The organism is Streptomyces sp. NPDC007971, assembly GCF_042958635.1.
Taxonomy (GTDB): Bacteria; Actinomycetota; Actinomycetes; order Streptomycetales; family Streptomycetaceae; genus Streptomyces.
In genome coordinates this window covers 226,837-284,507 of sequence record NZ_JBIBJK010000005.1, presented here as the reverse complement: position 1 = coordinate 284,507, position 57,671 = coordinate 226,837, and the positions used below count along the sequence as shown (strand labels likewise).

The window sequence follows — 57,671 nt, the reverse complement described above, 5'->3', positions numbered from 1 at the left end:
CGTCGTACTTCCCGGGTCCGGCCTGGGAGAGGTAGATGTTCTCGAACCAGTCGGTGAGGGTCCAGCCGTCCTGCCCGGCGACCGCGAAGGCGGAGAGACCGGAGTCGGAGACGGTGTGTCCGGCCTTGAGCATCTCGTCGTAGGTCTTCGGCGGCTTGACCCCGGCCTGGGCGAGGGCGTCGGGGCTGTACCAGACGGTCGACTTGTGGGCGGCCTTGAAGTAGAGGCCGTAGAGGGTGCCGCCGACGCTGCCGTACTTCTTCCACACGGGGGCGTAGTCGGCGCCGACGGTCTGCTGCGCGGTGGCGGACAGCGGCTTGAGCCAGCCCTGCTTCGCGAACTGCTGGAGCACGCCGACCTGCGGGACCATCACGACGTCGGGCGCGTTGCCGCCCTCGATCTTGCTGCCGACGACGGTGGAGACGTTGTCGCCGGTGGACACGAACTGCGTCTTGGCGCCGGTCTTCGCGGTGAACGCGTCCAGCACCTTCTGGAAGTTCTTCTGTTCGCTGCCGGACCAGACACCGGCCACGGTGACCGTCTGTCCGCTGAGCGCCTTGTCACCGCCGCCCGCGGAGACGTTGCCGCCGCCGCAGGCGGTGGCGCCGAGGGTGAGGGCGAGGGCGGTGCAGCCGGTGAGCAGGGTCGTACGTCGTCGCATCATCGTCGATGTCCCTTCGGGGAATGGGAGTTGACCGAAAACCGGGCCGGTCGCAAAGGACCGCGGGATCAGAGGTCGTTCAGCCACCAGGCCGCCGTCGAACCGGGGAGCACCCCGGCCGGGCACGGACCGCTGGACAACAGGGGGGTGCCGGAGACCGGCGCGGGAGTAGGGGACGTACCGAAGTTGACGGCGCAGACGAGGCCGTCGCCCCGGACGAAGCCGAGAACACCGGGCGGGGTGTCCAGCCACCGGAGCGTTCCCTCTCCCAGCTGCGGGAGCGAGGAACGCAGGTGGAGGCCGTCGCGGTACAGGTGCCAGAAGGAACGGGTGTCGGCGAGGGCCCGGTCGGTGGCGTGCTCGGCGAACCACTCCGGCTGCGGCAGCCACGGTTTGGCGCCCTCGGCCCCGGAGGTGAAGCCGAACGGGGAGGCCTGTCCGGACCAGGGCAGGGGCACCCGGCAGCCGTCGCGTATGCGGGCGCGGCTTCCGGTGCGGCGGAAGATCGGGTCGGTGAGGACGTCGTCGGGCAGGTCGACGACCTCGGGCAGGCCCAGTTCCTCGCCCTGGTAGATGTACGCGGCTCCGGGCAGTGCCAGCATCAGCAGCGCGGCGGCGCGGGCGCGGGCGGCGCCGAGGCCGCTGCCCCCGGTGGCGGGTTCGCCGTAGCGGGTGACGGTGCGGACCTGGTCGTGGTTGTTGAGGACCCAGGTGACCGTGGAGCCGGTGCCCGCGATGTCCTGCATGGCCTCGCAGATGACCTTGCGAAAGGCGTCGGCGTCCCAGGAGGCGCCGAGCAGGTCGAAGAAGAAGGCCTGGTGGAGCTCGTCCGGGCGGACGTACTGGGCGTGTTCCCGGGCGGTGGGCACGGAGACCTCGCCCACCAGGAGCCGCTCGCGGCCGTCGCGGACGGCGTACTCCTCGCACAGGGCGCGCCAGCGCCGCCACACGTCGTGCACCTCGGGCTGGTTCCAGGCGAGCGGGTTGACCGAGTCGCGGGTGCGGGCGTCGGCCTCGGGGTCGTCGGAGTCGGGCAGTGCGGGGTGCTTGTAGAGGCCGGCGGCGACGTCGATGCGGAAGCCGTCGACGCCGCGGTCGAGCCAGAAGCGCAGGACGCGGTCGAACTCGGCGGGAACCTCGGGGGTGCGCCAGTTCCAGTCGGGCTGTTCGGGCGTGAACATGTGCAGGTACCACTGGCCGGGGCGGCCGTCCGCCTCCGTGACCCGGGTCCAGGCCGGGCCGCCGAACATGGCGTGCCAGTTGTTGGGCGGCTCGCTGCCGTCCGGGCCGCGGCCGTCGGCGAAGTGGAAGCGGGCGCGGGCCGCGCTGCCGGGCTCCGCGGCGAGCGCCTCGCCGAACCACGGGTGGGCGCTGGAGCAGTGGTTCGGGACGATGTCCAGGAGCACCTTGATCCCGATGCGCCGGGCGGCGGCCACCAGCAGGTCGAACTCGGCGAGGTCGCCGAAGACCGGATCGACGCCGCAGTAGTCGGCGACGTCGTAGCCGTGGTCGTGCTGCGGCGAGGGATAGAACGGGCTCAGCCAGATCCCGTCGACGCCGAGCTTCTTCAGGTACGGCAGTCCGGCGCGGACCCCGGCGAGATCGCCGATGCCGTCGCCGGTGCTGTCCAGGAAGCTGCGGACGTACACCTGGTAGATCACCGCGTCACGCCACCAGTGGTGCCTGTTCACCCCATTGCCCTGTCTGTGCGAAGGGTGGCTGCGACCCCGCAGCCGTTATGCATGCATGTTAGGTAGGCGTGTCATCGGGGTGTCAATGAAAAGAACGGATGCTACCGGGGAGTTGGGGTATCAGAAGCGGACTTATTCGGGCATTCTGAAGCCAGATGAGACGTGCGCGTTACCTAACATGTAACTAGCGAAGGGGAGCTGTCGGCAGGAGCTGTCGGCAGGAAGCTACCGACCGGAGACGGCCGCCAGCTCGCGGGCCAGCCGCCGCACCGCGGCCTCGGGCGTCTCGCGCCCGGTCAGCGCGTCGTGCACGACCGCCTGCACCACCAGACTGACCTGGTCGTAGTGCGGGCTCTTGGGTCGCGGCGCGGCCGTGAGGACCGCCGTGCGCAGGGTCGGCAGATAGGGGAACCGCCGTACCAGCGCGGGGTCTTCGTACAGCGCGGCGCGCACGGGCGGCAGCGCGCCCCGGGTGAGCACCTGCCGCTGGACACCCTCGCTCGTCAGGTACGCGATCAGCCGCGCCGCGGAATCGGGGTGCCGGGCATGTGTGTTGACGGCCAGGTCGGAGCCGCCGAGGACGCTGGTCCCCGGTCCGTGCGGCCCGGGCAGCGGTACGGCGCCGATCCGGCCGGCCACCGCCGAGCCCCTGGCCGAGGCGACGGCATAGGCATAGGGCCAGTTGCGCAGGAAGAGCAGACGGCCGTCCTGGAAGGCCTGCTTGGACTCCTCCTCCTTGTACGTCAGCGCCTCGTGCGGGATCCAGCCCTCGCGGAAGCCGCGGGCGAGGAAGCCGATGCCCTCGCGGGCCGCGTCCGAGTCCACGGTGACCCGGGCGCCCTCGTCGCCGAGGATCGTGCCGCCCGCCGAGTACACGGCCTCGGCCGCGTTCACGGTCAGGCCCTCGTAGGGCAGGAACTGGCCCGCATAACCCTCCAGGCCGTACCTGGGCGCGATGGTCTTCGCATCGTGCTCCAGCTCGGCCCAGGTGCGCGGGGGCGGCACGCCCTCCTTGGCCAGGACGTCCTTGCGGTACAGCAGCAGTCCGGCGTTGGTGACGTACGGCACGGCGTACAGCCGTCCGTCGTAGGTGGCGGTGTCCACGACCGGGGGCAGGAAGCTCTTGAGCGCGAAGCGGTCCGGGGGCAGCGGGCGGATCCAGCCGGCCGCCGCGAACTCCGAGGTCCAGTTGACGTCGATGTTGAGGACGTCGAACCGGCCGCGGTCGCCGCCGCGCAGGTCGGTGGTCATCTGTGCGTGGGTCTCGTCGGCGGAGTCCGGAAGCTCGACGAGGGTGACCTTCTCGGCGGGATGCGTGCGGTTCCAGCCCTGCAGGAGGGGGCCCAGATAGCCGGTGAGGTCGCCGGCGGTGGCCAGCGTGAGCGGACCGCGACCGCCGGGGGCACCCTCGTCGGCCTGCGCGCCGGAGGCCACGTACCCGGTCAGGACCACGGCCAGTACGAGGAGGCCCCTACCGGCGGCACGCATCCACCGCATAGGTTCCTCCCTGAACACGTACACCCGGCCACGGGCGCCCTCGCCTGCGGTCAGAGGCCATGTATACCTGTTAGGTATGGGCGATACTAGGGCCTGGAGCACATTGAGCAGACAGGAGGACAGCACGAGTGCGCCTGCCCCTCCTGGCACTGCTCGCGCGTGGCCCGGCCCACGGCTACGAGCTGAAGCAGGACCTTGAGCTCCTGCTGGGCTCCGCGTACCCTCAGCCGAACGTCGGCCAGATCTACGTGACCCTCGGCCGCCTCGAGAAGTCCGGACTGATCGAGGGCGAGGACGTCGAGCAGTCGACCCGACCCAACAAAAAGGTCTACCACCTCACCGACGCCGGGCGCGAGGCGCTGCACGCCTGGTTCGAGGAGACCGAGGACGAGCCGCGGGTGCGGGACGAGTTCTTCATGAAACTGGCCCTCGCCCCGCAGACCGGTCTCGCCGACCAGATCGCCCTCATCAACAGGCAGCGGCGCCAGTACCTCAACACCATGCGCAACCTGTCGAAACTGGCCGCGGCCGAGAACCGGGACAACCGAATCGCCCATCTGCTCATAGAGGGCGCGATGCTGCACCTGCAGGCCGACCTCGACTGGCTGGAGCGGTGCCAGGAGGAACTGGAGGAGCTGGAGTGAGTGACACCCACCCTCCTGTGCTGCGCGCCGAGCAGCTGGTGAAGACCCACCACGGCGAGGGCGCGCCCGCGCGTGCCGTGCGCGGGGTCGACCTGAGCGTCGCGCGGGGCGAGTTCGTGGCGGTCACCGGCCCGTCCGGGGCCGGGAAGTCGACGCTGCTGCACCTGCTCGGCGGGCTCCAGCGGCCGGACGAGGGCAGCATCTGGCTGGACGGCGAGTGCACCGACTCCTACAGCGAGGCGCGCTGGGCCGTGGAGCGCCGCAGGGCGATCGGGATCGTCTTCCAGTTCTTCAACCTGGTGTCCAACCTGTCGGTCGCCGACAACGTCGAGCTGCCCGCCCTGCTCGCCGGCGTCCCGCCGAAGCGGGCCCGCGCCGAGCGCGAGGCGCTCCTTTCCGAGCTGGGCCTCACGGGCAAGGAGCGCAGGATGCCGGGCGAGCTGTCCGGCGGCGAGCAGCAGCGGGTGGCACTCGCCCGGGCCCTGGTCAACCATCCGCCGCTGCTGCTGGCCGACGAACCCGCCGGCAGCCTGGACAGCAAGGGCACCCGCGAGGTGATGCGGCTGCTGACCCGCTTCCACGGGCGCGGGCAGAGCATCGTGCTGGTCACCCACGACGCCCGGCTGGCGAGCGCGGCCGACCGGGTGATCAGCTTCTTCGACGGCCGCATAGCCGACGACGCCGCACTGGACGGCACGCCGTCGCGACGGGGCGGCACCTCCGGTGTGCTGGAGCTGAGGGACTGATGGCACACCGGCACCTCCGATGCACTGAAGCCGAGGCACTGATGGCGCCCCGGCACCTTCGGTGTGCTGGAGCCGAGGCACTGATGGCACACCGGCACCTCCGATGCGCTGAAGCCGAGGCGCCGACGGCGCGGCGGCGGCCCGCGCGCGGGAGCGGTGGCTGACCGTGCGAGCCACTCTGCGCTGGGCCCATTCCGATCTGCGCACACACCGCGGCGAGGCGCTGTTCATCACGCTCGCCACCGCGGGCATCGTCGCCTCACTGCTGCTGGCCACCGCCCTCTTCGGCTACGCCACCAACCCCTGGCAGCGGGTGTTCACCCAGGCCCACGGGGCGCACGTGTGGATCCACACGGCCGCCTCCACGGACGCCGGAAGGCTCGCCCGGCTGGATGGCGTCGCGTCGGTGGCCGGCCCCTACCGCACCGAGTCCGCCACCGTGGCCGCCCGTGGCACCCGCGCCTCCGTGGAGCTGCGCGGCACGCCCCGGCTGCCCTCCGTCAGCCGCCCGCTGCTCACCGCGGGCCACTGGCTGGATCCGGCCGAGCCGGACGGTGTGGTCCTGGAGAGCAGCCTGGCCAGAGCTCTGCTGGCCGAGCCCGGTGACACCCTGACGCTGCCCGGCACGGCCCGCTCGCTGACGGTCGAGGGCATCGCCGACAGCGCCGAGCCCCGCTACAGCCCGGGCGAACAGCCGGGCCTCGTCTGGGCCCTGCCGTCCGCCGTGCGCGCACCCGGCGGCCAGGTGACGGGGCTGCGGCTGGCCGATCCGTCCGACACCGACTACGCAGTCCAGCGTGCGGTGACCGTGCTGGGCGCCGGCGCGGTCGGCGAGGTCTCCACCTGGCAGCAGGCCCGGGCCGAGGCGCAGGGCGAGAACCGGCTCCTCGGGCAGGTGCTCGCGCTCTTCGGCATCGGTGCCCTGGTCGCCGCGGGCTTCGCCGTGCACGGGGCGATCGGCACCCGCATCCGCGGCCATCTGCGCGACATCTCCGTGCTGAAGGCGATCGGCTTCACCCCCGGCCAGGTCGTACGGATCTTCCTCCTCCAGCACCTCGCCTACGCCGTGCTCGGCGCGGTGGCCGCAGCAGCGCTCACCGAGGGGCTGGGCGGCCGGGTCCCGGGACGGATCGGTGACGCGGTGGCGGTGTGGCAGGGGCTGCCCGGGCACAGCGTGGCACTGGTCGCCGTGTCCGTCGGCGCGGTGCTGCTCATCGGCCTGACGACGGGCCTCGCGGCCTGGCGGGCGGGCCGGGTGCCTCCGGTGCCGGTGCCGCGCCCCTCGGCCGCGGCCGGCGGACGGCTGACCGGCCTGGCCCGGCAGGCTCTGGGACTGCGCCTGCCGGCCGCGCTGGTACTCGGCTGCCACAAGGCGTTCGCGGGCCGCGGCCGGTCACTGGCCGCAGTGGCCCGGCTGACGCTTCCGCTGCTGCTGATCGTGGTGGCGCTCAGCGCGTGGACCACCATCGACAGGTTCCACAGCAGCCCGGGGCAGGTGGGCCTGCCGACGGCGCTCACCGTCCGCTCGGACGGCGGGATGAGCGACGGGGGCGTGCGGGCGGTGCTGGCGGCGGACTCCCGGGTCGCCGACGCCTATCCGGGCGTGGAGATGGCCGCGCTGGTCCCGGGCCAGACCGGGACGATCGCCCTGCGGGGTCTGGGCACCCGCGACCGTCCCTACCCGTACACCCTCGCCGAGGGCCGGACCGCGCACGGGCCGGACGAGGCGGTGGCCGGTCAGGGCCTGCTGGACCTGCTGCACGTCCGGGTCGGTGACTGGGTACGGATGACGGTGGGCGACCAGCCGCAGATCCTGCACATCGTCGGCCGCAGCATCGAGCCGCAGAACGCCGGCCGTGTCGTGACGACCTCCCTCGACACCCTCCGCGACAACGATCCCCGGGTGGCCCCGGCCTTCTACCAGCTCCGGCTGCGCCCGGGCGCCGATCCCCAGCGGGTCGCGGACGCTCTCGCCGCGGCCGGCCGCGGCCACCTGGACGTGCACGCCGTGCCGAACCCGGTCGACGGGCTGTCCCCGCTGCGTGCGGTGGTCACCGGGCTGATCGCCGTGCTCGCCCTCATCGGGCTCGTCGAGCTGCTCACCACGATCGGCGGCAGCGTCCGGGAGGGCGAGCGGGACGTGCTGGCCCTCAGGGCGATCGGCATGTCTCCCCGGCAGATCACCGCGATCACCGTCACGGCGACGAGCTGTACGGCGCTGGCGGCGGCCCTCGCCGGCACGGCGCTGGGGCTGCCGCTGGCCCACCGGCTGATCGACGCCCAGGGCGGCTCCAGCGGCATCGGTGCCGGCATCGCCCGGTCGCCCTCGCCCGGCCTGCTGCTCCTGCTGGGCGCGAGCGCCGTGCTGGGAGCCGCCGCCCTCTCCGCCCTGCCGGCGGCCCGGGCGGCACGCCGACGACTGGCGGACACGCTCAGCGCGGTGGCCTGACAGCCGCCGGGTGCGGGCGGCACACCGACGACCAGCGGACACGCTCGGCGCCCCGCGGCCTGACAACCGCCGGGTGCGGGCGGCTCAGGAGGAGGCGGCCTGCCAGTCCTCGGGCCGCGCCCGGATCTTGGCGAGCAGCATCTCGAAGACCCGGCCGTCGAAGAGCACGCCGTTGCTCTGCGCCGGGATGCGCACACCGTTGATCTCCGCGGTGGGGGTACCCGGTCCCTGGGGCTCCTCGGCGCCGCCCGCGTGCTCGTACGCCTTCTCGGCGGCGGTCACGAACGAGCGGTACTTCATGGTCCTGACGGCCGAGTCGAAGGCCGGCCCGCGCAGGCCCTCGATCCGCCCCGCCAGCTTGAGCAGGTAGGCGTCGGTGAATCCGTCGACGCTCTCCTCGGGCTGGTGGGCGTAGAGCATGTCGTGGTACTCGGCGAACCTGCCCGCCTCCAGCGCGGCCCGCAGGGCGTTGACCGCCTTCTTCGAACCGCTGCCGCCGAGCCGGCCGTCCAGGAAGGAGGCGAGGGTGTACTCGGTCTTCGTCTCCCGTCGGAGAGTGGCCGCGCGCAGCTTCGGCCCGCCGCCGCCCGTCTCGAACTGCTCGCACACCGGGCACCGCGGATCCTCGTACAGATGCACGGTGACCTTGGCCTGCGGGTCGCCCACCGTGATGGTGGTCCCGTCCTTCTCCAGCCGCGCCGGAACGTCCTTCAGCCCGGAGTAGGCCGGCTTGGCCTCCACCGTGGCCACAGACCCGCTCTCCTTGGAATCCGACGGCCGGTGTCCGCTCCCGCAGCCCACCGCCGACATTCCCAGCACGGCCACCGCGGCCACCGCGGCGAACCCCCGACGCCTCATGCGCACGTCCTCCCCTTGGAATCAATGGAAACCCTAGGGGATGACCAGGGAAAACGCACAAAACAGTCGCCGCGGCAGCCTCAATTGGGAGTCAGCTCCGGCCGCGCAGCTCCCGGTACCTGGCGACGAGCGCCGTGGTCGACGCGTCCAGGCCGGGGACGTCCGCGCCCTCGGTCAGGGCGGGTTCGACCCGCTTGGCGAGGACCTTGCCCAGCTCGACGCCCCACTGGTCGAAGGAGTCGATGTTCCACACGGCGCCCTGGACGAACACCTTGTGCTCGTAGAGCGCGACGAGCTGGCCGAGCACGGAGGGGGTCAGCTCCCGGGCGAGGATCGTGGTCGTCGGCCGGTTGCCGCGGAAGGTCTTGTGCGGGACCAGTTCCTCGGCGACGCCCTCCGCACGGACCTCCTCGGCGGTCTTGCCGAAGGCGAGGGCCTGGGTCTGGGCGAAGAAGTTGGCCATCAGCAGATCGTGCTGCGCCCTGAGTTCGGCGCTCAGCTCGGCGACCGGCTCGGCGAAGCCGATGAAGTCCGCCGGGATGAGCTTGGTGCCCTGGTGGATCAACTGATAGTAGGCGTGCTGCCCGTTGGTACCGGGTGTGCCCCACACGACGGGACCGGTCTGCCACTCGACCTGCTTGCCGTCCCGCGCCACGTACTTGCCGTTGGACTCCATGTCCAGCTGCTGGAGATAGGCCGTGAACCTGGAGAGGTAGTGGCTGTACGGCAGGACCGCGTGCGACTGCGCGTCGTGGAAGTTGCCGTACCAGAGGCCCAGCAGGCCCAGCAGCAGCGGGACGTTGGACTCGGCCGGCGCGGTGCGGAAGTGCTCGTCGACCAGGCGGAAGCCGTCCAGCATCTCGCGGAACCGGTCCGGGCCGATGGCGATCATCAGGGACAGGCCGATCGCGGAGTCGTACGAGTAGCGTCCGCCGACCCAGTCCCAGAACTCGAACATGTTCTCCGGGTCGATGCCGAACCCGGTGACCTTCTCGGCGTTGGTCGACAGGGCCACGAAGTGCCGGGCGACCGCCTTCTCGTCGCCCCCCAGACCGGCCAGCAGCCAGGAGCGGGCCGAGGTGGCGTTGGTGATCGTCTCGATCGTGGTGAAGGTCTTGGACGCGACGATGAACAGCGTCTCGGCCGGGTCCAGGTCGCGGGTCGCCTCGTGCAGGTCGGCACCGTCCACGTTGGAGACGAAGCGGACCGTCAGGTCGCGGTCGGTGAAGCTGCGCAGCACCTCGTAGGCCATCGCGGGGCCCAGGTCGGAGCCGCCGATGCCGACGTTGATCACGTTCTTGATGCGCTTGCCGGTGTGGCCGGTCCACTCGCCCGAGCGGACCCGGTCGGCGAAGCCGGCCATCTTGTCCAGCACGGCGTGCACGGCAGGGACGACGTTCTCGCCGTCGACCTCGATCACCGCGTCCCGCGGGGCGCGCAGCGCGGTGTGCAGCACGGCCCGCCGCTCGGTGATGTTGATCTTCTCGCCGCGGAACATGGCGTCCCGGAGGCCGAAGACGTCCGTCGCGGCGGCCAGTTCGCGCAGCAGCCGCAGCGTCTCGTCGGTGACCAGGTGCTTCGAGTAGTCGATGTACAGATCGCCGACCTGGAGGGTGTACCCGGCGCCGCGCTGCGGATCGGCGGCGAACAGATCCCGCAGGTGGGTGTCGGCCAGCTCCTCCCGGTGCTTGGCGAGAGCGGTCCACTCGGGCGTCTGATGGAGCCTGATACGGCCGTCTGCGTTCATTTCCGACTTCAGCCTTCTTTCGGTACCTGTCCCGCTGCCGGTCCCAACCTAATTGATCAGCTCACGGGACGAGCGGACGAGACACTGTCCTCGCGGGCAACAACAGGTACGTCGGGCTTGCGTGCCGGTATCAACGCGGTGATCGCCGGGGCGAACAGGACGGCGGCGAGCAGGGCGGGCGCGTTGAGGCCGTACAGCCGGGCCACCGCTCCCCCGAGGAGCGCGCCGAAAGGGGCGCCGGAGGTCGAGGCGGTGCGGAAGGCGGAGGCGATGCGGCCCACCATCGGCTCGGGGCTGCGCTGCTGCATCAACGTGACCTGGTTGACGTTCCAGACCATGTTCATCGCGCCGAGCAGCAGCATCCCCGCGACCAGGGCGGGCAGGTGCCGCACGGAGCCGATGAGCAGCAGCGAGCCCGTCTGGACGGCGCCGCCGAACAGCAGGGCCCGTACCCGCCCGGTACGGCGAGCGATCCGCTGGGCGAGGAGGCCGCCGGCCAGGCTGCCGGCCGCGTACGCGGTCATGGCGGCGACGTAGCCGCTGGCTGCCCGCGTGCAGCCAGCGGGTGACGTGCAGGGCCAGCGTGGCGATCAGGGCGCCCATGCCGATGTTGCACAGCAGCGTGGCCACGCAGACCGCGCGCAGCACCCGGTCTCGCCACAGGGCGCGCAGGCCGGCCCGGATCTCCGTGCGCAGGGTGCTGCCGGCCGGGCGCGGCTCCCGCTGCGGCGGTCGTATCCGCAGGGTTGCCACGAGGGCGGCGGCCGCCAGGTAGGTGCCGGCGTCCGCCGCGAACGGCATGAACGCACCGGCTGCCAGCAGCAGCGGCACGAACGGTCCCGCCAGCAGTCCGCCCGCGAGTTGCTGACCGGTCATCAGCCGGGCGTTCGCACTGCCCAGAACCTCACGCTCCACCAGGGAGGGCAGCAGGGCCGTGGAGGCGTTGTCGAAGAGCGTCTGGAGTGAGGTGAGCGAGAAGGCGAGGGCGATCAGCAGGGGGACGGAGGCGTGCCCCAGGCCCACGGCGAGCGCGAAACCCGCGACGAGCAGGCCCCGCACGGTGTCCACGAGCCACATGGCCCGCCGCTGGTCGACGCGGTCCGCCAGGGCGCCGCCGAACAGCCCGAACAGCAGCCACGGCACACAGCCACAGGCGGTGACGGAGGCGATGACCAGGGGCTGGTCGGTGAGGCTCACCGCGAGCAGCGGCAGTGCGGTCGTGCGTAACGCGTCGCCGAAGCGGGAGATCACCGCGGCGGTCCACAGACGCCCGAATCCCCCACGCCACGCGGGCGTGCTCCTGCTCGCCGCCCGTCCGCGGTCATGCGCCCCCCTCGCAGGTTGTCGACGCGTCTGTGACGCCTCGATGCACAACCGTACGGGGCGGCACCGACAACGGGCCCTCCGCAGCTGGGCGAAACGGCTCCGGCCAGGCGCCCGCGGGCACCCGGCCGGTGAAAACTTCTAGATCTCGCCGCGCAGTTTGGCGAGCGCCTCGGCGAGGATCGCCTCGCCGTCCGCGTCGCTGCGCCGCTCCCGCACGTACGCGAGGTGCGTCTTGTACGGCTCGGTGCGCGGCGGGTCCGGCGGGTTGTCCCGGTCCTGACCGGCCGGGAAGCCGCAGCGCGGGCAGTCCCAGGTCTCGGGCACCTGCGCGTCGCTGGCGAAGCTCGGCTGGGTCTCATGCCCGTTGGAGCACCAGAAGGAGATGCGCAGACGCGGCGCGGACTCGCCGCGCTCGGCCTCGCCCATCGGCCCCGCCCCGACCCGGCTACCTCGGATCGCGTTGCCACTTGCCACGGTCGTAACTCCCTGCGTAATGGTGCCGCGAAGCGAGTCGGCGTTTCGTTTCGCTGCGAGCGCCTCAGTCTACGTAAGGCCCAACGCGCGTCCAGTGATTGGAGTTACAACCCCCACATCCAGACGCAAGCCCCATGATAGGCCGCGCTCGCAGGCGCGTACCCAACATGGGGCCGTACGTACGGAATGTAGGTGCTCAGACGCCGATCGGCCGCTCAGGCCCGTCAGCCTGGCGTGCGATGTCAGCCGTTCGACTTCATCAGCAGGCCGAGGACGACGATGGACGCGAACCAGAGCACACCGACGACGATGGTGATGCGGTCGAGGTTGCGCTCGGCGACCGAGGAGCCGCCGACGGACGACTGCATGCCGCCGCCGAACATGTCGGAGAGGCCGCCGCCCTTCCCCTTGTGCATCAGCACCAGCAGCATCAGCAACAGGCTGAAGACGATCAGGGCGATCGAGAACCCCAGAACCACGGCTGGACCAACTTCCTCGGATTCGGATGGACTGCGGGGGCACGGCCCATGGCCATGCCCCCGCAAGGGTACGACGGATCGTCGCTAGTGCCTACTCGCAGCCCGGCTCACTGATCGCGGAAGCGCACGATCTTGACGAACTCGTCCGCGTCCAGCGAGGCCCCGCCGACCAGGGCGCCGTCGATGTCGGCCTGCGCCATGATCTCGGCCACGTTCCCGGCCTTCACGGAGCCGCCGTACTGGATGCGGACCTGGTCGGCCACCTCCTGCGAGTACAGCTCGGCGATCTTGCCGCGGATGGCGGCGCAGACCTGCTGGGCGTCCTCGGCACCGCAGACCTTGCCGGTGCCGATGGCCCACACCGGCTCGTAGGCGATCACGATGGTCTCGGCCTGCTCGGCCGGGAGGTCCTTCAGACCGCCCTCGACCTGGGCGAGGGTGTGGCTGACGTGGTTGCCCGCCTCGCGGACCTCCAGCTCCTCGCCGACGCACAGGATCGGGGTGAGGCCGTGCTTGTAGGCAGCCTTGACCTTGGCGTTGACCAGCTCGTCGGTCTCCCGGTGGTACTGCCGTCGCTCGGAGTGACCGATCACCGCGTAGGTGCACTTCAGCTTGGCCAGCATCGGACCGGAGATCTCGCCGGTGTAGGCGCCGGAGTCGTGCTGCGAGATGTCCTGGGCGCCGTACTTGATCTTGAGCTTGTCGCCGTCGACCAGGGTCTGCACGGAGCGCAGGTCGGTGAAGGGCGGCAGGACGGCGACCTCGACGGCCTCGTAGTCCTTGTCGGCCAGGGCGAAGGCGAGCTTCTGGACGTGGGCGATGGCCTCGAGGTGGTTGAGGTTCATCTTCCAGTTGCCCGCCATCAGCGGCGTGCGCCCAGAAACATTAGTGGCAGCCATTGAGGTCAGTCCTCCAGTGCGGCGAGGCCGGGGAGCGTCTTGCCCTCGAGGTATTCGAGGGAGGCGCCGCCGCCGGTCGAGATGTGGCCGAATGCATTTTCGTCGAAGCCGAGCGTGCGCACGGCCGCGGCCGAGTCACCACCGCCGACGACGGTGAAGCCCGGCGAGTCCAGCAGGGCCTGCGCGACGGCCTTGGTGCCGTTCGCGTAGTCGGGGTGCTCGAAGACGCCCATGGGGCCGTTCCAGAAGACCGTGCCCGCGTCGGCGAGCTTCGCGGCGTAGAGCTCGCGGGACTTCGGACCGATGTCGAGGCCCTGCTTGTCGGCCGGGATGGCGTCCGCGGAGACCACCTCGAAGACGGCGGGCGCCTTGGTCTTCAGGTCCGGGAATTCAGCGGCGACCAGCACGTCGACGGGGAGCACGAACTCGACGCCGCGCTTCTCCGCCTCCGCCAGGTACTCCAGGCACTTCTCCTTCTGGTCCGCCTGGAGCAGGGAGATGCCCACCTCGTGCCCCTTGGCGGCCAGGAAGGTGTACGCCATGCCACCGCCGATGAGGATGCGGTCGGCCTTCTTGAGCAGGTTGTCGATGACGCCCAGCTTGTCGGAGACCTTGGCGCCGCCGAGCGCGACCACGTACGGCCGCTCGACGTCCTCGGTGAGCTTCTCCAGGACGCCGACCTCGGTGGCGATGAGGTCGCCGGCGGCGTGCGGGAGGCGCGCCGGGAGGTCGAAGACCGAGGCGTGCTTGCGGTGCACGGCGCCGAAGCCGTCGCCGACGTAGAGGTCGGCCAGGCCGGCGAGGGCGTCGGCGAACGCACCGCGCTCGGCGTCGTCCTTGCTCGTCTCGCCCGGGTTGAAGCGGAGGTTCTCCAGCAGCGTGACCTCGCCGTCCGCCAGTGCGGCGACGGTGGCCTTCGCGCTGTCGCCGACCGTGTCGGTGGCGAACGAGACGTTCCTGCCCAGGATTTCACCGAGTCGCTGTGCGGCGGGGGCGAGGGAGAACTGCGGGTCCGGGGCGCCCTTGGGACGGCCCAGGTGGGAGGCGACGACCACCTTGGCGCCCGCCTCGGCGAGCTTGGCGATGGTCGGGGCGACGGCGCGGATCCGCCCGTCGTCGGTGATGGTGGTGCCGTCCAACGGGACGTTGAGGTCGGCGCGGACGAAGACTCGCCGGCCGGCTACGCCTGCGGCGAGGAGTTCGTCGATCGTCTTCATGAGTGAGGCTCCCGGGGGCTGATGGTGCTCCGTGATCGTAGCCATGACCGTTCTGCACGCGAGGCAGGGCCCGGTCAGCGCGTCGTTGCGCTGGCCGGGCCCTGCACTCACATCGAGGTGCCTGCTACGGCGATCAGAGCTGGCCGCCGACGAAGACCGTCAGGTCCACGAGGCGATTGGAGTAGCCCCACTCGTTGTCGTACCAGCCGATGACCTTCACGTTCTTGCCCTCCTGGACCATGGTCAGGGAGGAGTCGAAGGTGCAGGACGCCGGGGCGTTGACGATGTCGGAGGAGACGATCGGGTCCTCGGTGTAGTCGAGGAGACCCTTCAGCTCGCCCTCGGCGGCCTTCTGGAAGGCGGCGTTGACCTCTTCCTTGGTGACCTCGCGGCCGAGCTCGACGACCAGGTCGGTGACCGAGCCGGTCGGGACCGGCACGCGCATGGCGATGCCGTCCAGCTTGCCCTTGAGCTGCGGCAGGACCAGCGCGGTGGCCTTGGCGGCACCCGTGGTGGTCGGGATGATGTTCTCCGCGGCGGCACGGGCGCGGCGCAGGTCCTTGTGCGGGAAGTCCAGGATGCGCTGGTCGTTGGTGTACGCGTGGACCGTGGTCATCAGGCCCTTGACGATGCCGAAGTTCTCGTCGAGGACCTTCGCCATCGGCGCCACACAGTTGGTGGTGCAGGAGGCGTTGGAGATGACGTGGTGGTTGGCCGCGTCGTACTTGTCCTGGTTGACGCCCATCACGATGGTGATGTCCTCGTCCTTGGCCGGAGCCGAGATGAGGACCTTCTTGGCGCCGCCGGCGAGGTGCTTGGCGGCGTCCTCGCGCTTGGTGAAGATGCCGGTCGACTCGATGACGATGTCGACGCCCAGCTCGCCCCACGGGATGTCGGCGGGGTTGCGCTCGGAGAGCACCTTGATGGTGTGGCCGTCCACGGTGATCGTGTCGGCGGTGTGGGTGACCTCCTGCTTGAGGCGGCCCAGGATGGTGTCGTACTTCAGCAGGTGAGCGGTGGTCGCGGTGTCACCCAGGTCGTTGACAGCCACGATCTCGATGTCGGCACCCTGCTCCAGCAGTGCGCGGAAGTAGTTACGCCCGATACGGCCGAAGCCGTTGATGCCTACGCGGATCGTCACGAACCGATCTCCTCGTTGGTACGCCGGCCATGCGGTGCCGGCGAGCTGTATTTGGGATGTCCCCGACCACCCCCGACCCTACCTCTCTGAGGCCCCCTGAGCGGCATCGAGATGCCGCATACACGGGCAGGCGGTCCGTACCGGCCAGTAGGGTACGGACCGCCTCGGATCGGCGGCCGATTCGCCATGCTTTGCTACGTAATGCCGGTGGCCGCTGACGCTCTTTTCACTCGTTCGTGAGCGGGTCGGCTCACCTGATGAGTGACGCTTTCGCGCACCGTTGAGTGGGGGTCCCGCTCACATGTCGAATACGGCTGTCTCATCTGTCGAGCGAGGCGAACGCCTTCCTCAACAGGGCCGCACGGTCCGCCGCCGACGGCACCTGCTCCAGGCCGAAGCCGAGCAGCACGGTGTCCTCGGTGGTGACCGCTCCGTACGTCTGGAAGAGCGCTCCGGTGCGCGTCCAGTCCTTCAGGACCGCCGGGCTGCCCGCGGGCGGCCCGGCCGCCTTCCAGGCACCCAGGGACGTCTCGAAGCCCTCGGTCTCCTTCGCCGTGCCGCCGACGACGAGCGAGGCGTCGTCGGCGAGGACGCCGTGCCCGCCGGTGCCCGGGTCGGTGATGTAGCTGATCGAGACCTCGACGGACTTCCCGGCGTACGCGCTCAGATCGAAACTCACCTGCCGCCAGCCGCCCGAGCTGCCGGTGAGGCTGTTCCACGAGCCGGTGGTGCCGGTCGCGGTGCAGGCCTTGCCGGCGAGCGTGAGGTAGTGCTCCAGCCAGGGGTGCTCGCCGATCAGGAACCCTGCCCCGCACTCGGACGGTACGGCGGCCCTCGTGGCCCCTCCGGCCTCCGGGAGGGTCGTCCAGTCGTCGCCGCCCACGGTGTGGATCTCGACGACCGCGTGGTCGTAGCCGGGCTCGGTGTCCCACAGCAACTGGGTGCGCAGGGCGGGCTTGTCGGCGGCGGTGACACCGGTGAGGTCGATGGTGCGGGTGAGACGCTTGTAGGCGTCGTCGGTGTGCACGGCGGCGGCCATGGACGAGCCCGCGTACGGGCCGTAGGGGCTCGGGGTCCCGGCGAACCGGCCCGCGCCCGCACTCTTGAACTGCGGATGGCCGGCCGCGGACAGCTCGTCCGAGGTGACGCTGTAGGTACCGGCCTCGTCGAGCGGGTTGCCGGGCGCCCCGCCGAGGGCGCCGCTGTAGCCGTCGAACGCGCCCGAGCCGGTGAAGCCGGTGGCTCCCTTGGTCGACGTACGCGAGTAGGCGCCCAGGTAGTACTGGCTGAAGTCGTCCGACAGGGTGCCGCGTCCGAGGTCGACATCGCCGCCGGCCAGCTCGCCGGCCTCGATCAGCCGGCCGCCCTCGTTGAGGTAGGCGCGCAGTTGGAGCTGGGTGGCGTTGCCCGGACCGCTCGGGCCCGAGTAGTGCACGACCGTCCCGAAGTGCCCGAGGACGCCGAGCGCGTCCGGGGCGCCCTGGGTGGCCACGTCCCACACGATCGCCCGGTGCCCGGCCGCCTTCAGCGCGTCCACGTACGTCCGGGCCTGCGTGGCGGCCGCGCCCTCCTCGGCGACGACGAGGGTGTCCGCCTTCGGCCGCTCGGCCACGGTGTAGGTGAAGTGGGAGCTGGAGACCTTCTTGCCGCTCCTCGTCTCGCCGGTGAACCACACCTCGACCCTGTCGCCCGGTTCGCCGTCCTGCACCCTGGCCCGGTACTCCTCGAAGTAGAGGTTGTCGGCGCCTCCGTAGGCCTTGCCGCCCTTCCAGGGCCGCAGGGTCTGGTCGAGGGTGCGGCCGCCGTTGACGCGGTACTTGAGTTCCTTGTCGCGCACCGCCTTGCGGACGACCACGGACACCTGCTGGTCGGCACCGCGGGAGTACGACGTGGAGAACGCGGCCGGGGTGAAGTCCGCGGCGCTCAGACCGACCGAGGAGACCGGCCGGTCGGGGCGGGCGGCGCTCTCGGCCACCGAGAGCGCGAAGGGGACGTTCTTCTCGAACTCCTGCTGGATCAGCTTCTCGTCGTCGGGAAAGTTGAAGACCGACGGGCAGTCGCCGGGGTTCCAGGCGTCGTTCGGGTCGACGTCCGAGGCGGTCTCGCAGGTCGACATCTCGGGGGTGAACATCGCCATGCCATCGACGTTCGCAGCGTGCCCGTCCGCCTCGCCGTTGGTGGTGTACAGCTCCGAGGAGACCTGCGAGCGGTAGCCGGGGATGGCCGGGTTGTCGGGTGTGCCGGCGAGCGCCTTGTACATGACGTCGTCCGGGGTGGGCGTGGCGACCTGCCAGCCGACGCCGTAGAGGAGGAGTTCGGCGGCGGAGTGGTAGTTGACGCCGAAGGTGAACCCGATGCGCTTCTCGAAGGCGTCCAGGGCCCTGGTCTCGGGCTCGGACTCGGGGCTCGCGCCGCGGTAGGTCTCGCTGGTCGGGTTGGGGGACGATCCCTCGTCGTCGTAGCCCCACTTGTAGGGGAAGTTGCGGTTGAGGTCGACGCCGTCCCCCGTGCCGATGACGCCGTCGCCGTTGACGTCGCGGAGGTTCTTGCGCCACAGGCGGGTGCCGGAGTTCTTGAAGGTGTAGTCGTAGCCGTCCGGGTTGGCCGACAGGACGAACCACAGCTCGGTGGAGTCGACGATCTTCTTGATGCGCCGGTCCGTCCCGTACCCGTCCAGGTAGTAGTGCATCAGACGGCGGGTCATCTCCGGCGTGATCCACTCGCGCGCGTGCTGGTTGGACATGTACAGCACGGCGGGCTTGGAGCCGTCCTTCGACCTGTGCGCGTTCTTGGTCAGCCTGAGCGCGAGGATGTCCTGGCCGTCGACCGTCCTGCCGATGGACTCGACCTTGGTGAGGCCGGGGTGGGTCTGCGCGGTCCGGAGGATCTCCTCCTTGAGGCCGCCGTTTCCGCTGTAGGGCCGGAACACGCCCTGCGCGGCGTTCTCGACGCGCGCCGCGGTCCTGGGGGGCAGGGTGTGCTCGGTGAGCTGGACCCCCTGTTTCTCCAGCTTCCTGGCCTGCCGGTCGGTGAGGTAGACCTCGACGGCCGTCCTGCCCTTGCGGGCCGTGTGATCGCCGAGTTCGTGGCCGTCCTGACCGGCCTTGAGGAGCAGCGGAATCTGCTGCTGGGTGACCTCGGCACGGAAGACCTTGACCTCGTCGGGGTCGGTGCGGGGTGAACTGCCGCTCTGTGCCTGGGCGATGGGTGCAAGGCTCGCTCCCCCGAGCAGAAGCGCGCCAACAGCAAGGATCGATCTCGCTCTGTGTCTCATGAACCCCCCTAGGGTGCTCCGCCACAGCGGCGAACAGGTTGCCAGGCTCATGTCACATCATGATCCAGTCAAGGGCGCCTCATGGACACGCAAACGCCGGTGCCGATCACCCGAACGGCGTCGGCACCGGCGTCCTGATGTCGGGTCAGCCGACGAGGTTGTCCGCCAGCTCCTCCGTGAGGTTGGCCTCCGTGCCCGGGATACCGAGGTCGGAGGCGCGCTTGTCGGCCATCGCCAGCAGACGGCGGATCCGGCCCGCGACCGCGTCCTTGGTCAGCGGCGGGTCGGCGAGCGCGCCCAGCTCCTCCAGGGAGGCCTGTTTGTGCTCCATGCGCAGCCGCCCGGCGGCAGCAAGGTGCTCGGGCACCTCGTCCCCGAGGATCTCCAGGGCCCGCTGGACCCGGGCACCGGCAGCCACGGCGGCGCGCGCCGAACGGCGCAGATTGGCGTCGTCGAAGTTGGCGAGCCGGTTGGCCGTGGCCCGCACCTCGCGGCGCATCCGGCGCTCCTCCCAGGCCAGCACGGACTCGTGCGCACCGAGGCGGGTGAGCAGGGCTCCGATCGCGTCACCGTCGCGGACGACCACCCGGTCCACCCCGCGCACCTCGCGGGCCTTCGCGGCGATGGAGAGCCTGCGGGCGGCGCCGACCAGCGCGAGCGCGGCCTCCGGACCCGGGCAGGTCACCTCCAGGGAGGAGGAGCGGCCGGGCTCGGTCAGCGAGCCGTGCGCCAGGAAAGCCCCGCGCCAGGCCGCCTCCGCATCACACGTGGCCCCGGAGACCACCTGCGGCGGCAGGCCCCGGATCGGGCGGCCCCGGCCGTCGACGAGACCGGTCTGGCGGGCCAGCTGGTCACCGCCCGCAACCACCCGCACCACGTACCGCGAGCCTCGGCGCAGCCCGCCGGGCGCCATCACGATCAGTTCCGAGCTGTGGCCGAAGATCTCCAGGATGTCCCGCTTGAGCCGGCGGGCCGCCATCGCGGTGTCCAGCTCCGCCTCGATCACGATGCGCCCGCTTACGAGGTGAAGGCCGCCGGCGAACCGCAGAATGGCGGAGACCTCCGCCTTCCTGCAGCAGGTCCGGGTGACGGGGAGCCGGGAGATCTCATCCTTCACCGCTGCCGTCATCGCCATGGGCCGATCCTTCCATGCATCCGAAAAATACGGTCGTACGCGGCGGCCAGCAGCTCCGGGTCGTGCCGGGGGCTGCCGTCGGTCCGGGCCACCGGCGCCAGCTCGACCGCGGCGCCCAGCCGCTTGGCAGCCTCGGTGAGCGAGTCACGGTCGGGCACCGCGGCCTCGTCGGCCAGCACCACGTCCAGGGCGAGTTTAGGGGCGTGTCGCCCCAAAACCTCCAAATGACGCTGCGGGGAGAACCCCTCGGTTTCTCCGGGCTGCGGCGCGAGGTTCAGGGAGAGCACGCGGCGCGCCTTGGTCTCGGTGAGGGCGTCGAGCAGCTCCGGCACGAGCAGGTGCGGGATCACCGAGGAGAACCAGGAGCCGGGACCGAGCACCACCCAGTCCGCGTCCAGGACCGCGGCGACTGCCTCGGGGACGGCGGGCGGGTCGTTCGGCACCAGGTGCACGGACTGCACCTCGCCGGGCGTGAGGGCGACGGTCGCCTGCCCGCGCACGGTGTCCACCACGTCGGGGCGCTCCGGGTCGTGCCCCTTGACCAGGGCCTCCAACTCCAGCGGCACGGCGGACATGGGCAGCACCCGGCCGTGCGCGCCGAGCAGCTTGCCGACCAGGTCCAGGGCTTGGACGTGGTCACCGAGCTGCTCCCACAGGGCGACGATCAGCAGGTTGCCGACCGCGTGGTCGTGCAGGTCGCCCTGGGAGGTGAAGCGGTGCTGGATGACCCGGGCCCAGGTCTGGCCCCAGTCGTCGTCGCCGCACAGGGCGGCCAGCGCCTTGCGCAGGTCACCGGGCGGCAGCACGCCCAGCTCGTCGCGCAGGCGCCCGCTGGAGCCGCCGTCGTCGGCCACCGTGACGACGGCGGTGAGATCGCCGGTGATCCGGCGCAGCGCGGCGAGCGAGGCGGACAGGCCCATGCCGCCGCCGAGGGCGACGACCTTGGGCTGGGTGCCGCGCCGGCGGCCCCGTCCGCCACGGGCCTCGGCGGGGCGGGCCGCCCTCGCCCCGGCCGCGGCACGGCTCGAGCGGCCCTCCGGCACCACCCGGCGCAGCCTGCTCAGCCGCGGTGTACGTTCCGTCATTCCCGTCCCATGTCCCGGTGTACGACCACCGTCTCCACACCCTCGGCCGCAAGGCGCGCGGCGAGCTTCTCCGACACCGCTACCGAGCGGTGCTTGCCGCCGGTGCACCCGATGGCGATCGTCACATAGCGCTTGCCCTCGCGCCGGTACCCGGTCGCGATCAGCCGCAGCAGCTCGGCGTACCGGTCGAGGAACTCCTTGGCGCCGGGCTGGTTGAAGACGTAGGCCGACACCTCCTCGTTGAGGCCGGTGTACGGGCGCAGCTCCGGGACCCAGTGCGGGTTGGGCAGGAACCGCATGTCCGCGACCAGGTCGGCGTCGACCGGAAGGCCGTACTTGAAGCCGAAGGACATCACGGTGGCCCGCAGCTCGGGCTCCTCCTCGCCGGCGAACTGGGCGTCCATCTTGGCGCGCAGCTCGTGCACGTTCAGGCTTGAGGTGTCGATCACCAGGTCGGCGTCGCCGCGCAGCTCGCGCAGCAGCTCGCGCTCGGCGGCGATGCCGTCGACGATCCGGCCGTCGCCCTGGAGGGGGTGCGGTCTGCGCACCGACTCGAAGCGGCGCACCAGGGCCTCGTCGGAGGACTCCAGGAAGACGATCCGCCGGGTCACGTTCCTGGTGGCGAGGTCGGCGAGGGATTCGCGCAGGTTGTCGAAGAAGCGCCGGCCGCGTACGTCGACGACGACCGCGATCCTCGCCACGTTGCCCTGGGAGCGGGCTCCCAGCTCCACCATGGTGGGGATCAGGGCGGGCGGGAGGTTGTCCACGACGAACCAGCCGAGGTCCTCCAGACACTTCGCGGCCGTCGACCGGCCCGCTCCGGACATGCCGGAGATGATCACCAGCTCGGGGATGGCCACTTCGGGGGCCCCGGCCGGTGTGACGTCCGTACTCACCTGTGCTCCGTCGTCCTGGACCGTCTGCTGCGCTTCCGCGGCGGGCGTCTGATCTCGGTCCGCTGTGGGCTGTGCGTCGTGCTCGCTCATCTCTCCTGCCCCCGTCGTTCGTCCGGGAGACCCGCGGATACGGGCTCCCCCGAGGAACCCCCCGTCGTATCGGGTTCCTCGTCATCAATGATCTCTCCGGTCGCCGTGTTCACGGCTGGTGCGGCCGGGGCCGCCCGGGCGAGGGCCGCGGCAATGGTCTCGGCCGTCTTGCGGCCTATCCCGGGCACCTGCTGGATCTGTTCGATTGTGGCGGACCGCAGCTTCTTCACCGAGCCGAAATGCTTGATGAGCGCCTGTTTGCGCGATTCACCGAGGCCGGGCACGTCGTCCAGCGGGCCGGAACGCAGGCGTTTGGCACGTTTGGTGCGCTGATAGGTGATGGCGAAGCGGTGGGCCTCGTCACGGACGCGCTGGAGCAGGTACAGGCCCTCGCTGGTGCGGGGCAGGACCACCGGGTCGTCCTCGGCGGGCAGCCAGACCTCCTCCAGGCGCTTGGCGAGACCGCAGACCGCGATGTCGTCGATGCCCAGCTCGTCCAGCGCCCGCCGGGCCGCCGCGACCTGCGGCCGGCCGCCGTCGACCACGACGAGCTGGGGCGGATAGGCGAACTTCCGGGGGCGGCCGTCGTCGTCCTTCAGGGAACCGGCGAGCGGATCACCGTCGGCCAGAACACCCTCGCCGTCCGCGGCAACCTCCTCGCCGTCGGCCCACTCCCCCGTCCGCTCCTTCTCGGCGAGGTAGCGCCGGAAGCGGCGGCTGATCACCTCGTGCATGGACCGCACGTCGTCCTGGCCGGCGAAGCCCTTGATCTGGAAGCGGCGGTACTCGCCCTTGCGCTGCAGGCCGTCCTCGAAGACGACCATGGAGGCGACCACGTCGTCCCCCTGCAGGTGCGAGATGTCGTAGCACTCGATCCGCAGCGGGGCGCTGTCCAGGTCGAGGGCCTCGGCGATCTCCTCCAGGGCACGCGAACGCGTGGTCAGGTCGGAGGCACGCTTGGTCTTGTGCAGGGCGAGGGCCTGCTGGGCGTTGCGCTCCACTGTCTCCATGAGCGCCTTCTTGTCGCCGCGCTGCGGGATGCGCAGCGAGACGTTCGCCCCGCGGCGGCCGGTCAGCCACTCCTGGACCGGCACGGCGGGCTCGGGCAGCGCCGGGACCAGCACCTCCTTGGGAACGGCGTCCCCGCTCTCCTCGCCGTACAGCTGCTGCAGGGCGTGCTCGACGAGGGCACCGGTGGTGACCTCCTCGACCTTGTCGGTCACCCAGCCGCGCTGGCCGCGCACCCGGCCGCCGCGCACATGGAAGATCTGCACGGCCGCCTCCAGCTCGTCCTCCGCGACGGCGATGAGGTCGGCGTCGGTCGCGTCGGCGAGCACGACCGCGTTCTTCTCCATGGCCTTCTTCAGGGCCTCGATGTCGTCGCGCAGGCGGGCGGCCCGCTCGTACTCCATCTCCTCGGCCGCCTCCATCATCTGCTTCTCCAGACGGCGGAGGTAGGTGCCGGTGCGGCCGGCCATGAAGTCGCAGAACTCCTCGGCCAGCTCCCCGTGCTCCTCGGGGGTGATCCGGCCGACGCAGGGGGCGGAGCACTTGCCGATGTAGCCGAGCAGGCAGGGGCGGCCGGTGCGGCCGGCGTTCTTGAAGACGCCGGCCGAGCAGGTGCGCACCGGGAAGACGCGCAGCAGCAGGTCGACGGTGTCCCGGATGGCCCACGCGTGGCCGTACGGCCCGAAGTATCTGACGCCCTTCTTCTTGTGACCGCGCATCACCTGTACGCGCGGGAACTGCTCGTTCATCGTCACCGCGAGGTACGGGTAGCTCTTATCGTCGCGGTACTTGACGTTGAACCGGGGGTCGTACTCCTTGATCCAGGAGTACTCCAGCTGCAGCGCCTCGACCTCCGTGGACACCACGGTCCACTCCACGGACGCGGCGGTGGTCACCATCGTCCGGGTGCGCGGGTGCAGGTTCGCCAGGTCCTGGAAGTAGTTCGCCAGGCGCTGGCGCAGGCTCTTCGCCTTTCCGACGTAGATCACCCGACGGTGCTCGTCACGGAACCTGTACACCCCCGGGGAGTCCGGGATCTCACCCGGCCTGGGGCGGTAGCTGGAGGGATCGGCCATGTCTCACACCCTACTGGCGCGCACCGACACCGCGACGGGCCTGTGGACAACGCCCACGGCCGCCCGTCCGGCTCCCGTCGGCGTGGCACAGGCGCCCCACGGCCCCGGGGCGGCCCCTGGGGGCGGCATTCCGGCCATGCCGCCCTGCGGAAGCCGTCCGGCAGCACCCCCGGAGGGCGCTCCGGCGGACGGTGCGGGCCCGGGCCCGGGCGCCCGGGGGTCGCGGCTCGGCCAGGAGTGCACCGTGACCGGGTCCTAGGTGTTGTCGGGGTCTGGTCAACACGCTTCAATGCGGGGGAACTCGGGGCCGTGCACGCCGGCGCACATCGCGCGGCGACGCACGGACGGGCGCCCCGGCGCCCACGGGGGTGGCCCCGCGGACTCGCTCCAACGGTCTGACCAGCCGTCGTGACATCTCACAGAAAGGTGCCTGTGCATGCGGCACGCCATCGAGCACGCGGACGTCCCCACCGCGGAACTGAACACGGCCCTGCGGGGCGGCCCCTTCCACGTGGCGCTGCGCGCCGCGATCGCCGCCCGCGGACTGCCGCTCCAGCGTGTGCAGCACCATCTGTCGCGCCACGGGGTCAAGGTCGGCGTGACCAGCCTCAGTTACTGGCAGCAGGGGGCCCGCCGCCCGCAGCGCCCGGAGTCGCTGCGGGCCGTGCGCGCCCTGGAGGAGATCCTCCAGTTGCCGGACGAGTCCCTGATACGGCTGCTCACGGAGTCCGGCGAACGCACCGGCTCCGGCCGCACCCAGGGCCGCTCGTACCGCTCCCTGATCGAGGCCTCGGACGTCCTGCACCGGCTCCAGGCCGACCTGGGCTGGACCCTCGACGGCGGACTGCACACCCTCGGCCACCACGAGCGGGTCCGGATCGGCGCCCGCCGCCAGCTGGCGGGCCGCGAGTCCCACCACATCGTGCGGGCCCACCGCGACGGCATCGACCGCTTCCTCGCCGTCCACCACGGCGACCCGGGCTGCAGCCCGCGCGCGATGCGGGTGCACGCCCTGGAGAACTGCCGCACGGGACGGATCCGCCTGGACCAGGACACCGGGGTGCTGGTCGCCGAACTCCTCTTCGGCACCCGGCTGCGCTCCGGCGACACCTTCCTCTTCCGGTACGCCGTCGAGGACGGCACGGCCGGGGTCTGCCACGAGTACGTCCACGGCTTCGGTTTTCCGGGCGGCCAGTACGCGCTCCAGGTGCGCTTCGACGGAGCCGCGCTTCCGGTGCGGTGCCAGCGCTTCACCCAGCACTCGCCCGCGGCACCGCGCAGCGGCCGGCACGAGCTGCCCGTCAGCGGACCGCATCACAGCGTCCACGTGGTCGAGCCCCGGATCCGGCCGGGTCTGCTCGGGATCGCCTGGGACTGGGAGTGAACCCGTTTCCGCCACCCTGCCGCGAGGGCTCGGTCAGGCCTCCGGGCCGGCGACGATCCTGCCGTTCGAGGCCTTCACCGGCAGCTCGGTCAGCGGCTCGGTGGCCGGCGCCTGGACCACCTTGCCGGTCACGGCGTCGAACTGGCTGCCGTGGCAGGGACAGATCAGCGTCGTCCCCTGGAGCTTGTTGATGGGGCAGCCCGCGTGTGTGCAGATGGTGCTGTACGCCTTGAGGGCACCGCTCCCGTCCCGGCTCACCACCACGTTGTGGTCCCGGTAGAGCTTGGCGCCGCCCTTGGCGACCTCGGTCTCGGCACCGAGATCGACCGGTGCGGTCGGGGTCGCTTCGGCCGAGGCACCGTCGGGCGGCGAGCAGGCGGCCAGCCCGAGCCCGGCGACCGGGGCCACGGCGGCACCTCGAAGGACGGTACGACGACTCGCAGACGGACGGGACGGTCGAGCGGACATCAGGGCTCCGTCTCCACTGCTCAGAGGGTGTGCAGGCCGACGATACCCGGACCGCCCAGCCGGGCAGGGGGTGGGGCGGGCGGGGACGGGAGTGAGCCGTGGGGCAGGGCGGGAGCGGGAGCGGGACGGCCAAGGGTGAGCACGGACGGGCGCGTAAACGTTTACGTAAGCGTTTACGCGGGGGTGTCACATGGGATAGCGTCCCGGCCTGAAGCCCGCAGCGGCGCGATGGCACGGCGGCACGGTGGCGCCACGTCGGCAGCCCATCCGTCACGCGATCCTTGGTCGTGCGGTCGTGCGGTCGTGCGGTCGTGCGGTCGTGCGGTCGTGCGGCTGTGCGGCTGTGCGGCTGTGCGGCTGTGCGGCTGTGCAGTCGTGTCGCATGGCCGTCTCGCGCGGGCATGCGGTTCACGGTGAACCGGTCCAGTGAGGGGAACGCGATGCCCACCATGGCGGACGTCGCCCGGAGTGCGGGAGTCTCCGTGGCCACCGTCTCCCACGTGCTCAACGGCACGCGCCCGGTGCTGCCCCACACCCGCGAGGCGGTGCTGCAGGCGGTCGACGCCCTCGGCTACACGCCCAACACGCTCGCCCGCTCCCTGGTGACCTCCCGGACCCGGTCCATCGGCCTCGCGGTGTCGGCGATCAGCAACCCGTATTTCACGGAGATCCTCCAGGGCGTCGAGGCCGCCGCCCTGGAGGCGGGCTACAGCCTGCTCATCGCCGATCCGCACGACGACCCGGTGCACGAACGGAAGGTCGTCCAGCTCCTGCACGAGCGCCGGGTGGACGGCATGATCGTCGCTCCGTCGGCGAACCCGCAGGACCTCGTGGCCTACCTCGGCCGCCACAGCGTGCCGACGGTGTTCCTGGACCGAGTGCTTTCGGCCGATGACCGTCCCGCGAACGGCCCGCGCCACGATCGGCCCTCTTCGGACCCGTGCTCCTCCGATCAGGTCTCTGCAGAGGGGGGCTCCTCCGAGCGGGTCCCTTCGGACCAGGTCTCCTCGGACCGAGTCCCGTCGGACGGGAGCTCTCCCGACCCGGTCTCCTCCGGACGGGCCTCTTCCGGACGGCTCTGTTTCGATCAGGTCTGTGCCGAGAACAGCGGCCCGATGGCCCGCCTCGTCACCCATCTCACCGGGCTCGGCCACCGCCGGATCGGTCTGGTCGCGGGGCTGCCCGGTCTCAGCACGACCAGCGAGCGGATCACCGGCTACCGGCAGGCCCTCGCCGCCGCGGGCCTCCTCCACGACAAGAGCCTGGTGGTGTCCGGCAACTCCGAGTCGGCCGGTGCCGAACAGGCCACGGCCGCCCTGCTCTCCCTCCCCGCTCCGCCCACGGCCCTGGTCACCGCCAACAACGCCATGACTATCGGCGCCCTGCGCGCCCTGCGTCGGCAAGGTCTGGCCGTACCGGACGACATGGCCCTGTGCTGCTTCGACGACTTCGCCTGGGCCGACCTGTTCTCCCCGCGGCTCACCGCCGTCGCCCAGCCCAGCAGGGAGATCGGCGCCCGGGCCGTTCGGGTGCTCCTGGACCGGCTGGCCGCACCGGACCTGCCCGCCAGGACCCTCCGGCTGCCCTGCAGCTTCGTCCACCGCACCTCCTGCGGATGCCCGGAGGAACGGCACGAGCCCGAAGATCCCCGGCCGGCCGGACCCGGCGGGAGAACCGAACCATCCGCGCTGGCAGAGAAGGGAACCGCCTCGTGATCGTCGTCGCCGGTGAGGCACTGATCGACCTGGTACCGCAGGGCCCGGGTGCCCTGGCGGGCCTGAAGCCCGCGCTCGGCGGCGGCCCGTACAACACCGCCGTGGCCCTCGGCCGCCTGGGATCCCCGGCCGCCTTCTGCTCCCGCGCGTCGAACGACGCCTTCGGCGAGGCCCTGCTCGACGGGCTGCGGCGGTCGGGGGTGGATGTGTCGGGTGTGCAGCGCGGTCCCGAGCCGACCACCCTCGCGGTCGCCACGCTCGACGCGGGCGGCTCGGCGGCGTACTCCTTCTACGTCGACGGCACCGCCGACCGCCTGTTCACCGCACCGGGCGGCCTTCCCATCGGCACCCGCGCGGTCTCCTTCGGGACCTGCTCGCTCGTCCTGGAACCGGGCGCGAGCGCCTACGAGGAGCTGATGAGGACCGCTGCCGGACAGGGGCTGTTCACCGCTCTGGACCCCAACATCCGGGCCGGTCTGATCCCGGACGCGGACGCCTACCGGACGCGTTTCAAGAGCTGGCTGCCCTCGGTGACGCTGCTGAAGCTGTCCGCGGAGGACGCCGAGTGGCTGGGCGGCACCCCGCGCGAGTGGCTGGCCGCGGGGCCGTCGGCCGTCGTGGTCACCCGGGGCGGCGACGGTCTCACCGTCCACACCCGGGACGGCGCGGAGTACTCCGTGCCGGGCGAGAAGGTCGAGGTCGTGGACACCATCGGCGCCGGTGACACCGTGAACGCCGCCCTGCTGCACGGCCTGTCCGCCCAGGATGCGCTGTCCCCGGAGAGGCTCGCCGCCCTGGGCGGGGACGGCTGGCGCCGGCTGCTGCACTTCGCGGCACGTGCGGCCGCGATCACCTGCTCACGAGCGGGGGCGGAGCCGCCGTACGCAGCTGAGCTGGGCGAACTGTAGATCTCTGTGGTGTTCTCAAGGTGCGGTCGGATATACGACTGACGGAACCGGTCGAGCCCGGTGATCCCGGCGGGCCCCGGGGCCGGGGCGGTTGATGAGAGAACGAGCGGCGCCCCGCGGGGAGTTCCCACAGGGCGCCGCTTTTTGATGATGTGTCAGGACGTGGCGGGCAGGGCCCGCATCGCGCCCGTGCCGGTCTCAGGCCTTGCGGGCCCGCGTCGTCTTCTTCGCGGGTGCCGCCTTCTTCGTGACGGTGGCGGCCTTCTTGGTCGCCGTGTTGTTGGCCTTGACCGTCACCGTCTTCTTCGCCGTCGACTTGGCCGCCGCCGTCTTGCGGGCCGCCGCGCCGCGCGGCGCCTTCACCGGTTCGGCGTCGCTGATGCGGTCGGCGCCGAGGATCTCGCGCAGGAATTTGCCGGTGTGGCTGGCCGGGACCCCCGCGACCTCCTCGGGCGTGCCCTCGGCGACCACGAGGCCACCACCGGCGCCGCCCTCCGGACCCATGTCGACGACCCAGTCGGCTGTCTTGATCACGTCGAGGTTGTGCTCGATGACGATGACCGTGTTGCCCTTTTCGACCAGGCCGGCGAGGACCTTCAGCAGCTTGCTGATGTCCTCGAAGTGCAGACCGGTGGTCGGTTCGTCGAGGACGTAGACCGTGCGCCCGGTGGAGCGCTTCTGCAGCTCGCTGGCGAGCTTCACGCGCTGCGCCTCACCGCCGGACAGGGTGGTCGCGGACTGGCCGAGGCGTACGTAGCCGAGACCGACGTCGTTCAGCGTCTTGAGGTGGCGGTTGATCGCCGGGACGGCCTCGAAGAAGTGCATGGCCTCTTCGATGGGCATGTTCAGGACCTCGGAGATGGACTTGCCCTTGTAGTGGACCTCCAGGGTCTCCCGGTTGTACCGGGCGCCGTGGCAGACCTCGCACGGGACGTAGACGTCCGGGAGGAAGTTCATCTCGATCTTGATGGTGCCGTCGCCCGCGCAGTTCTCGCAGCGGCCGCCCTTGACGTTGAAGGAGAAGCGTCCCGGCAGGTAGCCGCGCACCTTCGCCTCGGTGGTCTCGGCGAACAGCTTGCGGACGTGGTCGAAGACGCCGGTGTAGGTCGCCGGGTTGGACCGCGGGGTGCGGCCGATGGGCGACTGGTCGACGTGCACGACCTTGTCGACGAGGTCGTCGCCGTCCACGCGCGTGTGCCGTCCGGGGACGTTGCGCGCGCCGTTCAGCTCGCGGGCCAGGTGCGTGTAGAGGATGTCGTTGACCAGCGTCGACTTGCCGGAGCCGGACACGCCCGTGACGGCCGTGAACACGCCCAGCGGGAAGGACACGTCGATGTCCTGCAGGTTGTTCTCGCGGGCGCCGTGCACGGTGAGCCTGCGGGACGGGTCCTGCGGGCGGCGGATGTCGGGCAGCGGGATCGACTTCTTGCCGGACAGGTACTGACCGGTCTGCGACTCGGCGTTGGCGAGCAGCTCCTTGAGGGAACCGCTGTGCACGACCTTGCCGCCGTGCTCACCGGCGCCGGGGCCGATGTCGACGACCCAGTCGGCGACCTTGATGGTGTCCTCGTCGTGCTCGACGACGATGAGCGTGTTGCCCATGTCGCGCAGCCGGACCAGGGTCTCGATCAGCCGGTGGTTGTCGCGCTGGTGCAGGCCGATCGACGGCTCGTCCAGGACGTACAGGACGCCGACGAGACCGGAGCCGATCTGGGTGGCCAGGCGAATGCGCTGGGCCTCGCCGCCGGAGAGCGTGCCGGCCGCGCGGTTGAGCGAGAGGTAGTCCAGGCCGACGTCGACCAGGAACCGCAGCCGCTCGTTGACCTCCTTCAGCACGCGCTCGGCGATCTTCTTGTCGCGCGCGTTGAGCTTGAGCTCGCCCAGGAAGTCCGCGCAGTCGCTGATCGACATCGCCGAGACCTCGGCGATCGACTTCTCCATGATCGTGACCGCGAGGACGATCGGCTTCAGGCGCGTGCCCTCACAGGTCGGGCAGGGCACCTCGCGCATGTAGCCCTCGAAGCGCTCGCGGCTGGCGTCGCTCTCGGACTCGCTGTGCCGGCGCTTGACGAAGGGCACCGCGCCCTCGAAGGGCGTGGTGTACACGCGCTCGCGGCCGTACCGGTTGCGGTACCGGACCTCGATCTGGGTCTTGTGGCCGTGGAGCAGGGCCTTCTTGGCGCGCTGCGGCAGGCCTGCGAAGGGGATGTCCGTGCGGAATCCCAGGGCGTCCGCGAGGGCACCGATCAGCCGGCCGAAGTAGTCCTTGGTGTGTCCGTGCGACCAGGGGTGGATGGCGCCCTCGTCCAGGGACTTGTCCGGGTCCGGGACGATCAGCTCCGGGTCGACCTCCATGCGCGTGCCGATGCCGGTGCACTCGGGGCAGGCGCCGAAGGGCGAGTTGAACGAGAAGGAGCGGGGTTCCAGCTCCTCGAAGGACAGGTCGTCGTACGGGCAGTACAGGTGCTCCGAGTACATGCGCTCGCGCTCGGGGTCGTCCTCGGCGAGGTCCACGAAGTCGAGCACGACCATGCCGCCGGACAGGCCGAGGGCGGTCTCCACGGAGTCGGTCAGGCGCCGCTTGGCGGAGTCCTTCACCGTGAGGCGGTCGATGACCACCTCGATGGTGTGCTTCTCCTGCTTCTTCAGGGTCGGCGGCTCGGAGAGCTGGATGGTCTGCCCGTCCACGCGCGCACGGGAGTAGCCCTTGGTCTGGAGGTCCGCGAAGAGGTCGACGAACTCGCCCTTGCGCTCGCGCACGAGTGGCGACAGCACCTGGAAGCGGCTCCCCTCCGGCAGCTCCAGGACCTTGTCGACGATGGCCTGCGGCGACTGGCGCGAGATGGGGCGGCCGCACTCGGGGCAGTGCGGCTTGCCGATGCGCGCGAAGAGCAGACGCAGGTAGTCGTAGACCTCGGTGATGGTGCCGACCGTCGAGCGCGGGTTGCGCGAGGTCGACTTCTGGTCGATGGAGACCGCCGGGGACAGGCCCTCGATGAAGTCGACGTCGGGCTTGTCCATCTGCCCGAGGAACTGCCGCGCGTACGAGGACAGCGACTCCACATAGCGGCGCTGCCCCTCGGCGAAGATCGTGTCGAAGGCCAGGGAGGACTTGCCCGACCCGGACAGGCCCGTGAAGACGATGAGCGAGTCACGAGGCAGGTCGAGCGAGACATTCTTCAGGTTGTGCTCGCGCGCGCCACGGACGATGAGACGGTCGGCCACGCCGGTCCGCACCTTTCTTGAGAGAAGTGACAGGGGCGGGGCCCCCGTGCTTCTTCGAGACTAGGGGGAGCCACTGACAACGCCGGTCGGATTGCCCGGTTGCATAACAACCCCCGGACATCCAGCATGCCCGACGCCACTCTCGACGATATAGCACGTGCTTTCGATTCGCGGGCGAGGTTCACCACCTTCACCCAAAGGTGTGGCGGGACTAGGGTCAGGCCCATGATTGATCACGCTCATGACCTGGCCTGTGTACGGGACGCGACCGAACGGCTCCTCACCGCTGCCGCCGCACTGGACAACGCGTCGCTCGCCGAGCCGTCACGGCTTCCCGGCTGGACCCGCGGACACGTCCTCGCCCATCTCGCCCGCAACGCGGACGCGCTCGTGAACGTCCTCGAGGGCCGTCCCATGTACGCGAGCGCCGGGATGCGCGACGCCGACATCGAGCGGGACGCCCCGCGCCCCCTGGACGTCCAGCTCGCCGACGTGCGCGACAGCGCCGCCCGCTTCCAGGAGACGGGGGACGCTCCGGCGGACTGGGCGCGCACGGTGGAGCTGCGCAACGGGGTCACCGACTCCGCGTCCCGGGTGCCGTTCCGGCGCCGGATCGAGGTGGAACTGCACCACGTGGACCTCGGGATCGGATACGAGCTGGAGGATCTTCCGGCCGAGTTCACCGAGCGGGAGATCGACTTCCTGACACAGCGCTTCTCCGGGCACAGTGACGTCCCGGCCACCCGTGTCACGGACGGCACGCACGCGTGGAGCACGGGACGCGAGGGGGCCGAGCCCGAGATCACCGTCAGCGGCGCCCCGGCGGACCTGCTGGGCTGGCTCGCCGGACGCCGTGACGGCGCCGCGCTGAAGACGATGGGCGGCGCACTGCCGCAGCTGCCCCCGCTGTAGGCCGACGACGGTCCTTCGGGCACTCCCCGGCGATAGGCTGATCACCATGACGTACACCGGAGAGGTCAAGGTCGGCGGAGCGGCAGACGTGCACGAGCTGAAGGACCTGATGATCACGAAGATCGCGGTCGGCCCGATGGACAACAACGCCTATCTGCTGCGCTGCCGGGCCACCGACGAGCAGCTCCTCATCGACGCCGCCAACGATGCGCGGACGCTGCTCGGCATGATCGGTGACGACGGCATCGCGTCCGTCGTCACCACCCATCAGCATGGCGACCACTGGCAGGCGCTCGCCGAGGTCGTCTCCGCCACCGGTGCCCGTACGTATGCCGGACGGGACGACGCCGAGGGCATTCCGGTGCCCACGGACGTCCTGGTCGACGACGGTGACGTCATCAGGGTGGGGCAGGTGGAACTCACCGCACGCCACCTCGTCGGGCACACACCGGGCTCCATCGCGCTGGTCTACGACGACCCGCACGGCCACCCGCACGTCTTCACCGGGGACTGCCTCTTCCCGGGCGGAGTCGGCAACACGCGCAAGGACCCGGCGGCGTTCGCCCGTCTGATCCACGACGTGGAGACGAAGATCTTCGGCACGCTGCCGGACGAGACATGGGTCTACCCCGGACACGGCAACGACACCACGCTGGGTGCGGAGCGGCCGCACCTTCCGGAGTGGCACGCGCGCGGGTGGTGATTCACCGGGCGTCCACCGGCTCGGGACCTGCTTCGGGGCGCCCGGCTCTGCGCCGGGGCTCTGGGCCGGGGCTCTGGGCCCCGCCTCGGGACGCCTGACCGGGTCGCCGGTTCGGGGCACGCGGGTTCGGGGGTACATGGCTCCGGACACTGGTTCGCGTGACGCCTGGTTCACGACGTCCCATTCACGACACCTCGTTTGTGCCACCTCGTTTACGCCACCTCGTTCGTGCCACCTCGTTCGTGACACCTGCTTCGTGCGTGACTGCTGGACCGTAGGGGGCCTTCGACCAGTTCCCCGCGCCCCCTGGGGCCAGCCCTGCGCGGCTCAAGAGGCAGGCTTTCCGTGCGACCGGCGCGCGCCCGCATGTACACCGGCCGTACATGCGACGGCGCGCGCCCCGTGTGAACGCTTCGCACGCGCCGCACCCGCGTGCGCGCTCCCGAAGACCGCTGTCCCGCTGTCAACTGGTTGGCAGCCCCGCACAGGACGACGGCTCCTGGGCGGCAGGGGCCGCCGGCCTTCCCACCCCGCCCTCGGCCGGCGGCCCGGGCCAGGGCCGCCGCAGAAGCAGCGTTCACACGCGCGCAACACCGGTTCCCACTATGCGGAATCCGAGCCATGCGACCTGGACAAGCAGGGGGTTCGCTGCCAATCTCCCGCCATGCACCTTGCCTCTCGCGCACTGCGCTGCGCGGTTGCCGCCGCGACCACAGCCCTGCTCACCACCGCCGTCGGCTGTGCCCCGCAGCCCGAGGACAAGGCGACGGCCGCTCCGTCCGGGTCCGCGGCAAAGAACTGCACCAAGGGCAAGCTGGCCACCAAGACGTCCGGAAAGCTGACGATCGCGACGGACGAACCGGCGTACGAGCCGTGGTTCAAGGACGACAGACCCGCGAACGGCAAGGGCTTCGAGTCCGCGGTCGCCTATGCGGTGGCGCAGCAACTGGGCTACGGCAAGAGCAGGGTCGTCTGGCAGAGCGTGCCGTTCAACAAGGCGTTCGCGCCCGGCGTGAAGACGTTCGACTTCGACATCAACCAGGTGTCGATCAGCACCGAGCGCAAGAAGGCCGTTGACTTCTCCTCCGGTTACTACGACGTGCGCCAGGCCGTCATCGCCCTGAAGGGCAGCAAGGCCGCCAAGTCGAGGGGCATCGCGGATCTGAAGGGCCTCAAGCTGGGCGCCCAGGTGGGCACGACGAGCCTCGACTACATCACCGACGTGGTGAAGCCGAAGCAGGAGCCCGCCGTGTACGCCAAGAACGACCAGGCCAAGTCCGCGCTGAAGAACGGCCAGGTCGACGCAGTCGTCACCGACCTGCCGACCGCTTTCTACATCACCGCGGCCGAGGTGACCGATGCGAAGATCGTCGGCCAGTTCGAGAACCAGGGCGGCACGTCCGAGCAGTTCGGGCTCGTGCTGGACAGGGGCAGCGCGCTGACCCCGTGCGTCACCGGTGCCGTCGACGCCCTGCGCAAGGACGGCACGCTGGCGGGGATCGAGAAGCAGTGGCTCTCCGACGCCGTCGACGCGCCGGTGCTCAAGTGACCCTCGCCAAGGGCGAGTCCACCCCGGACGGGGCGGACGGCACGAGCGGCTTGACCGGCGGCGCCGGGGACGCGGTGCCCGCCGCCGACGACGGCTACGTGCCCTCCGCGCGGCGGCTGGAGCGCGAGCGTCACCGCAGGGCGCGCACCCGCCGCGCCACGGCCGTCGCGGCGCTGTCGACCCTGGTCACGGCCGTCGTGCTCTACCTGGTCGTCGTCAACGCGCCGGGCTGGCCGCGCACCAAGGAGACGTTCTTCAGCGCGCACTACGCGCGCGAGGCACTGCCGAAGGTCCTCGAAGGGCTGTGGCTGAACGTCCGTCTGCTGCTCGTCTGCGGTGTCGCCGTGCTGGTTCTCGGCATGCTGATCGCCGTCGCCCGCACCCTGCGCGGCCCGGTGTTCTTCCCGCTGCGGGTACTGGCGGCGGCGTACACGGACTTCTTCCGCGGCCTGCCGCTGATCATCAACCTGATGATCGTGGTCCTGGGCGTTCCGGCGCTGCGGCTGCAGGGCGTGACGGTGGATCCGGTGCTGCTGGGCGGTACGGCGCTGACGCTGACGTACTCGGCGTACGTGGCCGAGGTGTTCCGGGCCGGCATCGAGTCGATCCACCCCTCGCAGCGCGCCGCGGCCCGCTCGCTGGGCCTGACCAACCGGCAGGCCCTGCGCCACGTCGTGCTGCCCCAGGCGGTGCGCCGGCAGGTGCCGCCGCTGCTCAACGACCTGGTGTCGCTGCAGAAGGACACCGGCCTGGTGTCGATCGGCGGCGCGGTCGACGCCGTACGGGCCGCCGACATCATCGTGGGCCGCAGCCTCAACTACACGCCGTACATCGTCGCCGGGCTGGTGTTCGTCGCGCTGACCATTCCGATGACCCGGTTCACGGACTGGGTGACGGCCAGGATGGACCGGAAGCGGGCGCAGGGAGGATCGATATGAGCACGGCACCCCTGGACGGCTCCCCCGTGCTGCGGATGGAATCCGTCCGCAAGACCTTCGGGGACTCGGTCGTGCTGCGGGACGTCGGCCTGGAGGTCGCCCCGCACACCGTGACCGCGCTGATCGGAGCCTCCGGTTCGGGCAAGTCCACGCTGCTGCGCTGTGCCAACCTCCTGGAGGAGATCGACGACGGTGCGATCTGGCTGGACGGCGAGGAGATCACCGACCCGCGCGTCGACCAGGACGCGGTACGGCGCCGGATCGGCGCGGTCTTCCAGGCGTACAACCTCTTCCCGCACATGACCGTCCTGGACAACATCACGCTCGCCCCGCGCCGCGTGCACGGCGTCTCCCGCGCGCAGGCCGAGCAACGGGCCAGGGATCTGCTGGAGCGACTCGGGCTCGGCGGCAGGGCGGATGCCTACCCGGACCGGCTGAGCGGCGGCCAGCAGCAGCGTGTGGCGATCGTGCGGGCCCTGGCCGTACGGCCCCGGCTGCTGCTGCTCGACGAGATCACCGCCGCCCTCGACCCCGAACTCGTGGGCGAGGTGCTGGAGGTGGTCCGTGACCTGAAGGACGAGGGCATGACCATGGTGCTGGCGACGCACGAGATGGGCTTCGCCCGGGACGTCGCGGACCAGGTCTGTTTTCTGGACGGAGGGGTCGTGCTGGAGCGCGGCACCGCGGAACAGGTCTTCGGCGACCCGCAGCAGGAGCGCACGCGGCGCTTCCTGCGGCGGATCGTGGAGGCCGGCCGTCTGTAGCACCGTGCGGGCTACGCGTCGCCCTGCGCCGCTCCCACCAGGGCGGCGACCCGCTCCACGCCGAACACATAGCCCTGCACCCCGCAGCCCGCGATCACACCGTCGGCGCGCAGGGAGACGTACGAGTGGTGCCGGAACGACTCGCGCTGGTGGATGTTGGAGATGTGCACCTCCAGCACGGGCATGCCGTCGCAGGTGTTGAGGGCGTCCAGAATCGCGACCGACGTGTGGGAGTAGGCGCCGGGGTTGATGACGATCCCGCAGTGCTTCAGCCGTGCCTCGTGGATCCAGTCGACCAGTTCGCCCTCGTGGTTGGACTGCCGGAAGTCGACCGTGCCACCGTGCGCGGCCGCCGCCTTGGCACACATCGCCTCGACGTCGGCAAGCGTGTCCTTGCCGTAGATCTCGGGCTGGCGCTGGCCGAGGAGGTTCAGGTTGGGCCCGTTGAGGATCATGATCGGGGCGTTGGCCAGGGTGCGGGGCACGGTTCCTCCGGTCCGTTCGGGGCGGTGCGTGGTGACCGCCGCTCGGACCCGGTCTATCACGGTGGCCTCGGCGGGCGAGGGGCCGTGCGTGCCGGCCGCCTGGCGTGCGCGGTGGTCTCGGTGATCACCTCCGTGCGCCCCCGTAACCCTTGATCACCGTGGGTAGTTGACGCGACATGCACGATGTACGCGCCGTAAGGGCTCCCTCCATGCTGCGGCTCGCCGCCGCCTCGCTCGTCGGGACCGCGATCGAGTTCTACGACTTCTTCGTCTACGGGACCGCTGCGGCCCTGGTCCTGGGGCCGCTGTTCTTCCCGACCTTCTCGCCGGTGGCGGGGACCCTGGCAGCGTTCGTGACCTTCGGGGCGGGGTTCGTGGCCCGGCCGCTGGGCTCCATGCTGTTCGGACACCTCGGCGACCGGCGCGGACGGCGTCCGGTGCTGGTCCTCTCGCTCCTGCTGACCGGCGCCTCGACGGTCGCCGTCGGGTGCGTGCCGACCTACGGATCCATCGGCGCGGCAGCCCCCGTGCTGCTGCTCGTCCTGCGCTTCCTGCAGGGGCTGGGGCTCGGCGGGGAGTGGGGCGGGGCCGTGCTGCTGACGGCCGAGCACGCTCCCCCGGAGCGGCGGGCCCTGTGGTCGAGCTTTCCCCAGGTGGGACCGGCGATCGGCTTCGTGCTCGCCAACGGGGTGATGCTCGCGCTCTCGGCGGGCCTGTCGGATGCGCAGTTCGCGCAGTGGGGCTGGCGGGTGCCGTTCTGGGCGGCCGGTGTACTGGCGCTGGCCGGGCTGTGGCTGCGCTCGTCGCTCGCCGAGAGCCCCCGCTTCCTGGAGATCGACGATCATGCGCGCGTGCCGCTCGTCGAGGTCGTACGGCACCACGGGCGGCTGGTGCTGCTGACGGCCGGGGCACTGGCCGTCGGGTACGCGGTGTTCTACGCCGTGACGACGTGGTCGCTCGCGTATGCGACGGAACAGCTCGGAGTGAGCCGCACCGTCATGCTGACCTGCGTCATGGCCGCCGTCATCGTGCAGGGAGCGATCACACCCTTCATCGCGCTGCTCGGCGACCGTTACGGACGCCGCCCGTTGTGCCTGACGGGGTGCACCGCGTGCGCGCTGTGGATGCTGCCGATGGTCGCGCTGCTGGGGACCGGTGAGCCGCTGCTGATGTTCCTCGGCATCCTGGGCGCGCTGATCGCCTTCATCACCATGTTCGCGGTGATCGCCGCGTATCTGCCGGAGCTGTACGAGGCGCGGGTGCGCTGCACGGGCGCCGCGGTCGGTTACAACCTCGGCGGGGTCCTCGGGGGCGCGCTGACCCCGATCGTGGCGACCGCCCTCGCGGAGCACGGCGGGCGCGTTCCGTGGGGGGTGGGCGTGTATCTGACGGGGGTGGCGCTGCTGAGCCTCGGCTGCTTCGCGCTGCTGCCCGAGACGCGCCCGGTGCCCGTGCCGGCGGTGGAACCGGCCACGGGCTGACCGGGCGGCCGGCGCTACGGGTTGACCGCCAGCTCCAGGTAGGCCAGGAACAGCACCAGATGGACGCCACCCTGCAGGGGGGTGGCCCGGCCCGGGACCACCGTCAGCGAGCTGACCACCACGGTCAGCAGGAGCAACAGCATGTCCGTCGGGCCGAGGCCGAGGACGAGCGGTCCGGACAGCCAGAAGGAGGCGAGCGCGACGGCGGGGATGGTCAGGCCGATGCTGGCCATCGCCGAGCCGAGCGCGAGGTTGAGGCTGGTCTGCACCCGGTCGCGGCGGGCGGAGCGCAGGGCGGCGATCGTCTCGGGCAGCAGCACGAGCAGGGCGATGACCACACCGACGACCGCCTGGTTCAGTCCGGCCGCCGCCACTGCGGACTCGACGGTGGGCGACACGCCCTTGGCCAGGCCGACCACGCCGACCAGGGAGAGGCCGAGCAGGCCGAGGCTGGTCCAGGCGGTGCGCCGGGTCGGTCGCCCGGCGTGGGTGTCCACGGTGATGACCTCGCCCTGCCGGGTGATCGGCAGGAAGTAGTCGCGGTGCCGCACGGTCTGGGTGGCCACGAACAGGCCGTAGAGGATGAGCGAGGACAGTGCCGCGAACGTCAGCTGCACGGTGGAGAACTCGGGCCCGGGCTTGCTGGTGGTGAAGGTCGGCAGCACCAGGCTGAGCGTGGCCAGGGTCGCCACCGTCGCGAGGGCGGCGCCGGTGCCCTCGGGGTTGAAGACCGCGGTGCCGTGGCGCAGGGAGGCGACGAGCAGGCAGAGCCCGACGATGCCGTTGCAGGTGATCATCACGGCGGCGAAGACGGTGTCGCGGGCCAGACTTGCGCTCTTGGCACCGCCGTCGGCCATGAGGGTGACGATCAGGGCCACCTCGATGATCGTGACGGCGATGGCGAGCACCAGCGAGCCGAAGGGCTCGCCGACTCGGTGGGCGACCACCTCGGCGTGGTGCACCGCGGCCAGTACGGACCCGGCGAGGACCAGGGTCACCAGCGCGACGACCGCGCCGGGCAGGTCCCGGCCCCAGGTGAAGATCAGCAGGACGACCGCGAGCACCGGCACGAGGAGCGTCCACCGCGGGGTGAGCGACCTGAGCCGAGTGATCATGCAGCGATGGTTACAGACACGTACAGGGTTCGCATTCCGTTCTTTCCGGATCCCTTCTCATCCTTTCTGTGCGAGGCCCGGGCGCCGGTGACGCCGGGGCCTCGCGGGGTCGGGTGACGGCGTTCGCGTCACCTACCGCCGGGCGTCCACGTCCTCCTTCTCGGCGCCGTCGCCCGCAGCGGACGCGACCTCGGCGGCCGCCTGCTTCTTGGAGGCGATCAGGCTGGTGACGGTGGTGACCACCAGGACCACGCAGATGACACCGAGCGAGACCGGGATGCTGATCTCGGGGACGTGCACCCCGGACTCGTGCATCGCGTGCAGCACCAGCTTGACGCCGATGAAGCCGAGGATGATCGACAGGCCGTACGACAGGTGGACCAGCTTCCTCAGCAGTCCGCCGATGAGGAAGTACAGCTGGCGCAGACCCATCAGGGCGAAGGCGTTGGCGGTGAAGACGATGTACGGGTCCTGGGTCAGGCCGAAGATCGCGGGGATGGAGTCCAGCGCGAACAGCACGTCCGTGGTGCCGATGGCGAGCATCACGACCAGCATCGGGGTCATGACCCGCTTGCCGTTCTGCTGGATCCACAGCTTGGTGCCGTGGTACCGGTCGGCCACGCCGAACCTGCGCTCGGCGGCCTTCAGCAGTTTGTTCTCCTCGTACTCCTCGTCTTCCTCGTCGGAGCGGGCCTCCTGGATCAGCTTCCAGGCGGTCCAGATCAGGAAGGCGCCGAAGAGGTAGAACACCCAGGAGAAGCTGGCGATGATCGCGGCTCCGGCCGCGATGAAGACGGCCCGCAGGACCAGGGCTATGAGGACACCGACGAGCAGGACCCTCTGCTGGTACTGCGAGGGCACCGCGAACTTCGCCATGATCAGGACGAAGACGAAGAGGTTGTCGACGCTCAGGGACTTCTCGGTGATGAAGCCCGCGAAGAACTCGCCGGCCGGCTGACCACCACCCAAGACGAGCAGGCCGAGGCCGAAGAGCCCGGCCAGGGCGATCCAGACGACGGTCCAGATTCCGGCTTCCTTGATGGACACGTCATGGGGCTTGCGCCCGATGAAGAAGTCGACGGCGATCAGGGCGGCCAGCCCCAGGATGGTCAGGGCCCACAGGCCCATGGAAACTTCCACTGCACCCTCCGGCATTGCGTAACGGCAAACATCTGGGTTGTCGCTGCCGGAGGTCTCTTCCACCCGCGATGGGCCGGCGTCCCGGGATCCTCGTCGATCCGTACTGACGGGTGCGCCGCAGTCAGGGAGTACTCCCCTCCGTACGGAAGAGACTACCCCAAAAACCAAGGGAAGGTAAAGTAGCAGGTAAATAAAAAGCCAAACAGCCAGGTCAAAGGCCCTTTACCTGTGCTTGGTGCGAGCCGCCGCCACCTCGGCGAGCACCTGCTGGAGGATGCCGCTGCCGGGCGGTACCAGCGAGGGCTCATACGTCCAGGCATGACCGACCCAGGGGTCGGCGAGGTGATCGTCGGGCACGGGGGTGAGTCGCATCAGTGAACGCCACAGCGGATCGAGCAACGGCCCGTACGCCTCGGCGTCCTCGCGATCCGCGACCATCACCAGGTGGACACCCACGGCAGGACCCTCGTCGGCGAGATAACGCAGCTGGGTCACGGCCCGGTCGTCGAAGCCGTGCGGGAAGTCGTTGACGATCAGGAGTTGCTGCGTGGTGCCGACGCCGGGTGGCAGCGACTGGGCCGCGCCGCCCCGGACGGCCATCTGTATCAGGTCGACGTGCCCGGTGAGCCGCCCCAGGACGTCCGCCACCCCGACCGCACCGGCCGCGGGCGGCGCCGTCAGGGCTCCGGTGCTGACCAGTGGCTGGAGCGCCGGGGCGCCGGCACCGGCCGGATCGATGACCTGCACGGCGAACTCCCCTGCCGGGTGGACGGCGAGCAGCCGGGCAGCGAGCGCCACCGCCGTCTCCATGGCGAGCCGACGCGGCCCGGAGGAGTCCGGGACGGTGTCGTCGAGCCCCGCCGCCGGGCCGCTGTCGATCCACAGCCCTCGCTCCAGCGGCAGTCTGACCAGCATCGGGATGCGCAGCGGGACGCTCTCGGGAAGGTGGAGATCGCCCAGCCGCAGGGCCATCGGCGGCTCGGCCGGCACGCGGTAGCCGTGCCAGACGGGGTTGTCCCAGCGGGCGTAGGCGGGTGGCAGCGCGGGCTCGACGACCTCGGACTCGGCGGAGAGCTGGGCGAGGTCCCGGTCGAGTGCCGCCCGCGCCTGGCCGACCAGCTGGGAGTGCCGGGCTTGGGCCGCCTCGCGTGCGTCGTCTCCCGCCGCGCCGAGCCGGCTGCGCGGGTCGGTGAGGACCTGGTCGAGTTCCTTCTCCAGACGGGAGTCCGCGAAATCGACCGCGCTGCGATATGCCGCCGTGGTGCGGGCCAGGTCCTCGAACATGCCCCAGACCTGGTTGTACAGCCGCTCGTCCATCGACCAGCCCACCGCGTCACCCGCCACGGGCGGGGCGGGCTGACCGTCCGCGACCGGGCCCGCCGCAGGCGGGGGCGGGGGCGGGGTGGTGTGGGTGCGGCGGCCGGGATGCGTGTAGTCGACCGGGCCGCCGGGGACCGGTGCGTCGTGCGCATCAGAAGTGCCGTACGACGACGCCCGCACGGATGCCGTGGCGTCCGGGACGTGCTGCGGCGGCGGTGCCGGGATCGCCCGGGCCATGCTCCGTGTCACCGCCTCCTGGATGTGCGCCGTGAGTTCGCCGGCCTCGGACAGGCCCTGGTCGGCGAGAAGCGCGGCCAGACCCCCCGCGTACCCCTGTCCCACCGCACGCACCTTCCAGGCGTTCTGCCGGCGGTACAGCTCCAGGGCGACGACGGCCGACTCGGCATCCAGGCCGGTGAGGGTGAAGCGGACGATCCCGGTGCCGTCGAGACCCGTGACCACTGCCGTCGGAGCGGTGAGGGCACCGAACCGGAGTGGGCCGCCCGACCGCTCGGGCAGGGCGAGCAGCACCGAGACACGGTGGACCGCCTCGGGCAGGGCGTCCAGGTCGACGGCCAGACGGTGACCGGTGGCGGCCTGCCCGGAGACTTCGATGCCGGGCAGGGCGGGTGCGCCGGGGTGGGCCACCCAGGGGGCGCCGTGAACGGTGCCGTGCTCGTCCCCGAGCGTTGCCCCCGTCAGGACAGGCGCTGCGGCCGAGATCCGGATCTCCAGCCTGGCCCGGGACAGCGGGTGGTTCTGTCCCCGCACCAGTTCGGCCGTCATCGCCGTCGCCCCCTGTGTCGTGTTGTCGTACGCGCCTGCCCGAGCGAGCGGGTCTCCTACAGGTGCGGCAGGATCGCCGGCATCAGGTCCTGGAAGGTGCGGCCGTTGGCCGGAGTACCCAGAGCGGTCATCGCCCAGCCCGAGCCCGACCGGTGCACCTTCGCCATGATCTGGGCGGTGTACTCGCCGCCGCCGTTCAGGGTGTAGCGGGCGAGCTCCTGGCCGTTGGTCTCGTCGACGAGACGGCAGAAGGCGTTCTCCACCTCCTGGAAGGTCTGGCCCGTGAAGGAGTTCACGGTGAAGACGATCTGGTCGATGTGGACCGGGATACGCTGCAGGTCCACGAGGATGGCCTCGTCGTCGCCGCCCTGGCCGACACCGCCGACAAGGTTGTCGCCGGTGTGGCGCACGGAGCCGTCGTCGCTCACCAGGTGACGGAAGAAGACGACGTCGACCGGCTGCTTCTCGGCGAAGAGCACGGCGGAGGCGTCCAGGTCGATCTCACGGGTGCGCGAGCCGAACAGGCCGCGCCGCTTCGCCGCCTGCCAGCCGAGACCCATGCGGACAGCGGTCAGGGTCGCCCCGTCCTTCTTCTCCAGGCTGATGGCCTGACCCTTGGTCAAGTTGACGGACACGGCTGGTTCCCCTCTCGGTGTTCCCCTGTTGTCGCGCAGTGCGCGGTGCCAAGAACCCTACGCAGGGGCACCGACAGTGCCGAACCCCGGCCCGCGCTTTGTGTCGGTGTTGCAACACTGGGCGCATATGCCGAGGTCCGGCAGGGTAAGCAGGGGCTCAGGCGAGGCCCGCTTCCCGCATCTGGCGCAGTTCCTTCTTCATCTCGGAGACCTCGTCGCGCAGCCGGGCGGCGATCTCGAACTGCAGCTCCGCGGCGGCGGCGCGCATGCGCTCCGTCATCTCCTCGATCTGCTCGGCGAGTTCGGCCGCCGGACGGTCCGTGGGCACCGTGGCGTCCGCCTTGCCCTTGGCGGACTTGGCGGCCTTGCCGGCCTTCGCGCCCTTGGCCGCCTTGCCTCCGAGCGACGGGACGGGGGCCTTGGCGCCCTTGCCGTCCTTCAGGTTGCGGTAGCCGGAGCCGAGCAGTTGCTCGGTGTCGACCTCCTCGCGGGCGATCTGCGCGACGATGTCATTGATCTTCTTGCGCAGCGGCTGCGGGTCGATGCCGTTGGCCTTGTTGTAGGCGACCTGCTTCTCCCGGCGCCGGTTGGTCTCCTCGATGGCCTTCTCCATCGCCGGAGTGATCTTGTCGGCGTACATGTGGACCTGGCCGGAGACGTTGCGCGCCGCGCGGCCGATGGTCTGGATCAGCGAGGTCCCGGAGCGCAGGAAGCCCTCCTTGTCCGCGTCGAGGATGGCCACCAGGGACACCTCGGGCAGGTCGAGGCCCTCACGCAGCAGGTTGATGCCGACCAGGACGTCGAACTCGCCGGAGCGCAGCTCGCGCAGCAGCTCGACACGCCGCAGGGTGTCGACGTCGCTGTGCAGGTAGCGCACCTGGATGCCGAGTTCCAGGAAGTAGTCGGTGAGGTCCTCGGCCATCTTCTTGGTGAGGGTGGTGACCAGGACGCGCTCGTCCTTCTCGGTGCGTTGGCGGATCTCGTGCACCAGGTCGTCGATCTGCCCCTCGGTGGGCTTGACCACGACCTCCGGGTCGATGAGGCCGGTGGGGCGGATGATCTGCTCGACGACACCGTCCCCGCGGGACAGCTCGTAGGTGCCCGGAGTGGCCGACAGATAGACCGTCTGCCCGATGCGCTCCTGGAACTCCTCCCACTTCAGGGGACGGTTGTCCAGCGCGGAGGGCAGGCGGAAACCGTGCTCGACCAGTGTGCGCTTGCGGGAGGCGTCGCCCTCGTACATGGCCCCGATCTGCGGGACGGTGACGTGCGACTCGTCGATGACGAGCAGGAAGTCGTCCGGGAAGTAGTCCAGCAGGGTGTTGGGCGGGGAGCCGGGCGAGCGGCCGTCGAAGTGCATCGAGTAGTTCTCCACGCCGGAACAGCTGCCGATCTGGCGGAGCATCTCGATGTCGTACGTGGTCCGCATCCGCAGGCGCTGGGCCTCCAGCAGCTTGCCCTGCTTCTCCAGCTCCGAGAGGCGCTCCCCCAGCTCCTTCTCGATGTCGTTGACCGCCCGCTCCATGCGTTCGGGCCCTGCGACGTAGTGGGAGGCGGGGAAGACGTACAACTGCTGGTCGTCGCTGATGATCTCGCCTGTGATCGGGTGCAGCGTGGACAGCGCCTCGATCTCGTCGCCGAACATCTCGATACGGACGGCCAGTTCCTCGTAGACCGGGAAGATCTCGATGGTGTCGCCGCGCACCCTGAAGGTGCCACGGGTGAAGGCCAGGTCGTTACGGGTGTACTGGATGTCGACGAAACGGCGCAGCAGCTCGTCGCGGTCGATCTCGTCGCCGACGCTGAGCTGGACCATGCGGTCCACGTACTCCTGCGGAGTGCCGAGGCCGTAGATGCAGGACACGGAGGCGACCACGATGACGTCGCGCCGTGTGATCAGCGAGTTCGTCGCCGAGTGGCGCAGGCGCTCGACCTCCTCGTTGATCGAGGAGTCCTTCTCGATGTAGGTGTCCGACTGCGGGACGTAGGCCTCGGGCTGGTAGTAGTCGTAGTACGAGACGAAGTACTCGACCGCGTTGTTGGGGAGAAGCTCGCGGAACTCGTTGGCCAGCTGGGCGGCCAGCGTCTTGTTCGGTGCCATCACGAGGGTGGGGCGCTGGAGCTTCTCGATCATCCACGCCGTGGTGGCGGACTTGCCGGTGCCGGTCGCGCCCAGCAGGACGACGTCCTTCTCACCTGCCTCGATGCGTTTGGCCAGCTCGGCGATGGCCGCCGGCTGGTCGCCGCTGGGCTGGTAGGGGCTGACGACCTCGAAGGGCGCCACCGTGCGTTCGATGTGGGAAACGGGCCGCATGCCATCCACCGTACGACCCCCCACTGACAACGGGTCCCGATCAGCGGTTCTGCGGGGTGCGGGACTCGTGGTGCGCCGGGGGACCGACCGGGCGGGCAGCGGCGTGGAGCGGCGGGTGGCGATCGTGGTGGGAGGCGACGGCGGCGGCCGGGACGCCCGGCTTGTCCTCGACGGCGGTCCCGGCCGGCCGGCCCATGACCATCAGCGGATCGAACATCACGACGACGGCCGCGAGGAGCAGGAAGGCGAGCGGGCCGATCAGCATCGGCGCGAGCGCCGAGGCCGGTGAGCCCACGGTGCCGGAGCCCGGGGCGTGGTGGAGGTGGACGTCGAGGGCGGCCATGCCGGTGTAGTGCATACCGCTCACGGCGAGCCCCATCACGAGGCTCGCCCCGACACTCCACACGAAGCCCCTCACCCGTCCGGCCGCCCACAGAGCGGCGGTGGCCGCCACCACCGCTATGACGACGGAGGCGGCGACGGTGAACGTGTTGTACGTGAACCGCCCGTCGAAGTGCACGCCCGCCATGCCGAGGTAGTGCATGGAGGCGACGCCCAGACCGGTGATCGTGCCACCGGTGAACAGGGCGGTGCCGGTGGCACCCCTGTAACCGACGATGAAGATCCCCACGCCCACCATGACGATGGCGAGGCCCAGACTGGCGTAGGTGATCGGCTCGTCGTAGTGGATCGGCGTCTCCTCGATGGTGAAGCCCATCATGGCGACGAAGTGCATGGTCCATATTCCGGAGCCGATCGCGGCCGAGCCGAGGGCCAGCCAGGCGGGCCGCCGGGAGTGCGTGACCAGCAGGGACCGGGTCGTGCAGCGCAGGCCGAGGGCGCCACCCAGGCAGGCCATCACAAAGGCCACCAACGGGGTGACGGCCCCGTAGCTGAATCCGTCGACCGTGCCCTGCATGCGCGGCTGCCCTTCCGCCCTGTTGCGTCCCGGAATATGTGGAATGCGCCCCCGCCCCAGGACCGCGACGGCGGTCAGGGTTGACGCAGAGAGTATGACCCCCACCGGAATGGTCGAACGATTTTCCGGCAAAGAAACACGGCCCTGCCCCACTTGTGCGGCCCCCGTGAGCGGACCTGGACATCTCCGTTCAATGTGTGGGCTTTCTGCACACGAGTAACGTTTACTCTCTGCTGTCAAGCTGGTGCTGTCGGTATTCACTCGACGCGAGGAGTACGCATGCACGCGCGCGTAGTCGCCGCCATCGCCGCGGCCGTCCTGGGGGCCGCCGCCCTGTTGAGTCCCACGCCCGTCGCACGGGCGGGCGAGTCCGGCGAGCCCACCGTCATCGCACACCGCGGGGCCTCGGCCTACGCGCCGGAGAACACCCTGGCCTCCATCGACAGGGCGGCGAAGCTGGGCTTCTCCTGGGTCGAGAACGACGTGCAGCGCACCAAGGACGGCGAACTGGTCGTCATCCACGACGACAGTCTGGAGCGCACCACGAATGTGAAGAACGTCTTTCCGGACCGGGCGCCCTGGAAGGTGAAGGACTTCACCGCCGCCGAGATCGCGCGGCTGGATGCCGGCAGCTGGTTCTCCTCCGCCTTCGCGGGCACGCGCGTGCCGACCCTCTCGCAGTACATGCGCCGGATCGAGCACAACCACGAGAAACTGCTCCTGGAGATCAAGAACCCGGAGCTGTACCCCGGCATCGAGCAGCAGACCCTGAAGCTGCTCGGCAACGAGGGCTGGCTGGACCAGCAGCACCTGGGGCGGCTGATCGTGCAGAGCTTCAGCGCCGACAGCGTGCGCACCGTCCACGAGCTCAAGCCGGCCCTCACCACCGCCTACCTCGGCAAACCCTCCGTGGTGCAGTTGCAGGAGTACGCGCGCTTCGCCGACCTGATCAATCCCTCCTACGGCTCGATCTCCAAGGTCTACGTCTGCGCCGTGCACGCCGTCGAGGGGCCGCACGGCAGGCCGCTCGGAGTGTTCGCCTGGACGGTGAACGACGCCGCCGCCGCCCGTACGGTCAGCGGCTACGGAGTCGACGGGCTCATCAGTAACAAGCCCGACGTGGTGCGGGCGGCGCTGGGGTCGGACTGAGCGTGCCCCCGGCACGACGGGCGTTGTCAGTGGCGGGTCGTACGGTGGGCACATGGACAGCCATGGGCAGGACGAGCTGCGGGTCGTGTGGGCCGTCGTGGACACCGGCATCGGCCCGCTGATGCTGGCGGCGACACGCGAGGGACTGGTCAACGTCGTCTTCCACGCCACGGACGCGGTGCGCGAGCAGGCTCTGGAGCGGCTGGCGTCCCGGCTGGGCACCGAGCCCGCCGAGGACCCGGACTCCCCTGTGCTGGCCGAGGCGATACGACAGGTCGTGGAGTACTTCGCGGGCGGGCGTCATGGCTTCGACCTGCCCCTGGACTGGTCGCTGATCTCGGGCTTCAACCGGCAGGTGCTGCGCGAGCTGGCCTCCGGAGTCCCGTACGGCACGGTGGTCGGGTACGGCGACCTGGCCGGCCGGGTCGGGCAGCCGGGCGGGGCCCAGGCGGTGGGCGCGGCGATGGGCTCCAATCCGCTGCCGCTCGTCGTGCCGTGCCACCGGGTGGTGGAGAGCGACGGCGGCATCGGCGGCTTCGGGGGCGGCCTGGAGACCAAGCGGAAGCTGCTCGCCCTGGAGGGTGTGCTGCCCGAGCCGCTCTTCTGAGCGGCGCTATGCGTAGTGCCGGGCTTCGAGGACGTTGCCGTCCGGGTCCCGGAAGTAGAAGCTGCGCATGGCCTTCCCGCGGGCGCCGAAGGAGTCGTGGCCGATGTCGGTCACGGGGACGCCGCGGGTCTCCAGGCGGGCGAGCAGGGCGTCGAAGCCGGCGGACGGCAGCGACAGGCAGACGTGGTTGACGGGGTGACCGGCGCTGTCGGCGGAGCCCGGGAGCATGTTCATGCGCTCCGCGAGGCTGCGCGGTGCGAGGTCGAGGATGGTCTCCTCGTTGACGCGGACGGAGGGGAACGACACCTCTCCCTCGCTGAACTCGGCGACCCTCAGGGGCTCCAGCCCGACGGCGCTCTCGTAGAAGTCGGCCGCCGCAACCGGGTCCGACACCCACAGGACGACGTGGTCGAGACGCGTGGTGTGGTTCGTCATGCGGCCCAGGCTGGTGGTGTCCCCCACAGACCGCAAGCGTTTAGCCGGCCGTGCCGCCCGCCAGAGATGAGGAAGGACCGACGGACAGGAGGCGGGCACGTGGTGCTGGTGGTGTCGGAAGAAGTCAGGGCCGCGATCGATGCACGGCGGCCGGTGGTGGCCCTGGAGTCCACGATCATCGCCCATGGGCTGCCCCGTCCGCGCAATCAGCAGGTGGCGCTGGAGCTGGAGGACGCGGTGCGGCAGGAGGGCGCCGTACCCGCGACCATCGCCGTACTGGACGGGCGCCCGCGGATCGGCCTGGACAAGGAGCAGTTGGAGCGGATCGCGAACGAGGACGGCATCCGCAAGCTGGGCCACCGTGACCTCCCGCAGGCCGTGGCGGCAGGGGTGAGCGGGGCGACCACGGTGTCGGCGACCGCGCAGCTGGCGGCATTGGCGGGTGTCCGGGTGTTCGCCACGGGCGGGCTGGGCGGAGTGCACCGGGAGTGGACGGTGACCCAGGACGAGTCGGCCGATCTGGGCCTGCTGGCACGGACGCGGATCACCGTGGTGTGCGCGGGCGTGAAGTCCATCCTGGATGTGCCCGCGACCCTCCAGCGGCTGGAGACACTGGGCGTGGCGGTCGCCGGATACCGCACCGACCGGTTCCCCGGCTTCTACCTGTCCGACTCCGGGCATCCGGTCGACTGGACGCTGCAGAGCCCTGAGCAGGCCGCGGACGTCATGCGGGCGCAGGACGCGCTCGGCGCGGCGGAGTCGGCGCTGATCGTCGCCAACCCCGTGCCCGAGGAACAGCAACTCGATCCCGGGCTGCACGCGCGCGTGCTCGCCGACGCGCTGCGCGCCCTGGAGGAGCAGGGGATCACCGGCCAGGCGGTCACGCCGTTCCTGCTCGACTTCCTGGTCCGGCACACGGACGGCGCCTCACTGGACGCCAATCTGGCCGCCGTGCGCGGCAATGTGCGGCTGGCGGCCCGGATCGCGGCAGCGTGGACCAGGGGGTGACCGCGGGCCGGGACGGAGCGCTGCTGGTCGTGGGGGACGTCGTCACGGACGTCGTCGCCCGGCACCGCGGGCCGCTCGCGGCCGGCACCGACACGGCCGCCTCGGTCCGGACCCTGCCGGGCGGTGCGGGCGCCAACGTGGCCTGCTGGGCGGCACACGCGGGCTGTGCGCACGTAAGGCTGCTGGGGAGGGCGGGCGCGGACGCGGCGGAGTGGCACGAGCGGGAGCTGGTGGCGGCCGGGGTGCGGCCCCGGCTGGTGGTGGACCCGGACGCGGCCACCGGGACGGTGATCTGTCTCGTCGACGCGGGCGCGGCGGCCGAGCGGACGTTCCTCACGGACAGCGGGGCGTCCCTGAGGCTCGAACCGGCCGACTGGTCGGACGAGTTGCTCGACGGGGTCGCCCGGCTCCATCTGTCGGGCTACCTGCTGTTCTCGGAGCCGAGCCGGGCGCTCGCCGGGGTCGCCCGTGCGGCGGCAGGGGCGCGTGGCGTGCCGGTCAGCCTGGACCCGGCCTCGGCAGGCTTTCTCATGACGCTCGGGGTGGACCGTTTCCTGGCGTTCGCGGACGGGCTGGACGTGCTGCTGCCCAGCCGGGACGAGGCGTGCCTGCTGACGGGGCTGACCGACTGGGCGGAAGCGGCGGCCGAGTTGAGCCGGCTGGTGCCGCTGGTGGTGGCCAAGTCGGGTGAGAACGGGGCGCTGGTGGCCTGTTCCGGGAGCGTCGTCGCGCGGGTTCCGACCGCGCCGGCGACGCCCGTCGACACCACGGGCGCCGGTGACGCGTTCACCGGCGCGTTCCTCGCCGCCCTGGTCGCGGGCGCGGATCCGCGCGAAGCGGCGGCGCTGGGGTGCGCGGCGGGTGCACGGGCCGTGGAACGGGTGGGTGGCAGACCACCGCACCGGGGCCTCGGCGGCTGATCTTCACGCCTCGGCGGTTCCGCGAGTGTGCGTTCCGCGAGTCGGCGGCCGTGCCTGCGCCCGCCCATGTGCAGCCGACCACCGTGCAGAAGCACCATCGGACGCCGTGGGGCACCGCAGCCTGACGCCGTACGGAGTCGTCGTCGGTCGTCGTTCGGAACCGCCCCCTGCGCGGTGCGGCCTCGCCAGTGCAGGCGGCCGCTCGGGCCGCCGAACGCAGCTGTCTAGGCCTTGCGACCCCAGGCGGAGATCATCGGTGCGGTGACGAGGTCCATGCCGCCCGCTTCCACGTTGGCCAGGTGCCGGTCGATCTCCTCGTCCGTGGCGAGGCCCGCGGTCACGAGCCGGTCGCGGATCTGCCGGACCGTGGCGGACTCCAGAGCGGTGCAGGCGGGCGAGGTCACGGGGAAGTAGGCGTCGGCCTGCACGTCGAGCAACCCGGCCTCCCGGAGCAGACGCGGAAGCTTGCGGCCGTACGACAGGTCGGCGCCGCGGTCGGCGAGCAGCTTGCGGAAGCCCTGGCGCAGCCGGTTGGCGAGCCGCTGCTCGGGGCCGTACTCGTCGGGGCAGATCAGCGGCTGGAGAGCCGGGTCGGCGTCCTCGATGAGCAGCCATCCGCCGGGCCGCAGCGCCTCGATCATGGAGTTCAGGGCCTTTGCCCGGTCCGGGACATGCACGAGGACCAGTCGGGCGTGCACCACGTCGAAGCCCTCCCCCGGCGGCTCCTGCGTGCCCACGTCGTGGACGCGCGCCTCGACCGGAGGCCGGGCCACAGGGGTGAGCAGCGAGGTGTCGAGATCGGTCGCGACGACCCGGCCGGCAGGACCGACCTTCTCGGCGAGCCAGGAGACGACGGAGGTTCCGCCCGCCCCGACCTCCCAGCAGTGTCCGCCCGGCCCGAGCCCGAGCGCCTCCAGATGCCGGAAGGTCGTGGGATCGAAGAGGGAGGCGAAGGCGTCGAAGCGCTGTGCCGCCTCGGTCTGCCGGTTGTCCAGCAGATATCCGTCGGATTGCGTCATACCGCGATCATTCCAGTTGTCCCGATTGTCCGGAGCGATGGGTTGCCCACAGGCGGGAACAAAGCGGAACAGGTTGTTCCCACAGGCTTACTCGCCCTTTGCGCCGGACTGGCACACTTGCCGGTCAAGGCGCGAAAGCGCTGTGCAAGGAGATCCACGCGAGGAGATCCAGATGTCCATGGCAGGGAATCTGCGGAAGGTCACGGGGCTGGGCAGGGTCGGCGGCCTGCGCAAGGTGGCGCGGCTGGCCCGGCGGCAGCCGCGCGTGGACCTGAGCCATCCCGCCAGGTCACCGCTGGGTTCCTCGGTCGTGAACTGCGTGACGTACCAGGACGGGGTCCGGGTGCCGGGGTGCGCCGATCTGGTGGATGCCGTGGAGAAGGTACGCAAGACCGGGGAGGGGTTCGTCTGGCTGGGGCTGCACGAGCCGACGGACCGTGAGTTCGCGGGCATCGCGGAGCTGTTCGACCTGCACCCGCTGGCCGTGGAGGACGCGGTGGAGGCCCATCAGCGCCCCAAGGTGGAGCGTTACGGGGAGACGCTCTTCGCGGTGTTCAAGACCGTCTGCTACGTGGAGCACGAAAAGCTGACGGCGACGAGCGAGGTGGTCGACACCGGCGAGATCATGGTGTTCGTCGGCGAGGAGTTCGTCATCACGGTGCGGCACGGGCGGCACGGTTCGCTGGGCCCTCTGCGTGAGGAGCTGGAGGCCGATCCGCAGCAGCTCGCCAAGGGGCCGGCGGCAGTGCTGCACGCGATCGCCGACCATGTCGTGGACGACTACCTGAACGTCACGGACGCGGTGCAGGCGGACATCGACCAGGTCGAGACCGACGTGTTCTCGGAGAACGGCGCACGAGCCGACCCGGGGCGCATCTACCAGATGAAGCGTGAACTCCTCGAACTGAAGCGGGCGGTGGTGCCGCTCGCCCGGCCGGTGGAGGATCTGGCCACCCGGCCGATACGGGTGGTCGACCCGGAGATACAGGCCTACTTCAGGGATGTGCTCGATCATCTGATGCGGGCCAAGGACCAGATAGCCGCGTTCGACGAACTGCTCAACTCCATCCTGCAGGCGCACCTCGCGCAGGTGACGGTCGCGCAGAACGAGGACATGCGGAAGATCACGGCCTGGGCGGCCGTGATCGCGGTGCCGACGATGGTGTGCGGGGTCTACGGCATGAATTTCGACCACATGCCGGAGCTGCACTGGCGGTTCGGCTATCCGCTCGTCATGAGCGTTATGGCGGCGTCCTGCTTCGCGCTCTACCGGGGCTTCAGGCGCAACGGCTGGCTGTAGACGGCAAGCCCGCCGGGCTGATGCGGAAGGAGCGCGGCACGGGTCCTTCGGGTCAGCCGTTCCAGGCGGGGTGCCGCGGATCGTCGGCGCGCACGAGGACGTCGGCCGTGCCGGCCGGGTCGGTGTCCGCCTCGTAGCGCCGGAAGGCGGGCAGCGTCCAGTGGTCGGCCTCCGGCGTACGGCGGCGCAGGGCACCCGGGGAGAGGAGGACGTGGACGGTCAGGTCGAACGGGAACCAGTGGCGCAGCAGGAGGGGCCCGTGCAGCAGCAGGATTCCGCCTGGTGGAAGTGGGACGTACGGACTGCGGGTGGCACGGTCGGTGACCGGGTCCCACAGGTCGGGCAGGACACGGCCGGTGCCTTCGGGGCCGAGCGGGCCGAAGACCTCGCGCCACAGAGCGCCCGTGTCGAACCAGCCGCTGTAGTACGACTCCGCATCCCGTCGCCCGTGTTCCAGGCGGAGCGAGGCGGGGCGCAGAAAGCCCTCGGCGCCGACGACCAACGACGGCCTGCCCCGCACGCGCAGCGCCTCGGCGACGCGCTCGGCGAGGTCACCGGGGCGGGCGGCCGGTGCCCCGTCGAAGCCGACACGGGGCCAGGGACCCGCGTCGGCCGGCTTCAGCGCGAGCAGCCGGTCGGCCAGCTGCTCGGCGAGCCGGTCCCAGGTGATCGCTTCCAGTCGCACAACGCCCATGATGCCGGGTGGGGTCGGCGGGCGACGGCGGCAGGGTCCTGCTGCGGCCACGGAAACGGCGGCCGACGCCACTCCGGACCGGGGAATCCAAGAAGGGGCGCGGGGCGGTGTGGGAGCCGACGGCTGTGAGGGGAAAGAAGCGCATATGGCTCGCTATGCAACTCCCGTCGTTCCCGGCGGACTTGTCGTCGTCCAGCCCCTGCGGAGCAAGCGCTGTGCCGGCTGCCGGCGCGGGCTGTTGTCGCTGCTCGTGCTGGAGGACGGGGCGCCGCGCTGCCTCGTCTGCGCCGACCTGGCGCATCTGGTGTTCCTGCCGCGCGGTGACACGGCACTCACGCGCAGGGCCCGGGAGGAGAGCACGCTGTCGGTGGTCGTGGTGCGGTTCAACCGGCGCAAGAGCCGGTACGAGCGGCAGGGCGTGCTCGTGGAGGAGCCGGCGCTGGCCCGGGCCGAGGCACGGTGCCTGGCGGACGCCGAGGCAAGGCGTCGGCGTAGGGCACGGGACGCCCGGCGCAGGGCGGTGGAGGACGAGCGGTTCGCGGCGGCGTTCGCGGCGGAGATCCTGAGGCTCTTTCCCGGCTGTCCGGACGAGCGGGCCCGGGCCATCGCGGCGCACGCGTCCGTGCGGGGCAGCGGACGGGTCGGGCGCAGCGCGGCGGGGCGGGCGCTGTCGGAGGGGGCGGTGATCTCCGCCGTCGTGGCGGGGATACGGCACGTCGACACGCCGTACGACCAACTGCTGATGCGGGGGGTGCCGAGGTACGAGGCGCGGCGGCGGATCGCGGGGACCGTGGAGAGCGTGCTGCGGGCGTGGGGCGAGACGTCCGGCGTCGGGTGAGCGGGATCATCGGGCCGGACCGGGTTCATCAGGCCGGGCCGGGTGCAGCGGACCGGGTGCATCGGGCCGGGCCGGGTGCATGATCTGGACGCTCGCGCATGGCGCCGCGAGGCGTGGCCATGGTGGGGCGGCCGTCCTGCGCCTTCCCTGTGAGGAAAGGCTGACGCCGGGCATCGGCCCGGGACGCTGCGGGAGTGGGGTGTGATCGTGATCGGCGGGCCGTTTTTCGTACTGATCGTGCTGGGTGTGCTGGGCACCGGGCTGGTGGCCGGTGTCTTCTGCGGGTTCTCGACGTTCGTGATGCGGGGCCTGGCCGCGCTGCCGCCCGCGCAGGGCGTCGCCGCGATGAACGCGATCAACGTGGCCGCCGTGCGGCCCGCCTTCATGCTGGTGTTCACCGGTTCGGCGGTGCTGTGCGCGGTGATCGCGGTGGTGACCTTCGTGGTGTGGCCGGACGACGGGACGGTGGGGCTGCTGCTGGGCAGCGCGCTGTATCTGCTCGGCTCCTTCGGAGTGACCATGGTCGCGAACGTGCCCCGCAACGACAGACTGGCCGGGCTGGCCCCGGGCAGCCCGGAAGCGGCGGTCTACTGGCCGGTCTATGTGCGCGAGTGGACGTTCTGGAACCACGTCCGCGCGGCCGCCTCCGCCGCGGCGGCCGTGGTGTACCTGCTGGCCCTGGCCTGAACATCCCCTGCGGGGGGATCGGCGGGCAGGTCGGCCCCAGACTGGGAAAAGCCCCCGGCAAGCGCTGTCCCGCCCCTCTGCGCGGGTGTCGGCTCGGACGTATCGTGGCCGAAAGAGTGCCGCCCGATGAGGCACGGCCCGTCGTACACCCAGTACCTCCCGGTACACGTACGCGAGGAAGACGACCATGGCCGATCCCAAGGGGTTCATGACGACGCCACGCCAGGAGTGGCCGCGGCGGCCCGTCGAGGAACGGGTCCGGGACTGGGACGAGGTCTACGTCCCGGGAGCGCTGCTGCCCATCATCAGCAAGCAGGCGGACCGCTGCATGGACTGCGGCATCCCCTTCTGCCACGACGCGTGCCCGCTGGGCAATCTGATCCCGGAGTGGAACGACCTGGTCTCCCGCGAGGACTGGCGTGCGGCGAGCGACCGGCTGCACGCGACGAACAACTTCCCCGAGTTCACCGGGCGGCTGTGTCCGGCGCCCTGTGAGGCCGGGTGCGTGCTCGCGATCAATCAGCCGGCCGTGACGATCAAGAACGTCGAGTGTGCGATCGCCGACCGTGCCTGGGAGGAAGGTTTCATCCCGCCGCGGCCCCCGGATCGGCTGTCGGGCAAGACCGTCGCGGTGATCGGCTCGGGGCCGACCGGGCTCGCCGCGGCACAGCAGCTGACCCGGGCGGGGCACACCGTCGCCGTGTACGAGAAGGACGACCGGATCGGGGGGCTCATGCGGTACGGCATCCCCGAGTTCAAGATGGAGAAGAGGCATCTGGAGCGGCGGGTGCAGCAGATGCGGGCCGAGGGCACGAGGTTCCGCACGTCGACGGCGGTCGGGCGGGATGTTGCGGCGACGGATCTGCGGGCGCGCTACGACGCGGTGGTGCTGGCCACGGGCGCGACGGCGTGGCGGGAACTTCCGGTGCCGGGCCGGGAGTTGGACGGAATACACCAGGCGATGGAGTACCTGCCGCTTTCCAACCGGGTGTGCGAGGGGGATCTGGAGGTCTCGCCGCTGTCCGCGGCCGGCCGGCACGTGGTGATCGTGGGCGGTGGGGACACAGGGGCCGACTGTCTGGGGACGGCGGTGCGCGAGGGGGCCGCGTCCGTGACCCAGCTGGACATCTACGCACAGCCCGATGCCGGGCGCGACGAGGACGTCGAACCGTGGCCGACGTACCCGAAGATCTACCGGCTGTCGGCCGCGCACGAGGAGGCGCGGGACCTGCGGACGGCCCCGGCGGCGGACGCGGACGCGCGGCTGTTCGCGGCGTCCACCCTGCGCTTCGACGGGGACGACAGCGGGCATGTGCGGACACTGCACCTGGTCGAGGTGGACGAGCGCCGGCAGCCGGTGCCCGGCACCGGGCGGACACTGCCCGCCGACCTGGTGCTGCTCGCGCTCGGCTTCTCCGGGCCCGACCGGGAGGACGGGCTCGTCGATCAGCTGGGGCTGATGATGGAGCCGCGAGGCACGATCGCCCGCGACAGCGGCTTCGCGACCAACGTCGCCGGCGTGTTCGCCGCCGGGGACGCGGCTCGCGGCCAGTCGCTCATCGTGTGGGCGATCGCGGAGGGGCGGGCGGTGGCGGCAGCCGTGGACCGGTACCTGACGGGAGGTTCACGGTTGCCGGCGCCGATATCGCCGACCGACCGCCCGATGGCCGTGTAGCCGGTGGCGGCCGGGAGGCCCGTGGCGGGCGGGAGGCCCGTGGCGGGCGGGAGGCCCGTGGCGGGCGAGTCCCTGCCGGCCGGCGGGCCGAGACACTGACGGCCGCCGACCCCGGTGCCGGCGGTCTCCGATCCCGGTGCCGGCGGCTGTCACCGCGAAGGGTCAGCGGCGGCGCTCGTCCGTGC

Annotated in this window: 48 protein-coding genes and 1 pseudogene (2 of these 49 only partly in view); 20 read left to right on the top strand and 29 right to left on the bottom strand. The window is 70.9% G+C overall.

The features are described 5' to 3' along the window. The 3 genes from ACFZCP_RS12580 to ACFZCP_RS12570 all read right to left on the bottom strand — a co-directional run. Positions 1–664: the 5' portion of an extracellular solute-binding protein gene (locus ACFZCP_RS12580; protein ID WP_391426596.1), read on the bottom strand. 662 nt of this gene lie to the left of the window's left edge; only the first 664 of its 1,326 coding nucleotides appear in the window; the start codon lies at positions 662–664; the stop codon falls past the left edge of the window. 65 nt (positions 665–729) lie between these two features. Then, complete coding sequence (locus tag ACFZCP_RS12575; RefSeq protein ID WP_391426594.1) at positions 730–2,352, bottom strand: alpha-amylase family glycosyl hydrolase; 1,623 nt, start codon at positions 2,350–2,352, stop codon at positions 730–732. Positions 2,353–2,577: 225 nt separating this feature from the next. After that, positions 2,578–3,849 carry an ABC transporter substrate-binding protein gene (locus ACFZCP_RS12570; RefSeq protein WP_362680380.1) on the bottom strand — a complete coding sequence of 424 codons (1,272 nt, stop codon included), beginning with the start codon at positions 3,847–3,849 and terminating at the stop codon, positions 2,578–2,580. A 128-nt stretch (positions 3,850–3,977) separates the two neighbouring features. On the opposite strand from ACFZCP_RS12570, the gene ACFZCP_RS12565 reads away from it, so the two are divergent. From ACFZCP_RS12565 to ACFZCP_RS12555, 3 genes are all read left to right on the top strand, one after another. Further along, a complete protein-coding gene (locus tag ACFZCP_RS12565) occupies positions 3,978–4,493 on the top strand; it encodes a helix-turn-helix transcriptional regulator (RefSeq protein WP_391426592.1) in 516 nt (171 codons plus the stop codon). Next, entirely contained in the window at positions 4,490–5,239 is a 750-nt protein-coding gene (locus ACFZCP_RS12560; protein WP_391426590.1) for an ATP-binding cassette domain-containing protein, read from the top strand. The genes ACFZCP_RS12565 and ACFZCP_RS12560 overlap by 4 nt, the downstream gene beginning before the upstream one ends. Before the next feature lie 166 nt (positions 5,240–5,405). Next, positions 5,406–7,688, top strand: coding sequence for an FtsX-like permease family protein (locus ACFZCP_RS12555; RefSeq protein WP_391426588.1), 2,283 nt, complete (start codon positions 5,406–5,408; stop codon positions 7,686–7,688). A gap of 84 nt (positions 7,689–7,772) precedes the next feature. Here ACFZCP_RS12555 and ACFZCP_RS12550 read toward each other — a convergent pair whose 3' ends face one another. The 13 genes and pseudogenes from ACFZCP_RS12550 to uvrC form a co-directional block, all read right to left on the bottom strand. Continuing rightward, the gene (locus tag ACFZCP_RS12550; protein WP_391426586.1) at positions 7,773–8,546 is read right to left on the bottom strand and encodes a thioredoxin domain-containing protein; all 774 of its coding nucleotides are present in this window, start codon (positions 8,544–8,546) and stop codon (positions 7,773–7,775) included. Between the two features lie 91 nt (positions 8,547–8,637). After that, positions 8,638–10,293, bottom strand: a complete 1,656-nt coding sequence (pgi, locus tag ACFZCP_RS12545; RefSeq protein WP_391426584.1) for a glucose-6-phosphate isomerase — start codon at positions 10,291–10,293, stop codon at positions 8,638–8,640. A 56-nt stretch (positions 10,294–10,349) separates the two neighbouring features. After that, positions 10,350–11,544, bottom strand: a pseudogene (locus ACFZCP_RS12540) (MFS transporter). A gap of 213 nt (positions 11,545–11,757) precedes the next feature. After that, a complete protein-coding gene (locus tag ACFZCP_RS12535; protein WP_003976875.1) occupies positions 11,758–12,093 on the bottom strand; it encodes an RNA polymerase-binding protein RbpA in 336 nt (111 codons plus the stop codon). Between the two features lie 242 nt (positions 12,094–12,335). Next, a complete protein-coding gene (gene secG / locus ACFZCP_RS12530; protein WP_391426582.1) occupies positions 12,336–12,572 on the bottom strand; it encodes a preprotein translocase subunit SecG in 237 nt (78 codons plus the stop codon). A gap of 107 nt (positions 12,573–12,679) precedes the next feature. Further along, positions 12,680–13,435, bottom strand: a complete 756-nt coding sequence (tpiA, locus tag ACFZCP_RS12525) for a triose-phosphate isomerase (RefSeq protein WP_362680608.1) — start codon at positions 13,433–13,435, stop codon at positions 12,680–12,682. A gap of 41 nt (positions 13,436–13,476) precedes the next feature. After that, on the bottom strand, positions 13,477–14,688 hold the full coding sequence (locus tag ACFZCP_RS12520) for a phosphoglycerate kinase (RefSeq protein ID WP_391426580.1): 1,212 nt from the start codon (positions 14,686–14,688) through the stop codon (positions 13,477–13,479). Between the two features lie 133 nt (positions 14,689–14,821). Continuing rightward, on the bottom strand, positions 14,822–15,829 hold the full coding sequence (gene gap / locus ACFZCP_RS12515) for a type I glyceraldehyde-3-phosphate dehydrogenase (RefSeq protein WP_391426578.1): 1,008 nt from the start codon (positions 15,827–15,829) through the stop codon (positions 14,822–14,824). A gap of 319 nt (positions 15,830–16,148) precedes the next feature. Next, positions 16,149–19,103 (bottom strand): M14 family zinc carboxypeptidase, encoded by a 2,955-nt coding sequence (locus ACFZCP_RS12510; RefSeq protein ID WP_391426574.1) that lies wholly within the window; start codon positions 19,101–19,103, stop codon positions 16,149–16,151. Positions 19,104–19,248: 145 nt separating this feature from the next. Then, positions 19,249–20,238 (bottom strand): DNA-binding protein WhiA, encoded by a 990-nt coding sequence (whiA, locus tag ACFZCP_RS12505; RefSeq protein WP_362680350.1) that lies wholly within the window; start codon positions 20,236–20,238, stop codon positions 19,249–19,251. Then, positions 20,229–21,323 (bottom strand): uridine diphosphate-N-acetylglucosamine-binding protein YvcK, encoded by a 1,095-nt coding sequence (yvcK, locus tag ACFZCP_RS12500; RefSeq protein ID WP_362680347.1) that lies wholly within the window; start codon positions 21,321–21,323, stop codon positions 20,229–20,231. Before yvcK ends, whiA begins: the two co-directional genes overlap by 10 nt. Beyond that, positions 21,320–22,309, bottom strand: coding sequence for an RNase adapter RapZ (gene rapZ, locus ACFZCP_RS12495; protein ID WP_391426572.1), 990 nt, complete (start codon positions 22,307–22,309; stop codon positions 21,320–21,322). Before rapZ ends, yvcK begins: the two co-directional genes overlap by 4 nt. Continuing rightward, a complete protein-coding gene (gene uvrC / locus ACFZCP_RS12490) occupies positions 22,306–24,393 on the bottom strand; it encodes an excinuclease ABC subunit UvrC (RefSeq protein WP_391426570.1) in 2,088 nt (695 codons plus the stop codon). Before uvrC ends, rapZ begins: the two co-directional genes overlap by 4 nt. A gap of 436 nt (positions 24,394–24,829) precedes the next feature. Here uvrC and ACFZCP_RS12485 point away from each other — a divergent pair, with 436 nt between their 5' ends. Continuing rightward, entirely contained in the window at positions 24,830–25,777 is a 948-nt protein-coding gene (locus tag ACFZCP_RS12485) for a hypothetical protein (RefSeq protein ID WP_362680338.1), read from the top strand. Between the two features lie 33 nt (positions 25,778–25,810). Here the strand turns inward: ACFZCP_RS12485 and ACFZCP_RS12480 are convergent, their stop codons facing one another. After that, on the bottom strand, positions 25,811–26,245 hold the full coding sequence (locus ACFZCP_RS12480) for a Rieske 2Fe-2S domain-containing protein (RefSeq protein ID WP_362680335.1): 435 nt from the start codon (positions 26,243–26,245) through the stop codon (positions 25,811–25,813). Positions 26,246–26,685: 440 nt separating this feature from the next. On the opposite strand from ACFZCP_RS12480, the gene ACFZCP_RS12475 reads away from it, so the two are divergent. Then, the gene (locus ACFZCP_RS12475) at positions 26,686–27,960 is read left to right on the top strand and encodes a substrate-binding domain-containing protein (RefSeq protein ID WP_391426567.1); all 1,275 of its coding nucleotides are present in this window, start codon (positions 26,686–26,688) and stop codon (positions 27,958–27,960) included. Next, complete coding sequence (locus ACFZCP_RS12470) at positions 27,957–28,868, top strand: PfkB family carbohydrate kinase (protein ID WP_391426565.1); 912 nt, start codon at positions 27,957–27,959, stop codon at positions 28,866–28,868. The genes ACFZCP_RS12475 and ACFZCP_RS12470 overlap by 4 nt, the downstream gene beginning before the upstream one ends. A 198-nt stretch (positions 28,869–29,066) precedes the next feature. Here ACFZCP_RS12470 and uvrA read toward each other — a convergent pair whose 3' ends face one another. Next, positions 29,067–32,093: an excinuclease ABC subunit UvrA gene (gene uvrA / locus ACFZCP_RS12465; RefSeq protein ID WP_391426563.1), complete on the bottom strand. Its 3,027-nt coding sequence runs from the start codon at positions 32,091–32,093 to the stop codon at positions 29,067–29,069. A 225-nt stretch (positions 32,094–32,318) separates the two neighbouring features. Here uvrA and ACFZCP_RS12460 point away from each other — a divergent pair, with 225 nt between their 5' ends. The 5 genes from ACFZCP_RS12460 (at position 32,319) to ACFZCP_RS12440 (ending at position 36,959) form a co-directional block, all read left to right on the top strand. Beyond that, the gene (locus tag ACFZCP_RS12460) at positions 32,319–33,005 is read left to right on the top strand and encodes a maleylpyruvate isomerase family mycothiol-dependent enzyme (RefSeq protein ID WP_391426561.1); all 687 of its coding nucleotides are present in this window, start codon (positions 32,319–32,321) and stop codon (positions 33,003–33,005) included. Between the two features lie 46 nt (positions 33,006–33,051). Next, positions 33,052–33,708, top strand: coding sequence for an MBL fold metallo-hydrolase (locus tag ACFZCP_RS12455; RefSeq protein ID WP_391426559.1), 657 nt, complete (start codon positions 33,052–33,054; stop codon positions 33,706–33,708). A gap of 664 nt (positions 33,709–34,372) precedes the next feature. Continuing rightward, a complete protein-coding gene (locus ACFZCP_RS12450; RefSeq protein WP_391426557.1) occupies positions 34,373–35,257 on the top strand; it encodes a transporter substrate-binding domain-containing protein in 885 nt (294 codons plus the stop codon). Between the two features lie 50 nt (positions 35,258–35,307). Continuing rightward, a complete protein-coding gene (locus ACFZCP_RS12445; protein WP_391426904.1) occupies positions 35,308–36,195 on the top strand; it encodes an ABC transporter permease subunit in 888 nt (295 codons plus the stop codon). Next, the gene (locus ACFZCP_RS12440; RefSeq protein WP_391426555.1) at positions 36,192–36,959 is read left to right on the top strand and encodes an ATP-binding cassette domain-containing protein; all 768 of its coding nucleotides are present in this window, start codon (positions 36,192–36,194) and stop codon (positions 36,957–36,959) included. The genes ACFZCP_RS12445 and ACFZCP_RS12440 overlap by 4 nt, the downstream gene beginning before the upstream one ends. 11 nt (positions 36,960–36,970) lie before the next feature. On the opposite strand, the gene aroQ is transcribed toward ACFZCP_RS12440, so the two are convergent. Continuing rightward, positions 36,971–37,444, bottom strand: a complete 474-nt coding sequence (gene aroQ / locus ACFZCP_RS12435; RefSeq protein ID WP_362680311.1) for a type II 3-dehydroquinate dehydratase — start codon at positions 37,442–37,444, stop codon at positions 36,971–36,973. Positions 37,445–37,653: 209 nt separating this feature from the next. On the opposite strand from aroQ, the gene ACFZCP_RS12430 reads away from it, so the two are divergent. After that, entirely contained in the window at positions 37,654–38,925 is a 1,272-nt protein-coding gene (locus ACFZCP_RS12430) for an MFS transporter (protein WP_391426902.1), read from the top strand. Positions 38,926–38,939: 14 nt separating this feature from the next. Here the strand turns inward: ACFZCP_RS12430 and ACFZCP_RS12425 are convergent, their stop codons facing one another. The 6 genes from ACFZCP_RS12425 to ACFZCP_RS12400 form a co-directional block, all read right to left on the bottom strand. Then, positions 38,940–40,040: a calcium:proton antiporter gene (locus tag ACFZCP_RS12425; RefSeq protein WP_391426553.1), complete on the bottom strand. Its 1,101-nt coding sequence runs from the start codon at positions 40,038–40,040 to the stop codon at positions 38,940–38,942. Between the two features lie 132 nt (positions 40,041–40,172). Next, on the bottom strand, positions 40,173–41,180 hold the full coding sequence (locus tag ACFZCP_RS12420; protein ID WP_391426551.1) for a TerC/Alx family metal homeostasis membrane protein: 1,008 nt from the start codon (positions 41,178–41,180) through the stop codon (positions 40,173–40,175). A 222-nt stretch (positions 41,181–41,402) separates the two neighbouring features. After that, complete coding sequence (locus tag ACFZCP_RS12415; protein ID WP_391426549.1) at positions 41,403–43,286, bottom strand: TerD family protein; 1,884 nt, start codon at positions 43,284–43,286, stop codon at positions 41,403–41,405. A gap of 56 nt (positions 43,287–43,342) precedes the next feature. Further along, positions 43,343–43,921 (bottom strand): TerD family protein, encoded by a 579-nt coding sequence (locus tag ACFZCP_RS12410; RefSeq protein WP_361127523.1) that lies wholly within the window; start codon positions 43,919–43,921, stop codon positions 43,343–43,345. A gap of 157 nt (positions 43,922–44,078) precedes the next feature. Further along, positions 44,079–46,235 (bottom strand): excinuclease ABC subunit UvrB, encoded by a 2,157-nt coding sequence (uvrB, locus tag ACFZCP_RS12405; RefSeq protein ID WP_391426547.1) that lies wholly within the window; start codon positions 46,233–46,235, stop codon positions 44,079–44,081. Positions 46,236–46,275: 40 nt separating this feature from the next. Continuing rightward, on the bottom strand, positions 46,276–47,154 hold the full coding sequence (locus ACFZCP_RS12400; protein WP_391426545.1) for an MHYT domain-containing protein: 879 nt from the start codon (positions 47,152–47,154) through the stop codon (positions 46,276–46,278). Between the two features lie 279 nt (positions 47,155–47,433). Between ACFZCP_RS12400 and ACFZCP_RS12395 the strand changes: the two genes are divergently transcribed. Continuing rightward, a complete protein-coding gene (locus ACFZCP_RS12395) occupies positions 47,434–48,303 on the top strand; it encodes a glycerophosphodiester phosphodiesterase family protein (RefSeq protein ID WP_391426543.1) in 870 nt (289 codons plus the stop codon). Positions 48,304–48,355: 52 nt separating this feature from the next. Then, a complete protein-coding gene (locus tag ACFZCP_RS12390; protein ID WP_391426541.1) occupies positions 48,356–48,910 on the top strand; it encodes a methylated-DNA--[protein]-cysteine S-methyltransferase in 555 nt (184 codons plus the stop codon). Between the two features lie 6 nt (positions 48,911–48,916). Here the strand turns inward: ACFZCP_RS12390 and ACFZCP_RS12385 are convergent, their stop codons facing one another. Then, positions 48,917–49,345 (bottom strand): VOC family protein, encoded by a 429-nt coding sequence (locus ACFZCP_RS12385; protein WP_391426539.1) that lies wholly within the window; start codon positions 49,343–49,345, stop codon positions 48,917–48,919. Between the two features lie 99 nt (positions 49,346–49,444). Here ACFZCP_RS12385 and ACFZCP_RS12380 point away from each other — a divergent pair, with 99 nt between their 5' ends. Together ACFZCP_RS12380 and ACFZCP_RS12375 are read left to right on the top strand one after the other, a co-directional pair. Next, complete coding sequence (locus ACFZCP_RS12380; protein WP_362680281.1) at positions 49,445–50,353, top strand: pseudouridine-5'-phosphate glycosidase; 909 nt, start codon at positions 49,445–49,447, stop codon at positions 50,351–50,353. After that, the gene (locus tag ACFZCP_RS12375) at positions 50,338–51,273 is read left to right on the top strand and encodes a PfkB family carbohydrate kinase (RefSeq protein WP_391426537.1); all 936 of its coding nucleotides are present in this window, start codon (positions 50,338–50,340) and stop codon (positions 51,271–51,273) included. Before ACFZCP_RS12380 ends, ACFZCP_RS12375 begins: the two co-directional genes overlap by 16 nt. Before the next feature lie 224 nt (positions 51,274–51,497). On the opposite strand, the gene ACFZCP_RS12370 is transcribed toward ACFZCP_RS12375, so the two are convergent. After that, the gene (locus ACFZCP_RS12370; RefSeq protein WP_362680275.1) at positions 51,498–52,292 is read right to left on the bottom strand and encodes a methyltransferase domain-containing protein; all 795 of its coding nucleotides are present in this window, start codon (positions 52,290–52,292) and stop codon (positions 51,498–51,500) included. A 172-nt stretch (positions 52,293–52,464) separates the two neighbouring features. Here ACFZCP_RS12370 and corA point away from each other — a divergent pair, with 172 nt between their 5' ends. Then, the gene (gene corA, locus ACFZCP_RS12365) at positions 52,465–53,592 is read left to right on the top strand and encodes a magnesium/cobalt transporter CorA (RefSeq protein WP_391426535.1); all 1,128 of its coding nucleotides are present in this window, start codon (positions 52,465–52,467) and stop codon (positions 53,590–53,592) included. Positions 53,593–53,644: 52 nt separating this feature from the next. Here corA and ACFZCP_RS12360 read toward each other — a convergent pair whose 3' ends face one another. Continuing rightward, complete coding sequence (locus ACFZCP_RS12360) at positions 53,645–54,277, bottom strand: uridine kinase (RefSeq protein ID WP_391426534.1); 633 nt, start codon at positions 54,275–54,277, stop codon at positions 53,645–53,647. Between the two features lie 154 nt (positions 54,278–54,431). Between ACFZCP_RS12360 and ACFZCP_RS12355 the strand changes: the two genes are divergently transcribed. From ACFZCP_RS12355 to ACFZCP_RS12345, 3 genes are all read left to right on the top strand, one after another. After that, entirely contained in the window at positions 54,432–55,124 is a 693-nt protein-coding gene (locus tag ACFZCP_RS12355) for a DUF2293 domain-containing protein (protein WP_391426532.1), read from the top strand. A 207-nt stretch (positions 55,125–55,331) separates the two neighbouring features. Continuing rightward, positions 55,332–55,811, top strand: a complete 480-nt coding sequence (locus tag ACFZCP_RS12350; RefSeq protein ID WP_362680599.1) for an anthrone oxygenase family protein — start codon at positions 55,332–55,334, stop codon at positions 55,809–55,811. Between the two features lie 187 nt (positions 55,812–55,998). Beyond that, positions 55,999–57,486 carry a glutamate synthase subunit beta gene (locus ACFZCP_RS12345; RefSeq protein WP_362680263.1) on the top strand — a complete coding sequence of 496 codons (1,488 nt, stop codon included), beginning with the start codon at positions 55,999–56,001 and terminating at the stop codon, positions 57,484–57,486. 162 nt (positions 57,487–57,648) lie between these two features. Here the strand turns inward: ACFZCP_RS12345 and ACFZCP_RS12340 are convergent, their stop codons facing one another. Next, positions 57,649–57,671, bottom strand: the end of a protein-coding gene (locus ACFZCP_RS12340) for a carboxymuconolactone decarboxylase family protein (protein ID WP_391426529.1). The gene runs 529 nt beyond the window's last position; the window shows 23 of its 552 coding nt (coding positions 530–552); its start codon lies beyond the right edge, outside the window — the gene reads right to left on this strand; it ends in the stop codon at positions 57,649–57,651.

Bases quoted from the DNA above. Each gene is read 5' to 3' on its own strand.
- ACFZCP_RS12480 (WP_362680335.1), bottom strand. From the start codon at position 26,245: ATGTCCGCTCGACCGTCCCGTCCGTCTGCGAGTCGTCGTACCGTCCTT.
- ACFZCP_RS12455 (WP_391426559.1), top strand. From the start codon at position 33,052: ATGACGTACACCGGAGAGGTCAAGGTCGGCGGAGCGGCAGACGTGCAC.
- ACFZCP_RS12345 (WP_362680263.1), top strand. From the start codon at position 55,999: ATGGCCGATCCCAAGGGGTTCATGACGACGCCACGCCAGGAGTGGCCG.
- ACFZCP_RS12570 (WP_362680380.1), bottom strand. From the start codon at position 3,849: ATGCGGTGGATGCGTGCCGCCGGTAGGGGCCTCCTCGTACTGGCCGTG.
- ACFZCP_RS12460 (WP_391426561.1), top strand. From the start codon at position 32,319: ATGATTGATCACGCTCATGACCTGGCCTGTGTACGGGACGCGACCGAA.
- ACFZCP_RS12520 (WP_391426580.1), bottom strand. From the start codon at position 14,688: ATGAAGACGATCGACGAACTCCTCGCCGCAGGCGTAGCCGGCCGGCGA.
- ACFZCP_RS12450 (WP_391426557.1), top strand. From the start codon at position 34,373: ATGCACCTTGCCTCTCGCGCACTGCGCTGCGCGGTTGCCGCCGCGACC.
- pgi (WP_391426584.1), bottom strand. From the start codon at position 10,293: ATGAACGCAGACGGCCGTATCAGGCTCCATCAGACGCCCGAGTGGACC.
- ACFZCP_RS12510 (WP_391426574.1), bottom strand. From the start codon at position 19,103: ATGAGACACAGAGCGAGATCGATCCTTGCTGTTGGCGCGCTTCTGCTC.
- corA (WP_391426535.1), top strand. From the start codon at position 52,465: ATGTCCATGGCAGGGAATCTGCGGAAGGTCACGGGGCTGGGCAGGGTC.
- yvcK (WP_362680347.1), bottom strand. From the start codon at position 21,323: ATGACGGAACGTACACCGCGGCTGAGCAGGCTGCGCCGGGTGGTGCCG.
- ACFZCP_RS12550 (WP_391426586.1), bottom strand. From the start codon at position 8,546: ATGAGGCGTCGGGGGTTCGCCGCGGTGGCCGCGGTGGCCGTGCTGGGA.
- ACFZCP_RS12355 (WP_391426532.1), top strand. From the start codon at position 54,432: ATGGCTCGCTATGCAACTCCCGTCGTTCCCGGCGGACTTGTCGTCGTC.
- ACFZCP_RS12395 (WP_391426543.1), top strand. From the start codon at position 47,434: ATGCACGCGCGCGTAGTCGCCGCCATCGCCGCGGCCGTCCTGGGGGCC.
- uvrB (WP_391426547.1), bottom strand. From the start codon at position 46,235: ATGCGGCCCGTTTCCCACATCGAACGCACGGTGGCGCCCTTCGAGGTC.
- ACFZCP_RS12425 (WP_391426553.1), bottom strand. From the start codon at position 40,040: ATGATCACTCGGCTCAGGTCGCTCACCCCGCGGTGGACGCTCCTCGTG.
- ACFZCP_RS12415 (WP_391426549.1), bottom strand. From the start codon at position 43,286: ATGACGGCCGAACTGGTGCGGGGACAGAACCACCCGCTGTCCCGGGCC.
- rapZ (WP_391426572.1), bottom strand. From the start codon at position 22,309: ATGAGCGAGCACGACGCACAGCCCACAGCGGACCGAGATCAGACGCCC.
- ACFZCP_RS12440 (WP_391426555.1), top strand. From the start codon at position 36,192: ATGAGCACGGCACCCCTGGACGGCTCCCCCGTGCTGCGGATGGAATCC.
- ACFZCP_RS12400 (WP_391426545.1), bottom strand. From the start codon at position 47,154: ATGCAGGGCACGGTCGACGGATTCAGCTACGGGGCCGTCACCCCGTTG.
- tpiA (WP_362680608.1), bottom strand. From the start codon at position 13,435: ATGGCGGGCAACTGGAAGATGAACCTCAACCACCTCGAGGCCATCGCC.
- ACFZCP_RS12475 (WP_391426567.1), top strand. From the start codon at position 26,686: ATGCCCACCATGGCGGACGTCGCCCGGAGTGCGGGAGTCTCCGTGGCC.
- ACFZCP_RS12370 (WP_362680275.1), bottom strand. From the start codon at position 52,292: ATGACGCAATCCGACGGATATCTGCTGGACAACCGGCAGACCGAGGCG.
- ACFZCP_RS12390 (WP_391426541.1), top strand. From the start codon at position 48,356: ATGGACAGCCATGGGCAGGACGAGCTGCGGGTCGTGTGGGCCGTCGTG.
- uvrC (WP_391426570.1), bottom strand. From the start codon at position 24,393: ATGGCCGATCCCTCCAGCTACCGCCCCAGGCCGGGTGAGATCCCGGAC.
- whiA (WP_362680350.1), bottom strand. From the start codon at position 20,238: ATGGCGATGACGGCAGCGGTGAAGGATGAGATCTCCCGGCTCCCCGTC.
- ACFZCP_RS12485 (WP_362680338.1), top strand. From the start codon at position 24,830: ATGCGGCACGCCATCGAGCACGCGGACGTCCCCACCGCGGAACTGAAC.
- ACFZCP_RS12430 (WP_391426902.1), top strand. From the start codon at position 37,654: ATGCTGCGGCTCGCCGCCGCCTCGCTCGTCGGGACCGCGATCGAGTTC.
- ACFZCP_RS12385 (WP_391426539.1), bottom strand. From the start codon at position 49,345: ATGACGAACCACACCACGCGTCTCGACCACGTCGTCCTGTGGGTGTCG.